This is a genomic window from Polaromonas potterensis (genome assembly GCF_033446725.1).
GTDB lineage: Bacteria > Pseudomonadota > Gammaproteobacteria > Burkholderiales > Burkholderiaceae_C > Polaromonas.
In genome coordinates this window covers 111,434-169,104 of sequence record NZ_JAWQLX010000005.1, presented here as the reverse complement: position 1 = coordinate 169,104, position 57,671 = coordinate 111,434, and the positions used below count along the sequence as shown (strand labels likewise).

Annotated in this window: 46 protein-coding genes and 4 tRNA genes (1 of these 50 cut by a window edge); 29 read left to right on the top strand and 21 right to left on the bottom strand. The window is 61.5% G+C overall.

Annotated features, from left to right (window positions below):
• The 4 genes from hpnD to R6254_RS11495 all read right to left on the bottom strand — a co-directional run.
• Positions 1–154 carry the 5' portion of a presqualene diphosphate synthase HpnD gene (gene hpnD, locus R6254_RS11510; protein ID WP_318406913.1) on the bottom strand. Its footprint begins 689 nt before the window's first position, so 154 of the gene's 843 nt are visible here — the first part of the coding sequence; it begins with the start codon at positions 152–154; its stop codon lies beyond the left edge, outside the window.
• A gap of 164 nt (positions 155–318) precedes the next feature.
• A complete protein-coding gene (locus R6254_RS11505; protein ID WP_318406911.1) occupies positions 319–1,302 on the bottom strand; it encodes an ABC transporter substrate-binding protein in 984 nt (327 codons plus the stop codon).
• Between the two features lie 35 nt (positions 1,303–1,337).
• Positions 1,338–2,984, bottom strand: a complete 1,647-nt coding sequence (locus R6254_RS11500) for an ABC transporter permease (protein WP_318406909.1) — start codon at positions 2,982–2,984, stop codon at positions 1,338–1,340.
• Positions 2,985–2,996: 12 nt separating this feature from the next.
• Positions 2,997–4,082, bottom strand: coding sequence for an ABC transporter ATP-binding protein (locus tag R6254_RS11495; RefSeq protein ID WP_318406907.1), 1,086 nt, complete (start codon positions 4,080–4,082; stop codon positions 2,997–2,999).
• A gap of 294 nt (positions 4,083–4,376) precedes the next feature.
• On the opposite strand from R6254_RS11495, the gene R6254_RS11490 reads away from it, so the two are divergent.
• The gene (locus R6254_RS11490; RefSeq protein ID WP_318406906.1) at positions 4,377–5,291 is read left to right on the top strand and encodes a LysR substrate-binding domain-containing protein; all 915 of its coding nucleotides are present in this window, start codon (positions 4,377–4,379) and stop codon (positions 5,289–5,291) included.
• Positions 5,288–5,998, top strand: coding sequence for a phosphoserine phosphatase SerB (serB, locus tag R6254_RS11485; protein ID WP_318406904.1), 711 nt, complete (start codon positions 5,288–5,290; stop codon positions 5,996–5,998). The genes R6254_RS11490 and serB overlap by 4 nt, the downstream gene beginning before the upstream one ends.
• Before the next feature lie 31 nt (positions 5,999–6,029).
• Here serB and hpnC read toward each other — a convergent pair whose 3' ends face one another.
• Positions 6,030–6,890, bottom strand: coding sequence for a squalene synthase HpnC (hpnC, locus tag R6254_RS11480; protein WP_318406903.1), 861 nt, complete (start codon positions 6,888–6,890; stop codon positions 6,030–6,032).
• A gap of 122 nt (positions 6,891–7,012) precedes the next feature.
• Here hpnC and R6254_RS11475 point away from each other — a divergent pair, with 122 nt between their 5' ends.
• The 11 genes from R6254_RS11475 to R6254_RS11425 all read left to right on the top strand — a co-directional run bounded on the left by R6254_RS11475 (position 7,013) and on the right by R6254_RS11425 (position 18,981).
• Entirely contained in the window at positions 7,013–8,161 is a 1,149-nt protein-coding gene (locus R6254_RS11475) for an efflux RND transporter periplasmic adaptor subunit (protein WP_318406902.1), read from the top strand.
• A 7-nt stretch (positions 8,162–8,168) separates the two neighbouring features.
• On the top strand, positions 8,169–11,333 hold the full coding sequence (locus R6254_RS11470; protein ID WP_318406901.1) for an efflux RND transporter permease subunit: 3,165 nt from the start codon (positions 8,169–8,171) through the stop codon (positions 11,331–11,333).
• 123 nt (positions 11,334–11,456) lie between these two features.
• Positions 11,457–11,543, top strand: a tRNA-Leu gene (locus R6254_RS11465).
• A gap of 90 nt (positions 11,544–11,633) precedes the next feature.
• Complete coding sequence (gene tig, locus R6254_RS11460) at positions 11,634–12,944, top strand: trigger factor (RefSeq protein ID WP_318406899.1); 1,311 nt, start codon at positions 11,634–11,636, stop codon at positions 12,942–12,944.
• Between the two features lie 116 nt (positions 12,945–13,060).
• Entirely contained in the window at positions 13,061–13,681 is a 621-nt protein-coding gene (gene clpP / locus R6254_RS11455; protein ID WP_318406897.1) for an ATP-dependent Clp endopeptidase proteolytic subunit ClpP, read from the top strand.
• A gap of 192 nt (positions 13,682–13,873) precedes the next feature.
• The gene (gene clpX / locus R6254_RS11450) at positions 13,874–15,139 is read left to right on the top strand and encodes an ATP-dependent Clp protease ATP-binding subunit ClpX (protein WP_318406895.1); all 1,266 of its coding nucleotides are present in this window, start codon (positions 13,874–13,876) and stop codon (positions 15,137–15,139) included.
• Positions 15,140–15,322: 183 nt separating this feature from the next.
• A complete protein-coding gene (gene lon, locus R6254_RS11445; protein ID WP_318406893.1) occupies positions 15,323–17,749 on the top strand; it encodes an endopeptidase La in 2,427 nt (808 codons plus the stop codon).
• A gap of 64 nt (positions 17,750–17,813) precedes the next feature.
• Positions 17,814–17,889 (top strand) — tRNA-Gly (locus R6254_RS11440).
• Between the two features lie 94 nt (positions 17,890–17,983).
• Positions 17,984–18,057 (top strand) — tRNA-Cys (locus tag R6254_RS11435).
• An 82-nt stretch (positions 18,058–18,139) separates the two neighbouring features.
• A tRNA-Leu gene (locus R6254_RS11430) sits at positions 18,140–18,233 on the top strand.
• Positions 18,234–18,342: 109 nt separating this feature from the next.
• A complete protein-coding gene (locus R6254_RS11425; RefSeq protein ID WP_318406891.1) occupies positions 18,343–18,981 on the top strand; it encodes a DUF6806 family protein in 639 nt (212 codons plus the stop codon).
• A 45-nt stretch (positions 18,982–19,026) separates the two neighbouring features.
• On the opposite strand, the gene R6254_RS11420 is transcribed toward R6254_RS11425, so the two are convergent.
• Positions 19,027–19,656 carry a TetR family transcriptional regulator gene (locus R6254_RS11420; protein WP_318406890.1) on the bottom strand — a complete coding sequence of 210 codons (630 nt, stop codon included), beginning with the start codon at positions 19,654–19,656 and terminating at the stop codon, positions 19,027–19,029.
• Positions 19,657–19,822: 166 nt separating this feature from the next.
• Here R6254_RS11420 and R6254_RS11415 point away from each other — a divergent pair, with 166 nt between their 5' ends.
• Genes R6254_RS11415 through R6254_RS11405 form a run of 3 tightly spaced genes read left to right on the top strand, consistent with a single transcriptional unit; the run spans position 19,823 to position 25,802 of the window.
• Positions 19,823–21,145: an efflux RND transporter periplasmic adaptor subunit gene (locus R6254_RS11415; RefSeq protein ID WP_318406888.1), complete on the top strand. Its 1,323-nt coding sequence runs from the start codon at positions 19,823–19,825 to the stop codon at positions 21,143–21,145.
• A gap of 12 nt (positions 21,146–21,157) precedes the next feature.
• Positions 21,158–24,346: an efflux RND transporter permease subunit gene (locus tag R6254_RS11410; RefSeq protein WP_318406887.1), complete on the top strand. Its 3,189-nt coding sequence runs from the start codon at positions 21,158–21,160 to the stop codon at positions 24,344–24,346.
• Entirely contained in the window at positions 24,339–25,802 is a 1,464-nt protein-coding gene (locus R6254_RS11405) for an efflux transporter outer membrane subunit (RefSeq protein ID WP_318406885.1), read from the top strand. Before R6254_RS11410 ends, R6254_RS11405 begins: the two co-directional genes overlap by 8 nt.
• Here the strand turns inward: R6254_RS11405 and R6254_RS11400 are convergent.
• From R6254_RS11400 to R6254_RS11390, 3 genes are all read right to left on the bottom strand, one after another.
• The gene (locus tag R6254_RS11400; RefSeq protein WP_318406884.1) at positions 25,799–26,419 is read right to left on the bottom strand and encodes an alternative oxidase; all 621 of its coding nucleotides are present in this window, start codon (positions 26,417–26,419) and stop codon (positions 25,799–25,801) included. The genes R6254_RS11405 and R6254_RS11400 overlap by 4 nt on opposite strands.
• Positions 26,420–26,720: 301 nt before the next feature.
• Positions 26,721–26,948, bottom strand: a complete 228-nt coding sequence (locus R6254_RS11395; protein WP_318406882.1) for a hypothetical protein — start codon at positions 26,946–26,948, stop codon at positions 26,721–26,723.
• A 104-nt stretch (positions 26,949–27,052) separates the two neighbouring features.
• A complete protein-coding gene (locus R6254_RS11390) occupies positions 27,053–27,706 on the bottom strand; it encodes a TetR/AcrR family transcriptional regulator (RefSeq protein ID WP_318406881.1) in 654 nt (217 codons plus the stop codon).
• 237 nt (positions 27,707–27,943) lie between these two features.
• Here R6254_RS11390 and R6254_RS11385 point away from each other — a divergent pair, with 237 nt between their 5' ends.
• Positions 27,944–28,912 carry a Bug family tripartite tricarboxylate transporter substrate binding protein gene (locus R6254_RS11385; protein WP_318406880.1) on the top strand — a complete coding sequence of 323 codons (969 nt, stop codon included), beginning with the start codon at positions 27,944–27,946 and terminating at the stop codon, positions 28,910–28,912.
• A 13-nt stretch (positions 28,913–28,925) separates the two neighbouring features.
• Positions 28,926–29,729, top strand: coding sequence for a cyclase family protein (locus R6254_RS11380; protein ID WP_318406878.1), 804 nt, complete (start codon positions 28,926–28,928; stop codon positions 29,727–29,729).
• A gap of 90 nt (positions 29,730–29,819) precedes the next feature.
• Here the strand turns inward: R6254_RS11380 and murI are convergent, their stop codons facing one another.
• Together murI and R6254_RS11370 are read right to left on the bottom strand one after the other, a co-directional pair.
• The gene (gene murI, locus R6254_RS11375) at positions 29,820–30,668 is read right to left on the bottom strand and encodes a glutamate racemase (protein ID WP_318406877.1); all 849 of its coding nucleotides are present in this window, start codon (positions 30,666–30,668) and stop codon (positions 29,820–29,822) included.
• Between the two features lie 189 nt (positions 30,669–30,857).
• Entirely contained in the window at positions 30,858–32,411 is a 1,554-nt protein-coding gene (locus R6254_RS11370; protein WP_318406876.1) for a fumarate hydratase, read from the bottom strand.
• Between the two features lie 103 nt (positions 32,412–32,514).
• On the opposite strand from R6254_RS11370, the gene fumC reads away from it, so the two are divergent.
• A complete protein-coding gene (gene fumC / locus R6254_RS11365; RefSeq protein ID WP_318406875.1) occupies positions 32,515–33,912 on the top strand; it encodes a class II fumarate hydratase in 1,398 nt (465 codons plus the stop codon).
• A 54-nt stretch (positions 33,913–33,966) separates the two neighbouring features.
• On the opposite strand, the gene R6254_RS11360 is transcribed toward fumC, so the two are convergent.
• Positions 33,967–34,470 (bottom strand): MarR family winged helix-turn-helix transcriptional regulator, encoded by a 504-nt coding sequence (locus R6254_RS11360; protein ID WP_318406874.1) that lies wholly within the window; start codon positions 34,468–34,470, stop codon positions 33,967–33,969.
• 126 nt (positions 34,471–34,596) lie between these two features.
• On the opposite strand from R6254_RS11360, the gene R6254_RS11355 reads away from it, so the two are divergent.
• Complete coding sequence (locus R6254_RS11355; RefSeq protein WP_318406873.1) at positions 34,597–36,396, top strand: FUSC family protein; 1,800 nt, start codon at positions 34,597–34,599, stop codon at positions 36,394–36,396.
• Between the two features lie 305 nt (positions 36,397–36,701).
• Here the strand turns inward: R6254_RS11355 and proX are convergent, their stop codons facing one another.
• From proX to R6254_RS11335, 4 genes are all read right to left on the bottom strand, one after another.
• On the bottom strand, positions 36,702–37,715 hold the full coding sequence (gene proX / locus R6254_RS11350) for a glycine betaine/L-proline ABC transporter substrate-binding protein ProX (RefSeq protein WP_318406871.1): 1,014 nt from the start codon (positions 37,713–37,715) through the stop codon (positions 36,702–36,704).
• Positions 37,716–37,778: 63 nt separating this feature from the next.
• A complete protein-coding gene (proW, locus tag R6254_RS11345) occupies positions 37,779–38,975 on the bottom strand; it encodes a glycine betaine/L-proline ABC transporter permease ProW (RefSeq protein ID WP_318406869.1) in 1,197 nt (398 codons plus the stop codon).
• A gap of 16 nt (positions 38,976–38,991) precedes the next feature.
• Entirely contained in the window at positions 38,992–40,206 is a 1,215-nt protein-coding gene (proV, locus tag R6254_RS11340; RefSeq protein ID WP_318406868.1) for a glycine betaine/L-proline ABC transporter ATP-binding protein ProV, read from the bottom strand.
• Positions 40,207–40,649: 443 nt separating this feature from the next.
• Positions 40,650–41,258, bottom strand: coding sequence for a YqhA family protein (locus R6254_RS11335; protein ID WP_318406866.1), 609 nt, complete (start codon positions 41,256–41,258; stop codon positions 40,650–40,652).
• A gap of 171 nt (positions 41,259–41,429) precedes the next feature.
• Between R6254_RS11335 and acs the strand changes: the two genes are divergently transcribed.
• Positions 41,430–43,427: an acetate--CoA ligase gene (acs, locus tag R6254_RS11330; RefSeq protein ID WP_318406864.1), complete on the top strand. Its 1,998-nt coding sequence runs from the start codon at positions 41,430–41,432 to the stop codon at positions 43,425–43,427.
• Between the two features lie 80 nt (positions 43,428–43,507).
• Here the strand turns inward: acs and R6254_RS11325 are convergent, their stop codons facing one another.
• Positions 43,508–43,822, bottom strand: a complete 315-nt coding sequence (locus R6254_RS11325) for a c-type cytochrome (protein ID WP_318406863.1) — start codon at positions 43,820–43,822, stop codon at positions 43,508–43,510.
• 119 nt (positions 43,823–43,941) lie between these two features.
• On the opposite strand from R6254_RS11325, the gene R6254_RS11320 reads away from it, so the two are divergent.
• Positions 43,942–44,181, top strand: coding sequence for a TIGR04438 family Trp-rich protein (locus tag R6254_RS11320; RefSeq protein WP_318406861.1), 240 nt, complete (start codon positions 43,942–43,944; stop codon positions 44,179–44,181).
• 102 nt (positions 44,182–44,283) lie between these two features.
• Here the strand turns inward: R6254_RS11320 and ilvD are convergent, their stop codons facing one another.
• Positions 44,284–45,978: a dihydroxy-acid dehydratase gene (gene ilvD / locus R6254_RS11315; protein ID WP_318406860.1), complete on the bottom strand. Its 1,695-nt coding sequence runs from the start codon at positions 45,976–45,978 to the stop codon at positions 44,284–44,286.
• A gap of 100 nt (positions 45,979–46,078) precedes the next feature.
• On the opposite strand from ilvD, the gene R6254_RS11310 reads away from it, so the two are divergent.
• From R6254_RS11310 to R6254_RS11285, 6 genes are all read left to right on the top strand, one after another.
• The gene (locus R6254_RS11310; protein ID WP_318406858.1) at positions 46,079–47,071 is read left to right on the top strand and encodes a LysR family transcriptional regulator; all 993 of its coding nucleotides are present in this window, start codon (positions 46,079–46,081) and stop codon (positions 47,069–47,071) included.
• Positions 47,072–47,124: 53 nt separating this feature from the next.
• A complete protein-coding gene (lgt, locus tag R6254_RS11305) occupies positions 47,125–47,931 on the top strand; it encodes a prolipoprotein diacylglyceryl transferase (protein WP_318406856.1) in 807 nt (268 codons plus the stop codon).
• 298 nt (positions 47,932–48,229) lie between these two features.
• Complete coding sequence (locus R6254_RS11300; RefSeq protein WP_318406855.1) at positions 48,230–48,898, top strand: GntR family transcriptional regulator; 669 nt, start codon at positions 48,230–48,232, stop codon at positions 48,896–48,898.
• Positions 48,899–49,078: 180 nt separating this feature from the next.
• Entirely contained in the window at positions 49,079–50,551 is a 1,473-nt protein-coding gene (locus tag R6254_RS11295; protein WP_318406854.1) for a malonyl-CoA decarboxylase, read from the top strand.
• Between the two features lie 41 nt (positions 50,552–50,592).
• Entirely contained in the window at positions 50,593–51,591 is a 999-nt protein-coding gene (locus R6254_RS11290; protein WP_318406853.1) for a Bug family tripartite tricarboxylate transporter substrate binding protein, read from the top strand.
• 182 nt (positions 51,592–51,773) lie between these two features.
• Positions 51,774–53,306: a malonate--CoA ligase gene (locus R6254_RS11285; protein ID WP_318406852.1), complete on the top strand. Its 1,533-nt coding sequence runs from the start codon at positions 51,774–51,776 to the stop codon at positions 53,304–53,306.
• Between the two features lie 67 nt (positions 53,307–53,373).
• Here R6254_RS11285 and R6254_RS11280 read toward each other — a convergent pair whose 3' ends face one another.
• The 3 genes from R6254_RS11280 to R6254_RS11270 all read right to left on the bottom strand — a co-directional run bounded on the left by R6254_RS11280 (position 53,374) and on the right by R6254_RS11270 (position 57,072).
• On the bottom strand, positions 53,374–53,823 hold the full coding sequence (locus R6254_RS11280) for a universal stress protein (RefSeq protein WP_318406850.1): 450 nt from the start codon (positions 53,821–53,823) through the stop codon (positions 53,374–53,376).
• Between the two features lie 93 nt (positions 53,824–53,916).
• The gene (locus R6254_RS11275) at positions 53,917–56,052 is read right to left on the bottom strand and encodes an acyl-CoA dehydrogenase (protein WP_318406848.1); all 2,136 of its coding nucleotides are present in this window, start codon (positions 56,050–56,052) and stop codon (positions 53,917–53,919) included.
• 72 nt (positions 56,053–56,124) lie between these two features.
• Complete coding sequence (locus tag R6254_RS11270; RefSeq protein ID WP_318406846.1) at positions 56,125–57,072, bottom strand: DMT family transporter; 948 nt, start codon at positions 57,070–57,072, stop codon at positions 56,125–56,127.
• 86 nt (positions 57,073–57,158) lie between these two features.
• On the opposite strand from R6254_RS11270, the gene R6254_RS11265 reads away from it, so the two are divergent.
• Positions 57,159–57,596, top strand: coding sequence for a gamma-glutamylcyclotransferase family protein (locus R6254_RS11265; RefSeq protein ID WP_318406845.1), 438 nt, complete (start codon positions 57,159–57,161; stop codon positions 57,594–57,596).
• Positions 57,597–57,671: the final 75 nt, after the last annotated feature.

The window sequence follows — 57,671 nt, the reverse complement described above, 5'->3', positions numbered from 1 at the left end:
CCATCACTTCGTCAACAACGTCGTCGATCTCGCGACAAAAGGCGTAAAAAGCGGTGATGGCTGCGCGTCTTTCCTTGGGTAAAAACAGGAAGGCGTAATAAAAACTGCTGCCGGATGCGGCGGCTTTTTGCTGGACGTACTGCTCAGGAGTCATGCGGCGATTGTCCCATGGGACTTCGGGTCTGCCAGGCCGCCAGCGCCATCAACATTCGACGCTGGGGATTTGTACCCAACCGCTGGCGGGCACGACAGAAGCTGTCAAAAACGGCCTGGCCACTGGGCCACTGGGCGGCAGTCAGGCTGGAGCAGGCCGAGCGCTTAGCGGGTCTTGCTGACGGCAATGTTCCACAAGGCCACCAACTGCTCATATTCGGCGGAAGCGGCTTCCTGGCTGAGCGGGAAGATTTTGATCGCGCTCAGATCGGGCAGCGAGGTGAGTTTGGACACCGGGATGTCGTTGCGCGTCGGTCGGCGGAAGTTCTTGACCAGCAGTTCCTGCTGTGTTTCCTTGCTCAGCAAGCCGTTGTACAAGGCTTTGGCGGCGTCCTGGTTTTTGGCGCCCTTGATGATGAACATGCCTTCGGGCGCGAGGTAGCTGCCTTCGCTGGGGTAGACCAGCTTGATTTCCTTTTGGCCACCGGCCACATATTCCTGCGCGGCGTATTCGATGGTCAGGCCGACCGGGTACTCACCGGCGGCCACGCCCTTGTAAGTGGTGCCTGAGGAAGACGTGATGACGGCGTTGGTGGCAATTTTTTCCAGGCCGTCCTTGCCGAACTGCTTGAGCAGGCCGTAGACCAGCATGTAAGCGGTGGCGCTTTTGCTCGGGTCGGTGATGGCGAACTTGCCTTTCCATTCGGGCTTCATCAGGTCAGACCAGGTCTTGGGTGCGGCCAAGCCCTTGAGCTGGCGTTGGTTAACCATCAACACCATGACATGGACGTTGGTGCCCACCCAGAGGTTATTGGGTCCGCGAAATTCGGCGGGAATGGCCGCCAGCTCGGGCGCCTTGTAGGGCTCGAGCAGGTCTTTGTAAGCGCCCAGTGTGCCGAAGCCGCCGCTCCACAACACATCGCCGCGCGGACTTTTGGCTTCGGCCTGGATGCGTTTCATCAGGGAGCCGGTGCCGCCTGTGACCTGCTGCACCGTCAGCGAAGGCGTTTTTTTCTTCACCACATTGAGCGCGGTTTCAATCGTCTCGGTGTTGTTGGACGAATACAGCACCACGGTCTGGGCCTGCGCCAGGCCGGCGATCAGGCCGAGCGTGGCCAGCGAGCATTGCAGAAGGGACTTGATGTTCATGGAGAGCCTCTTGGTTGGGGGGTGGCAGTGTTGACTTACTTGGCAGAAAACAGGTTGATGCGGAAGACCTTGATGGCCACGATGATGGGCAGCAGGATCACGCTGACCAGCGCCGCGCCATAGGCTGAGGCCAGGCCCAGCCGCCCGCCGTCGACCTGGCGGAAGATGGCGATAGGCATGGTTTCCAGTCCGCCGGTGTAGACCACCACGGAAGCCGACAGCTCGGAGATGGTGGTGACCCACATAAGGATGGCGGCCGAAATGATGGAGGCCTTCATGGCCGGCAGGATCACCTTGAAAAATGTTTTCAGCGGCGACACGCCCAGGCTGATCGAGGCTTCCTCAATGGAATCGGGAATGTTGAACAGGGTGGACGAGGCATTGCGCACCGCAAAGGGCAGGCGGCGCACCGTGTAGCACAACACCATGATGCCCGAGCTGCCGGCCAGCACCAGCCAGCCGGTGTTGAAGGTCTGCACCAGCGCGATGCCCAACACCGTGCCCGAGATGGTCAGTGGCAGCACCACGATGTAGTCCAGCGTCTGGGTGAAGATGTTTTTCTTCTTGATGGTCAGGTAGCTCACCAGGATGGCAAAGGCCACCCCGACCAGCGTGGCCATGGAGGCAAACTTCAGCGAATTCAGGATGGGCTCGGGCGCGCCCTGCAACGCGCGCTGCAGGCTGGACAGCGACCACTGGCCCCAGCGCATGACGGGGCCGCTGGTTTCGGTGAGGGCCGCCACAAACACAATGATCAGGGGCAACATCGACAACAGGATCACCAGGCCCACCGCGGTGGTGTAGAGCAACGCGGCGCCTGAGCGCACGCGGATAGGCGCTGGCGCGCGGCCTTGCGTCATGGTGTAGATCTTGCGCTCGACCACGCGCTTCTGGAGGAACAGCACCACGGCGACGATGCCGATGGACACCACCGACATGGCGCTTTGCAGCATGGGGCTGCCGCCCATTTCACTGACAAAGGTGTTGTAAGTCATGACGGACAGCAGCGGCACGCGGCTGCCCAGCAGCATGGACAGCGCGAAGTTGCCGACCACCAGGGTGAAAACTACCAGTGCATTGACCAGCACGGCCGGCAGGAGCACGGGCACCAGCACGCGGAACTTGGTCACCAGCGGCGAGGTGCCCAGGCTGAGGCCGGCCTCTTCAAGCTGGCTGTCAAAGCCGCGCAGCGCCGCCAGCACGCCCAGGTAGATATAGGTGTAATAAACCAGCGTCATGGAAAAAACCATGCCGGTCCAGCCGTAAAACGTGGGCAGTTCAATCCCCCAGTCGGCCATGACATTGGTGATCAGCCCGTTGTTGCCCAGCAGCAGCAGCCAGGACTGGCCGACGATGATTTCCGGGATCACGATGGTCATGATGGGCAGCACGGCGACCAGGTTTTTCAACGGAAACTCGTAACGCGCCACCATGTAGGCAAAGGGCACGCCGACCGCCACCGTACAGACGGTCACTGCGACACCCAGCACCAGCGTGTTGCGAAAGGCCTGCACATACTGGCTGTCATGGAGCAGGGTCTTGAAGCCGGCGAGCGAGAGTGCGCCCGACTCATCCTGCACGCTGTTGATGAATAAGACGCCCAGCGGGTAAAACACAAAGAAAAGGAGCAGGACCAGGCTGACCAGTGTCAAAAAGCCCCAGGGCCACCATTTGATGTTCATGGCTGGTTTTCCTTAGGACGAGACAACGCGGCTGTGCGCGGGCACCAGCACCTGCACGGCATCGCCGGCCTGGAAGTCGGCGACGGTGTTGCCAGCATGCAGCTCTACCCGGATTTCGGAACTGTCGTGCAGCTTGATGCGGTAGGCGGTCTTGAAGCCCAGATACTGGCGGCGCAACACTTCGCCGAAGATGGCATTGGGCACATGCGGCGCGGGTGCCATCAGCGACAGGTCTTCCGGGCGCGCGATCAGCACGCCTTGCTCGCCCAGCGTCTCGCTGCCCTGCACGCCGTCAAAAGGCCGTCCGCCCCACTGAAAACGCACATGGCGGGGCGTGCCGTTGGCGCCGTCGCCCGGCATGTGTTGCGCGGGCACCGGGATCACATTGGCCGAACCGATGAAGTCGGCCACGTAGGCATTGACCGGCGTGCCGTACAGCTCTTCCGGCGTGCCGAGCTGGGCAATGTTGCCGCGGTCCATGATGGCGATGCGGTCCGACATGGCGAGCGCTTCTTCCTGGTCGTGGGTCACAAACACCGTGGTGATGCCGGCTTCGCGCACCAGATCCAGAATGACATCGCGCATCTGCAGCCGCATCTTGGCGTCCAGGTTCGACAGCGGTTCGTCCATCAGCAACACACGCGGGCGAATCACCAGCGCCCGGGCCAGGGCCACGCGCTGGCGCTGGCCGCCACTCATCTGGGCCGGGTAGCGGTCGGCCAACGCCAGCAGGCTGACCTTGTCCAGCGCCTCATTGACCCGGCGCTTGATCTCGTCCTTGCTCACCTTGCGCGCACGCAGGCCGTAGGCCACGTTGTCAAAGGCCGATTTGTCGGGGAAAAGGGCGTAGTCCTGAAACACCATGCCGATGTCGCGGTGGTGGGTGGACACCCGCGTCACGTCGTCCTTGTCGAATAGGATGCGGCCGCCGTCGGGCTCGTGAAAACCCGCAATACAACGCAGCAGCGTGGTTTTGCCGCAGCCGCTGGGGCCTAACAGCGTGTAAAAAGCACCATCGGGAATGTGCAGGGACAGGTTTTGCAAGACCGTCTGGCCGGCAAACTGCTTCACGATGTTGTCGATGGTGATGGACGCCATGTTGGATCTTTGGGGATGAATATGGCGCGATGATAGGAGTTGCACCCATGCCTCACCAGCCGTTTTTTATAAGGCGTGCCATTAGTTTTTCTAAGGGCTTGCTGGTCTAAGATGGCCCGCAACTGATGCGCGGCCTCTTCTTCTGTCTTCTGTTACCAGGCAGGGCCGCGCTGGTGTTCATCACATAGACAAAACAAAGACCCCCATCACGCATGAGCGACAAGAATCTTCTGGCTGAAAAAACAAGCAGCTGCCGCGCCCGGAGATCTGTCCGCATGGGGGCGCGGGTCTGAGATGGCGCGCCGATTGCCGCCCTTGAAAGCCTTGCGCGTATTTGAAGCGGCGGCGCGCCACGCCAATTTCACGGCGGCGGCCGAAGAACTGAGCATCACCCACAGCGCGGTCAGCCAGCAGATACGTTTGCTGGAGGAGTACGTCGGGCAGCCCCTTTTCACCCGCGAAGCGCGCGGCGTGAGCTTGCTGCCGCAAGCCCGTGACTACTTCACCGAGGTGCAAGCCAGCCTGGACCGCATCGCCAGCGCCACGACCTTGCTGAAGTCGCCCGGCCAGCGCCGCAGCCTGCGTGTCTGCAGTACACCTTCGCTGGCGATGAAATGGCTGATTCCGCGGCTGACCGGCTTCCAGGCGCTGGTGCCGGATGCCGATGTGCAGTTGTCCACCCTGGGTCGGCAGTTTTTCGAGCAGGCCGAGGCTAGCAGCGACGTGTTGATACGCCGCATGCCCATGCAGCGGCCTGAGCACAGCTGCGTGCGTTGCCTGGACGATTACCTGGTGCCGGTGGCGTCGCCGCGTTTTATCAAGCGCAACCGGATTTATGCCGTGGCCGATTGCCTGGGCCACCCCTTGCTGCAGGCGGCCAGTGGCCAACACGACTGGTCACGCTGGTTTGAACTGGCGGGGCTGCAGGTGCCGGCCAAGTTGCCCGGCCCGGTGTTTGACCACCAGTTTTTGTGCTTGCAGGCGGCCATGAACGACCTGGGCCTGGCGCTGGCGCCCTGGTGTCTGCTGGAGGAAGACATTCGCGCCGACCGCTTGCGCCCGTTGTTTGCCCAGCCGCGTTTGCCCGGCCCGGGTGTTTACGCGCTCTACCGCAGTGAAAGCCCGGTGGCCGGGCTGGCACGGCAATTCATCGACTGGCTGGGCATGCAAGGCCATGCCGCCTCGGCAACCCATGGAATCAAGTTATGACTGACACACTCCCCGAAGCTGGCCTGCAACTGCGCGGCGTGGCACCTGGCTTGCGGCTGGCCGATTTCCGCTTGATCGCTTTTGACATGGACTCGACCCTGATCAATATCGAGACGCTGGATGAAGTGGCCGAAGCCGCGGGCTGCAAGGCCCAGGTCGCTGCGCTGACCGAGGCTGCGATGCGCGGGGAGATCACGGACTACAAGGAAAGCCTGCGCCAGCGCGTGGCCTTGCTGCGCGGCGTACCGCTGTCTGCGCTGCAGGCCGTGTACGACGAGCGTCTGCAACTCAACCCCGGCGTCGAGACGCTGATCGCGGCCTGCAAACGTGCCGGGCTACGCTGCATTCTGGTCAGTGGCGGTTTCACCTTTTTTACCGACCGGCTGCAGCAGCGCCTAGGCCTGGACGACACCCGCTCCAATGTGCTCGAGATTGAAGACGGCTGCCTGACCGGCCGCATGTTGCCCCAGCCCTGGGGTGACATTTGCGATGGCGAGCAAAAACGGATCAAGCTGCTGGAATGTTGCGCCGCCCTGGGCATCACGCCGGCGCAGGCGATTGCCGTGGGGGATGGGGCCAATGACTTGGCCATGATGCAGGTGGCCGGCCTGTCGGTGGCCTACCACGCCAAACCTGTGGTGCGGCAGCAGGCCATGGTGGCCATCAACGAGGGTGGGCTGGACCGCTTGCTGGAAGTCTTGGGCTAAGCCGAGCGTCGGGCGGTGTTTGGCCGGGCGTCTACATCCAGAGCGCGCGCCAGAGCATCACGCTGACATCCCAGGCCTTCAGCTTGGGCCGTCGCTGCAGCGTGGCGAAGTCCATGGCTTCGATTTTGTCCAGAATGCGCAGGCCGCCTTGCACCACCAGGCGCAACTCCCAACCGGCGCGGCCTGGCACTTTTTTCACCAGTTGTGAGCCTTTTAGCATCCTGGCCCTTGCTGCATGGGCGCAAGCAGCTATCAATTTCGTAGTGGCGGGGTTGACCTCCAGGCGCAGCAGCTGGGCCTCGTCAACCCCATGTTCTGCCCACAGGTCTTGCGGCAGGTAAATGCGGCCACGCGGAATGTCCACGCTGAGGTCTTGCCAGAAGTTGATCAGTTGCAGCGCGCTGCAGATCTGGTCGCTTTGGACCAGGGATTTGGCATCGTGCACGCCGTATAAGTGCAGCAGCAGGCGGCCGACCGGGTTGGCGGAGCGGCGGCAATAATCCAGCAGCTCGGCCTCGCTGGCATAACGCTGCTTGACCACATCCTGCTCAAACGCGCTGAGCAGGTCGGCCAGCAGCGGCACCGGCAACTGGAACTGCAGCAGCACCGGTTGCAGCGTGGCAAACACGGTCGGCCAGCGACCCGAGGGGGCCCGGCCTTCGGACACTGCCAGCAGGTCGGCGCGGTAGGCGGCCAGGTCTTGCAGGCGTTGGGCGGGCAGGGCGTCGCCTTCGTCGGCGATGTCGTCGGCGGTGCGGGCGAACCAGTAAATCGCAGCGACCGCCGGCCGCAGCCGTGGCGGGCAAAGCAGCGAGGCGACCGGGAAGTTTTCGTAATGCTGGGACGGGGGCTGCAGCGCCTGTGGCGTGCCGGAATCAAGGCCTGGGTTCATGGCCGGGATTGTCGCTTGACAAGCCTGCGTAATTACCCTAGATTACTAACCGATCAGTCAGTAACTCGGTTTCCCCGGGGTGCTTTCTGGCTTTTCCAGCCACCGCTTTTGCCCATCACACCATGAATAAAACCGCCTTTGCCGTTCTTTGCGGCGCCCTGTTGCTGAGCGCCTGTTCCCGACCCGCGCCTCCCGAGGAGCCGGTGCGGGCGGTCAAGGTGATGACGGTGGGCGTCGATTCGCTCCACGCCAGTCATGAGTTTGCCGGCGAGGTCAAGGCGCGAGTCGAGTCGCGCCTGGGTTTTCGGGTGGGCGGAAAAATCATCAAGCGTCAGGCCGAACTGGGCCAGCACGTCAAGGCCGGCCAGGTGCTGGTCCAGCTGGACCCGCAAGACTACCAACTGGCTGCCAACGCGGCGCGTGCCCAGGTGGCGGCCGCCCGGACCAACCGCGACCTGGCGGCGGCCGATTACAAGCGTTACAAAGAGCTGAAGGACCAGAGTTTCATCAGCGGCGCCGAACTCGAGCGCCGCGACACCACGTTCAAGGCGGCGCAGGCCCAGCTGGAGCAGGCGCAGTCGCAGCTGGCGATGCAGGGCAACCAGGCCAATTACGCGGTGCTGGTCGCCGATGTGTCGGGGGTGGTGACCGCGGTCGAGGCGGAAGTCGGGCAGGTGGTCACCGCCGGCATGCCGGTGTTGCGCATTGCCGCCGACGGCCCGCGCGACGCGGTGTTTTCGGTGCCGGAAGACAAGGTCGCCGCGCTCCAGGTGGGCCAGCCGGTCAAGGTGCGTGTCTGGGCACAAAACACCGAACTGGCCGGCAAGGTGCGCGAAGTTTCCGCCAGCGCCGACCCGGCCACGCGAACCTACCCGGTCAAGGTGGCGCTGGACACCACAGAGCCACCAGCGCTGGGCGCCACCGTGTATGTGCTGCCGCAGGGCCTGGGCGCCGCCGGCCAACAAGCCATCAAACTGCCGACCAGCGCCTTGCGCCAGGATGGCAAGGCCAGCGCGGTCTGGGTGCTGGACCCGGCAAGCATGACGGTGCGTTCACAAATCATCCAGATCGCCACAGCCGATGGCAACGAGGTGGTGGTGGCCGCCGGTTTGCAGCCCGGCATGCTGGTGGTCAGCGCCGGCGTGCATGTGCTCTCGCCCGGCCAGAAAGTCACGATTTATAAGCCAAAAGTGGCTCTAGCCCCCGTCCCACCTGCGCAAACAGCTATAAATTCAGTAGCGACTGCGCCTGCCGCCCCGGCAGCGAAGTGAGGCCTGCATGACCCAAGTACAACCGAAAGACAGCTTCAACCTGTCCAAATGGGCGCTGGACCATCCGGCGCTGACGCGTTACCTGATGGTGGTGCTGATGCTGCTCGGCTTTGCCGCGTATTTCCAGCTCGGCCAGGACGAAGACCCGCCGTTTACCTTTCGCGCGATGGTGGTGCGTACTTACTGGCCGGGCGCCACGGCGCAGCAGGTGGCCGAACAGGTGACCGACAAGCTTGAGCGCACCTTGCAGGAGGTGCCTTACGCCGACAAGATACGCAGTTACTCCAAGCCGGGCGAGTCGCAAATCATTTTCCAGATCAAGGATTCCTCGAAAGCGGCCGATGTGCCCGGTGTCTGGTACGCCGTGCGCAAGAAGATAGGCGACATGCGTTCCACCTTGCCGGCGGGCGTGCAGGGACCGTTTTTCAACGATGATTTCGGCGACGTGTATGGGGTGATCTACGCCCTGCAGTCCGACGGCTTCAACTACGCCGAACTGAAAACCTTTGCCGACGACGTGCGCCAGCAACTGCTGCGTGTGCCGGATGTCGCCAAGGTCGAGCAGTTTGGCGTGCAGGACGAAAAACTCTACATCGAGATTTCGCAAAAACGCCTGGCCCAGCTCGGGCTGGACTTCAACCAGGTGTTAAACCAGCTGGGCCAGCAAAACGCGGTCGAGTCGGCCGGCGCCGTGCAGACGCCGCTGGATGTGGTGCAGGTGCGGGTGGCCGGGCAGTTTGCGGCGGTGGAGCAACTACGCGCCATGCCGATACGCGGTGCCTCGGGCAACCAGCTGCGTCTGGGGGACATCGCCGAGATCAAACGTGCTTATGTGGATCCGCCGGCGGTCAAGGTGCGGCATCAGGGCCGGGAAGTGATCGCGCTCGGTGTGTCCATGGCCAAGGGCGGCGACATCATCGCGCTGGGCAAGGCCTTGCAGGCGACCACGGGCCGGATCAAGGCGGCGCTGCCGGCCGGTGTCGAGCTGGTGCAAATCCAGGACCAGCCGACCGCCGTGGCGAGCTCGGTCAATGAATTTGTCAAGGTGTTGATCGAAGCCGTGGTGATTGTGCTGGCCGTGAGTTTTGTCGCGTTGGGTTTTCACCGGCGTCCCGGCCAGCACCCGTGGTGGAAACGTTATTACATCGACATGCGGCCCGGGCTGGTGGTGGGCATCACCATCCCGCTGGTGCTGGCCGTGACCTTTTTGGCGATGAATTATTTCGGCATCGGCCTGCACAAAATCTCGCTGGGCTCGCTGATCATTGCGCTGGGCCTGCTGGTGGATGACGCCATCATTGCGGTGGAAATGATGGTGCGCAAGATGGAAGAGGGCTACGACAAGGTGCGTGCCGCGACCTTTGCCTACGAAATCACCGCCATGCCCATGTTGACCGGCACCCTGATCACGGCCGTTGGTTTTTTACCGATTGGCCTGGCCAAATCGACCACCGGTGAATACACCTTTGCCATTTTTGGGGTCACCGTGATTGCGCTGGTGCTGAGCTGGCTGGTGTCGGTTTATTTTGTGCCTTACCTGGGCACCTTGCTGCTCAAGCCGCCGCCGCATGTGCAAGAGGTGGCCGCGGGGCTGGACAGTCCGCACGAGATGTTCGACTCGCCTTTTTACAACGCCTTTCGCAAAACCGTGAACTGGTGTGTAGAGCACCGCTGGCTCACCATAGGCGCGACCATCCTGGTGTTTGCGCTCGGCATTGTGGGCATGGGCAAGGTACAGCAGCAGTTTTTCCCCGACTCCAGCCGGCCCGAGATCATGGTGGACATCTGGTTCCCCGAAGGCACCTCGTTTGCCGCCAATGAAGAAACCGCCAAACGTGTCGAGGCGCGCCTGCTCAAGGAAGAGGGCGTGAGTTCGGTCAGTACCTGGGTCGGTTCCGGCGTGCCGCGTTTTTATTTGCCGCTGGACCAGGTGTTTCCGCAAACCAATGTGTCGCAATTCATCGTCTTGTCCAAGGACCTGAAGGTGCGCGAGACGCTGCGCATCAAGTTGCCGAGCTTGCTGGCCCAGGAGTTCCCCGAAGTGCGCGGCCGTATCAAGCTGCTGCCCAACGGTCCGCCCGTGCCTTACCCGGTGCAGTTCCGGGTGGTCGGCATCGACCCGTTGGTGCTGCGTGAACGCGCCGACGAGGTCAAGGCCGTGTTACGCGAAAGTCCCAACACCCGCGGCGTCAACGACAACTGGAACGAGTCGGTCAAGGTCTTGCGCCTGGAAGTGGACCAGTCCAAGGCACGTGCGCTGGGGGTCACCAGCCAGTCCATCGCACAGGCCTCCAAAACCATTCTGAGCGGTAGCACGGTCGGGCAGTTCCGCGAAGGCGACAAGCTGATAGACATCGTGTTGCGCCAGCCGCTGGACGAGCGCAACGCCATCACCGACATCGCCAACGCCTACCTGCCGACGGCGTCGGGCCAGTCGATTCCGCTGACACAAATCGCCAAGCCGGTGTTCACCTGGGAGCCGGGCGTGATGTGGCGCGAAAACCGCGACTACGCCATCACGGTGCAAAGCGACATCGTCGAAGGTCTGCAGGGCGCCACGGTCACCGGCGAACTGCTACCGCGCCTGAAAACGCTGGAAGCCCAGTGGCTGAAAAACGGCATGGGGGGTTACCGCATCGAAGTGGCCGGCGCCGTCGAGGAAAGCAGCAAGGGTTCGGCCTCGATCGCGGCGGGCATTCCCGTCATGCTGTTTTTGACCTTCACCTTGTTGATGTTGCAACTGCACAGCTTCAGCCGCGCCATGCTGGTGTTCCTGACCGGGCCGCTGGGCATTGCCGGCGTGGCCGGCGCCTTGCTGCTGCTGGGCCGGCCTTTTGGCTTCGTGGCCTTGCTCGGGGTGATTGCCCTGATGGGCATGATCCAGCGCAACTCGGTGATCCTGATTGACCAGATCGAGCAGGACCGTGCCGCGGGCATTCCTGCCTGGGATGCGATTGTGGAATCGGCCGTGCGGCGCCTGCGCCCCATCGTGTTGACCGCCGCCGCCGCCGTACTGGCCATGATTCCGCTGTCCCGCAGCGTGTTCTGGGGGCCCATGGCGGTTGCCATCATGGGCGGGCTGATCGTGGCCACGGTGTTGACCTTGCTGGCCTTGCCGGCCATGTACGCCGCCTGGTTCCGGGTCAAGCGCGAAACACCGGCCATGGCATAAATTAGCCCTTGTGACGGCTGCCCGATAAACCGGCGGCCGATACAGGCTAAAATAGAAAGTTGACCGATTTCAGGCGGGGGTCCGTAAGCCTAAAAGCTGAGGATTCCCGTTTTTATTTCAGGAGCGCGGGTGGCGAAATTGGTAGACGCACCAGGTTTAGGTCCTGACGGTAGCAATACTGTGCGGGTTCGAGTCCCGCCCCGCGCACCACTAGTGAGATTTTCAGGACGATTGCCTCAGGGCTTGAAGTGCCGTGGGCACAGTCTGTCTTTTACACATTCTGGATATTAGGAGTAGACCATGGCCGTGACTGTTGAAACCCTTGAAAAGCTGGAACGCAAAATGACGTTGACCTTGCCCGTCAACACCATCCAGTCTGAAGTCGATTCACGCCTGAAACGCCTGGCCCGCACGGTCAAGATGGACGGTTTCCGTCCCGGCAAGGTGCCCATGAACGTGGTTGCCCAGCGTTATGGCTACTCGGTGCATTACGAAGTCATGAACGACAAGGTCGGCGAAGCTTTCTCCGCCGCCGCCAACGAAGCCAAGCTGCGTGTCGCCGGCCAGCCGCGTATCAGCGAAAAAGAAGGCGCACCCGAGGGCGAACTGGCATTTGACGCCATTTTCGAGGTCTATCCCGAAGTCAAGATCGGTGATCTGTCCCAGGCTGAAGTTGAAAAACTCACGGCCGAAGTGACCGACGAAGCCATCGACAAGACCGTGGACATCCTGCGCAAGCAGCGCCGCACCTTCGCACAGCGCGCCCAGGATGCGGCTGCCCAGGACGGCGACCGCGTGACCATCGATTTCGAAGGCAAGATGGACGGCGAAACCTTTGCCGGCGGCAAGGCTGACGACTTCCAGTTCCTGGTCGGCGAAGGCCAGATGCTCAAGGAATTCGAAGACGCCGTGCGCGGCATGAAAAGCGGCGAAAGCAAGACGTTTCCCCTGAATTTCCCTGCCGATTACCACGGCAAAGACGTGGCCGGCAAACAGGCCGACTTCATGGTCACGGTCAAGAAAATCGAAGCCGCCCACCTGCCTGAAGTCAACGAAGCCCTGGCCAAGTCCCTGGGTATCGCCGACGCGACGGTGGAAGGCCTGCGCGCCGACATCAAGAAAAACCTGGAGCGCGAAGTCAAGTTCCGCTTGCTGGCCCGCAACAAAAACGCCGTGATGGACGCGCTGTTGGCCAACGCCGAGCTCGACTTGCCGCAAGCAATTGTCCAGGCCGAACTGGAGCGCATGGTGGAAGGCGCGCGCGCCGACCTCAAGCAGCGCGGCATCAAGGACGCCGACAAGGCGCCTATTCCTGACGACATCTTCCGTCCGCAAGCCGAGCGCCGTGTGCGCCTGGGCCTGGTGGTGGCCGAGCTGACCCGTGCCAACGACCTGTTCCCCAAGGCCGAGCAGGTCAAGGCCCACGTGGAAGAATTGGCCTCCAGCTACGAAAAACCGGAAGATGTGGTGCGTTGGTACTTCGGTGACCAAAAACGCATGGCGGAAGTCGAATCCGTGGTGATTGAAAACAATGTCACGGACTTTGTGCTGAGCAAGGCCAAAGTGGTTGAAAAACCAGTGGCTTTTGACGAATTGATGAGCCAGAACTAAGCGGTTCGGCGGGCCTGCCGCCCGCTGTGATCCAATTTCTGGCGCAGGGGCTTGCGGCTACGGCTTCAAGCCCCATTTATTTTGGGTAAAGTACAACCCAACAACTGGAGTAACACATGAGCGCATATAGCAGTGCACAGGACATTCAAGGCCTCGGCATGGTTCCGATGGTGATTGAACAGTCCGGCCGTGGCGAGCGGTCCTACGACATTTATTCGCGTCTGCTCAAGGATCGCGTGATTTTTCTGGTGGGTCCGGTCAATGACCAGACCGCCAACCTGGTAGTGGCGCAGTTGCTGTTCCTCGAAAGCGAAAATCCGGACAAGGATATTTCTTTCTACATCAATTCCCCGGGCGGTTCGGTGACGGCTGGCATGGCTATTTATGACACCATGCAGTTCATCAAACCCGACGTGTCCACGCTGTGTACCGGCATGGCGGCCAGCATGGGCGCTTTTTTGCTCGCGGCCGGCGCCAAAGGCAAGCGGTTTTCGCTGCCCAACTCGCGTGTGATGATTCACCAGCCTTCGGGCGGCGCGCAAGGCCAGGCCACCGACATTGAAATTCACGCCCGTGACATCCTCAAGACGCGTGCCCAGCTCAATCGCATCCTGGCCGAAAATACCGGCCAGTCCGTGGAGAAAATCGAGCGTGATACCGAGCGTGATTACTTCATGTTTGCCGACGAGGCCAAGGCCTACGGCGTGGTTGATCAGGTGATTGCCAAGCGTCCGTAAACTCGGCAAGCAAAAACCCTCTCAGTGACACCACGACAACGGCGTTTTCTGTAACAGGGAACGCCGTTTTTTGTCACCGGGCCGCCCCAAGGCAAAAGGCCCCCTCGGGGGGGCGCGAAGCGCGGGGGGTCTGGTTTTATTTGGTTATCATTAGCTAACAACTCCTCCGGGCACCCAAAAGGCACCACACCAATGGCCGAAAAAAAAGGCTCTTCCAGCGAAAAGACCCTGTATTGCTCCTTCTGCGGCAAAAGCCAGCACGAGGTCAAAAAGCTCATTGCAGGGCCTTCGGTCTTCATCTGCGATGAATGTATAGACCTGTGCAACGAAATCATCCGTGATGAGTTGCCTGCCGGGGAAGATGTGCGTGAAACGCGTGGCGACCTGCCGACGCCGCTGGAGATCAAGACCACGCTGGACGGTTATGTGATTGGCCAGGAACCGGCCAAACGCACGCTGGCCGTCGCGGTCTACAACCACTACAAACGCCTGCGTCACAAGGACAAAGCCAAAAAGGACGACGTTGAGCTGACCAAGAGCAATATCTTGCTGATCGGTCCAACCGGCTCCGGCAAGACCTTGCTGGCCCAGACCCTGGCCCGCACGCTCAACGTTCCTTTTGTGATGGCCGATGCCACCACCTTGACCGAAGCCGGGTATGTCGGTGAAGACGTTGAAAACATCATCCAGAAACTGCTGCAAAGCTGCAACTACGAAGTCGAGCGCGCGCAGCAAGGCATTGTCTACATCGACGAAATCGACAAGATTTCGCGCAAGTCCGACAACCCGTCCATCACACGTGATGTGTCGGGTGAGGGCGTGCAGCAGGCGCTGCTCAAGCTGATCGAGGGCACCATGGCCTCTGTGCCGCCGCAAGGCGGGCGCAAACATCCGAATCAGGACTTCCTGCAGGTGGACACCACCAACATCCTGTTTATCTGCGGCGGGGCATTCTCGGGGCTGGAAAAAGTCATCGAAAACCGCACCGAGGCATCGGGTATTGGCTTTGGCGCCATCGTCAAAAGCAAAAAATCCCGTAGCCTGACCGAATCGTTCAAGGACGTGGAGCCGGAAGACTTGATCAAGTTTGGCCTGATCCCCGAACTGGTGGGTCGTATGCCCGTCGTGGCGACCTTGGCCGAACTGAGCGAAGACGCACTGGTGCAGATCCTGACCGAGCCGAAAAACGCGGTTGTCAAGCAGTTCAGCAAACTCTTGTCTATGGAAGGTGTGGATCTGGAAATTCGCCCCTCGGCGCTCAAGGCGATTGCCCGCAAGGCACTGGCTCGCAAGACCGGGGCGCGTGGTTTGCGTTCGATTCTGGAGCAGTCCCTGATCGACACCATGTTTGATCTGCCCAACACCAGCAATGTGGAAAAAGTGGTGGTTGACGAGTCGACGATTGAAGAAAACAAGGCACCGCTGCTGGTGTACCGTGAAGCCGCCAAACAGGCGTGAAGCCGCCAACGCGGCGAGTTGCGAAGATCCTGGTGATGCCTGGCGCGGCATAAATCTGTGCCAGGCTTGAAAAACCAGCCGCGGCTCCCCACGTTGGAGTAGATTGTTTTCACCCAACCATGAAAGCCCGTTCCCGAAATCGCAGAGCGGGGCTTTCATTTAAGGTCTACCTTTAAGGTTCATATGTCCGCACAAACTACATTGCCTTCCAGCCCGATCGAGCTGCCGCTTTTACCCCTGCGCGATGTGGTGGTGTTTCCCCACATGGTGATCCCGCTGTTTGTGGGCCGCCCGAAAAGCATCAAGGCCCTGGAGTCCGCGATGGAGGCCGAGCGCCGCATCATGCTGGTGGCCCAGAAAGCCGCGGCCAAGGACGAGCCTTCCGTGGAAGACATGTTCGAGGTTGGTTGTGTCGCCACGATTTTGCAGATGCTCAAGCTGCCGGACGGCACGGTCAAGGTCCTGGTGGAAGGCCAGCAACGCGCCAAGGTCAACAAAATTGACGAAGGCGAGTTTCACTTCACCGCCAACGTGACGCCAGCCGAGCCGGCCGTGGCGGTTCCCGGTGACAAGTCCAGCGAAATTGAAGCCTTGCGCCGCGCCGTGATGCAGCAGTTTGACCACTACGTCAAACTGAATAAAAAGATTCCGCCTGAAATCCTCACTTCGATTTCCAGCATCGATGATGCCGGTCGCCTGGCCGACACCATTGCCGCCCACCTGCCGCTCAAGCTTGACGCCAAACAGGTCATTCTGGACCTGGACAATGTCAAGGCCAGGCTGGAAAACCTGTACGAACAACTCGAGCGTGAAGTCGACATCCTCAACGTCGACAAAAAGATCCGTGGCCGCGTCAAGCGCCAGATGGAAAAAAACCAGCGCGATTTTTACCTGAACGAACAGGTCAAGGCGATCCAGAAAGAACTTGGTGAAGGCGAAGAGGGCGCTGACATCGAAGAGATCGAGAAAAAGATCAAGACGGCCAAAATGCCGCAGGAAGCCCGGAAGAAGGCTGAAAGCGAGCTGAAAAAACTCAAGCTGATGTCACCCATGTCTGCCGAGGCAACCGTGGTGCGCACTTACATCGATGTGTTGACCGGGCTGCCATGGAGTAAAAAAACCAAGATCAAGCACGACCTGGCGAATGCCGAGCTGGTGCTCGACGAGGATCATTACGGCCTGGAAAAGGTCAAGGACCGCATCGTCGAATATCTCGCGGTGCAACAGCGCGTCGACAAACTCAAGGCGCCTATCCTGTGCCTGGTTGGCCCTCCGGGTGTCGGCAAAACATCGCTGGGCCAGTCGATCGCCAAAGCCACGGGCCGCAAATATGTGCGTATGGCGCTGGGTGGCATGCGTGACGAAGCCGAGATACGCGGCCATCGGCGCACCTACATTGGCGCCTTGCCGGGCAAGGTCTTGCAAAGCCTGTCCAAGGCCGGCACACGCAATCCGCTGTTCCTGCTGGACGAGATCGACAAGCTGGGTACCGACTTCCGTGGTGATCCTTCCAGTGCCTTGCTGGAGGTGCTGGATCCCGAGCAGAACCACACCTTTGGCGACCATTACGTGGAGGTCGATTTCGACCTGAGCGACGTGATGTTTGTGGCGACGTCCAACTCCATGAATATTCCGCCGGCCTTGCTGGACCGCATGGAGGTGATTCGTTTGTCCGGCTACACCGAAGACGAAAAAACCAGCATCGCCATGCGTTACCTGCTGCCCAAGCAGCTCAAGAACAATGGCGTCAAGGACGAGGAACTGGAGATCCAGGAGCAGGCGGTTCGCGACATCGTGCGTTATTACACGCGTGAAGCCGGTGTGCGTTCGCTCGAGCGCGAACTCTCCAAAATCTGCCGCAAGGTGGTCAAGGCCATCCAGCTGAAAAAAATGGAGCCCAAGGTCATCGTCACGGCCGACAACCTCAATGATTTTCTGGGCGTGCGCAAGTACGACTATGGCCGTGCCGAGAACCACAACCAGGTCGGCCAGGTGGTGGGCTTGGCCTGGACCGAGGTCGGTGGCGACCTGTTGACCATTGAAGCGGCCATGATGCCCGGTAAGGGCGTGATCACACGTACCGGTTCGCTGGGCGACGTGATGAAAGAGTCGGTCGAAGCCGCACGCACCGTGGTGCGCAGCCGCGCACGCATGCTGGGCATCAAGGATGAGATGTTCGAGAAACGCGACATCCACATTCACGTGCCTGATGGCGCCACGCCCAAGGACGGCCCGAGTGCGGGCGCCGCGATGACCACGGCTTTTGTGTCTGCCATCACCGGTATTCCAGTGCGCGGCGATGTGGCCATGACCGGTGAAATTACATTGCGCGGTGAGGTCACGGCAATTGGCGGACTCAAGGAAAAACTGCTGGCCGCGCTGCGCGGCGGCATCAAGACCGTGATCATTCCTGAAGAAAACGCCAAGGACTTGCAGGAGATTCCCGAGAACGTGAAAAACGGCCTTGAGATCGTGCCGGTCAAATGGATTGATCAGGTGCTGAAGATTGCGCTGGTGCGCCAGCCCGTGCCATTGCCTGAGGACGAGTCTGCTGTAGCGCCTGCTGCCGTGGTTCCGGCCACCGAAGTGCTGGGCAGCGTCACGCATTAAGCAAAGTTTTTTCGCCCCTGTTCGCAGGGTGCAAAAATCTACGCTATAATTCGAGGCTGATAACGCGGGAGTAGCTCAGTTGGTAGAGCGCAACCTTGCCAAGGTTGAGGTCGAGAGTTCGAGACTCTTCTCCCGCTCCAATTCAAAAGGGCAGCACGTAAAAATGCTGTCCTTTTTCATTGGCGCCACAGCGATTGAGTTGTGGCAGATGCTGAGAATAATTAGTCATAACAAGGCGCGGTAGCAAAGCGGTTATGCAGTGGATTGCAAATCCATCCAGGGCGGTTCGACTCCGCCCCGCGCCTCCAGAAGTTTGCGTTTGATTTTGTTGGTCATCAAGGCCTCGTCAGTCGATTTGGCGAGGCCTTTTTGTTTCACAATAGGTGCCCTGCCCGGGTGGTGAAATTGGTAGACACATCGGACTTAAAATCCGCCGCTTTCCTGCATAAGGGGCGTACCGGTTCGATTCCGGTCCCGGGCACCAAACGACAGTTTTCTGATGTGTCGCAGAACCCGCCATCCACACGCTCGCAATGCCATGGCCACGCCGTGGCAACGCTCATTTCAGGCTGCAACTGGTTAAGATAGATTCCATGGCCCGCTACAACACCCCTCCTTTTGAAATTCACGTCCACGGCGAAGTGCTGCTGCGTGATGATGTCGGCTTCGAGCAGCTGCAGGAGGCGCTGAAGCCGCTCTGGACCTACGCGGGAGCCAAGTCGCTGGCCGGAGCCGCCGCCAGCGTGTATGAGGAGGAGCCCGGCATACGTTTTGATGCGCAGCAGCATCTGCTGCAGCTGTGCTGGACCGTTCCCGGCGACGAAGATTTCCGTCAGGTGCTCGATGAAGTCTGTATGGCCTTGAACGAACTGGCGCTCAGTGGCGCACCGATTGAAGTCACCTATTACGATGCGGACTTTGACGAAGATGAAGAGCGCGACGGCGCAGAGGCCAGGGACGACTTCGTGATGTATTTTGTGGGCCCGACACCCGCCGCCATCATGCAGGTCCAGCGTGATTTGCTGGTGCAGGACATGATCGGGCTGATGGAGCGTCATTTTGACGCCTCTGAACTGGGTGATGTGGTCTCGGCTGTGGATAAATTGTTTGAGCAGCGTTTTGAAACACTGGTCAACTCCATGCAGTTGGGCCGGCCGCCGCGCGGCATGGGCGGGCCACAAGGCGGCTCCGGCCACGGTGGCGGCGGGCGCAAGCCGCGGCACCTGCACTAAGCGCCTCTGCGGCGCTGCCAGGCCGTCATCGGCCTGGCGGGTGTGTTACTTCTTTTCGGGTTTGAAGCCCAGTCCTGCCAGGTAAATATCCACCACGTCCTGGCCCACTGCGGCCAAGTCAAAAGCCGTGCTGTCCAGCAGCCAGTTCTGGATCAGGCCGTCAATGATGGCGTGCAGACCTTGCGCGACCGTGGAGGCTGGAGCCGTCAGCGTCAAGGCCTGGCGCTCGGCCGCGTCTAATAATCCGCTTTCGACCTGCTGCAAAAACTCATGGCGCACCGTCAGGTGGCGCAAACGCACTGCCTGCAACTCATCCACGTATTCCACTTTATGGGTGGCGACTTCAAACACCCGGCGCGTGTGGGGGTCGGTGGCGATATGGAGCAGTGCTTGGCGTATGCCATGGCAGATACGCGCCAGCGGGTCGGTTTGCGCGTCCCGCATCACGTCATCGAAGGATTGCTCCAGGGGCAGAGTGACCCGCTCCATCATGGCGTTGAACAGGTCGGCCTTGTCTTTGAAGTGCCAATAAATGGCGCCCCGGCTGGTGCCGGCCTGCTTGGCAATGTCATTGAGCGAGGTGCGGGAGACACCTTGCGCCTGAAACAGCAGCTCCGCCGCGTCAAGCAGGCTCTGGCGGGTGGCCAGTGCATCTTCTTTTGTTCGACGAGCCAAAATTTGCGTCCTGTGATCTAATTTTCCGAGGGCTTAAATATACATTCATAAATGTATGTAAAATCCACTCTCCGCAGAAACCCTTGGTTTTGGGCAAGCTCTTTTCTCAAACAGCTTTTCCAGCCTTCTTCTTTTCTCCTGCCTAGCCATTACTCAAGGAAGCAGCATGCCTACGTCGAGCTTGATTCAGCCCACTCTCCCTGCTGAACTGTCGCCAAAACACTCCCGTCACAAGCAGATCCTGATTGCTGCGGTCTTGACCGTATTGATCGCGGGCTGCGGTAAAAGCGGAGATGGCCATGGGCCGGGCGCCGGTGGCGCGCCGCCGCCTGCCGAAGTGGGCGTGGTCACGGTCAAGCTGGGGGACGTGGGTCTGATCACCGAGTTGCCCGGACGTCTGGAAGCCTCGCGGGTCGCGCAGGTGAGGGCGCGCGCCGCGGGCATTCTGCAAAAGCGGCTCTTCCGCGAGGGCAGTGATGTCAAAGCCGGCCAGCCGCTGTTCACGATTGATTCCGCGCCTTACGCGGCCCAGGTCGCCAGTGCCAAGGCCAGCCAGGCGCGTGCAGAGGCCAATCTGGCCCAAGCCGCAGCGCTGGCCGAGCGTTACAAGCCACTGGTGGCTGCCAACGCCGTGAGCAAGCAGGAATATGCCAACGCCGTGGCTGCGCAAAAGCAGGCCGAAGCAGATGTCGCTGTGGCCAAGGCCAGCGTGCAGACGACCAGCATCAGTCTGGGTTATGCATCGGTGACCGCGCCGATCTCTGGGCGTATCGGCCGTGCGCTGGTCACCGAAGGTGCATTGGTCGGGCAGGGGGATGCCACCCAGCTGGCCGTGATCCAGCAGATCAACCCCGTGTACGTCAATTTCACGCAGTCCGCGACCGAGGTCATGAAACTGCGCAATGCCATGGCAAAGGGCCAGCTCAAGCGGGCCGATGGCAGCGAAGCTGCGAGTATTCGTGTTGTTCTCGAAGACGGCACGGAATACGCCAAGGCCGGACGCCTGCTGTTTTCCGACCTGACGGTGGATGCCACGACCGGGCAGATCACGCTTCGCGCCGAAGTGCCGAATCCGACCGGTGAACTGCTGCCCGGCCTGTATGTGCGGGTGCGCCTGGAGCAAGCCCAGGCCAGCGATGCGTTTACCGTGCCGCAACAGGCCGTGACGCGTACCGCGCAGGGCGATACCGTGATGGTGGTTGGCGAGGATGGCAAGGTCGGCACGCGTTCGGTGAAGATCGGTTCGGCCAAGGACGCCCAATGGGTGGTGCTCAGCGGCTTGAAAGCCGGCGAGAAGGTCATGGTCGATGGCTTCCAGAAATTGCAGATGATGCCACCCGGCACGCCGGTGAAGCCGGTGCCCTGGAAACCTGCGGCCCCGGCCGCCGGAGCGCCTGCTGCAGCGGCATCCGCACCTGCAGCGTCCGCCGCATCGGCGCCGGTTGCGGCCAGTCCCGCCGCACCTGCTGCGTCAGCGGCAGCGAAGTAAGGAGCTCACTTCATGGCCAAGTTTTTTATTGATCGGCCGATCTTTGCCTGGGTGATTGCCCTGTTCATTATCGTGCTCGGTAGTGTGGCAGTCACGCAATTGCCCATTGCCCAGTACCCGCCTGTGGCGCCCCCGGCCATCATTGTGTCGGCCAGTTATCCCGGCGCGTCCGCCAAAACGCTGGAAGACAGTGTCTTGAGCGTGATCGAGCGGGAAATGAACGGTTCTCCCGGCCTGATCTACATGGAAGCCGTGGCGCAAGCCAACGGCACCGGTAATCTCACTTTGAGTTTCCAGCCCGGCACCAATCCCGACCTGGCGCAGGTGGACGTACAGAACCGCTTGTCGCGCGCGGCGCCGCGCCTGCCTGCAGCGGTGACGCAGCAGGGTGTGCGTGTGGACAAGTCGAATGCCAACTTCCTGCTCTTTGCCATGTTGTCATCCGACGATCCGGCCATTGATCCGGTGGCCTTGGGCGACTATGCGTCGCGCAACATCGTGCCCGAACTGCAGCGTCTGCCTGGCATTGGCCAGGCCCAGTTGTTTGGCACGGAGCGCGCCATGCGCATCTGGCTTGATCCAGCCAAACTGGCGGGCTTTTCCTTGTCGTCGGCCGACGTGACGAGTGCCATCCAGTCGCAAAACGCGCAGGTGGCTTCCGGCACGATAGGTGACTTGCCGAATGTGGCCGGCCAGGGCATTGCCGCGACGGTGGTGGTCAATGGTCAGTTGTCCAGCGTGGCGCAGTTTGGCAACATCGTGCTGCGTGCCAACACGGACGGCTCCTCGGTGCGCCTGAAGGATGTCGCCCGGATTGAACTCGGTGGGCAGGCTTATGCCACCTCGGCCCGCCTCAACGGCAAGGATGCCGTGGGTGTGGGCGTGCAACTCACGCCAAGCGGCAATGCGCTGGCAGCCGCCAAGGCTGTTCGCGCCAGGATGGACGAACTCCAGCGCTACTTCCCCAAGGGCGTGAAGTACTCCATCCCCTACGACAGTTCGCGTTTTGTGAGCATCTCCATCCGCCAGGTGGCCGAGACCCTGATCGAGGCGGTGGTGCTGGTGTTCCTGGTGATGTTCCTGTTTTTGCAGAACATCCGTTACACCATCATTCCGACCGTCGTGGTGCCGATTGCCTTGCTGGGTACCTTCGGAACCTTGCTGGCCCTGGGTTTTTCCATCAACGTGCTGACCATGTTCGGCATGGTGCTGGTGATCGGTATCGTGGTCGATGATGCCATTGTGGTGGTCGAAAACGTCGAGCGCATCATGAGCGAGGAGGGCTTGCCGCCGCTGGAAGCGACACGCAAGGCCATGGGACAGATTTCGGGCGCCATCATCGGTGTGACCGTGGTGCTGATCTCCGTGTTTGTGCCGCTGGCCTTTTTTGCCGGGTCCACCGGCAATATTTACCGCCAGTTCTCGGCGGTCATGGTGGCCTCGATCGGGTTCTCGGCGTTCCTGGCGCTGTCCCTGACGCCGGCCTTGTGCGCCACGTTGCTCAAACCGGTGCAAGCCGGTCACCACCACGAAAAGACAGGCTTTTTCGGCTGGTTCAACCGCGGCTTCTCGCGCACGGCCAAGAGTTATGAAGGGCTGGTCGCCCGACTGCTGCGCCGTGCCGGCCGCTACCTGATTATTTATGTGGCCATCATTGGTGTGGTGGCCCTGGTGTACACCCGTCTGCCAACCTCCTTCCTGCCCGGCGAAGACCAGGGCACGCTGCTGGTCAATGTCCAGTTGCCGCCAGGCGCCACGCTGGAACGCACCAGCGCCGTGATGGAGCAGGTCGAAGGTTTCATGCTCAAGCAGCCCGAGGTTGAAAGCATGGTTGGTGTGTTGGGCTTCAGCTTCTCGGGCCAGGGCCAGAACGCCGCACTGGCTTTTGTTACCTTGAAGGACTGGTCCGAGCGCAAAGGTCCGGGGCAGTCTGCTGACGCGCTGGCCGGACGCGCCTTTGGTGCGCTGTCGGGCATTCGCGATGCCTTTATTTACCCCTTGAGTCCGCCTCCGATTCCCGAGTTGGGCAATGCCAGCGGCTTTACCTTCCGTTTGCAGGACCGTTCAGGTGCCGGTGGCGAGGCCTTGCTGGCTGCGCGCAACCAGTTGCTGGGCATGGCGGCCAAAAGCCCTATCCTGGCGCAGGTGCGTCCTGACGGCCTGGAAGATGCGCCGCAACTGCAGATCGAGATTGACCGCGACAAGGCCAGTGCGCTGGGCGTGAGCTTCAGTGCCATCAACTCGGCCTTGTCGACCTCACTGGGCTCCAGCTACGTCAACGACTTCCCGAACCAGGGCCGTCTGCAGCGTGTGGTGGTGCAGGCCGATGCGCCTGCCCGTATGCAGCCGGGTGATTTGCTCAAGTTGAATGCGAGTAACGCGTCCGGGCAGCCGGTGCCGTTCTCGGCATTTGCCTCGACACGCTGGGTCAACGGTGCAATGCAGACCGTGCGCTACAACGGCTATCCTGCCGTGCGCATCAGCGGTGGCGTGGCGCCGGGCTACAGCACGGGTGCTGCCCTGGCGGAGATGGAAAAACTCGCCGCCCAGTTGCCGCAAGGCTTTGGCTACGAATGGACGGGCCAGTCGCGCGAAGAAAAGCTGGCGGGCTCGCAGGCCATGATTCTTTACGGCTTTGCGATTCTGGCGGTGTTCCTGTGCCTGGCGGCGCTGTACGAGAGCTGGTCGATTCCGCTGTCGGTGATTCTGGTCGTGCCTTTGGGGGTGCTGGGCGTGCTGCTTGCGACCTTGCTGCGCGGCTACTCCAATGACGTGTATTTCCAGGTCGGCCTGATCACCATCATCGGCCTGTCCGCGAAAAATGCGATTCTGATCATCGAGTTCGCCAAGGACCTGCAGGCCCAGGGCAAGGGCGTGATCGAGTCGGCGCTGGCCGCGGCCCACTTGCGTTTCCGGCCCATCATCATGACCTCGTTCGCATTCATGCTGGGTGTGCTTCCGCTGGCACTGGCCTCGGGCGCGGGTTCCGCCAGCCAGCGGGCCATCGGCACCGGCGTGATAGGCGGCATGATCACCGGCACCGCACTGGCCGTGTTGTTTGTGCCCATCTTCTTTGTGGTGGTGCGCAGCGTTTTCAAGGGCAGTGATCGACAGAGGCAGATCTATTCCGAGCATGCGAAAGCGGCGGGCATCGATGGCACTGAAGGCCACGACAAGAATGAGGAAAAGACTCATGGTTAAGACATCACTTTCAAAAATACCGGCGCTGTCGGCGGTGTGCGTCGCGGTGCTGCTGGCAGGTTGTTCGATGGCGCCCAAATACGAACGGCCGGATGCACCGGTGGCCACGGACTGGCCGGGCCTGCGTTTGGCCCGCGGCCTGACGGGTGCCGAGCCCGCCGCTTCGACGGCGGTGCAGGGCGCCACGGCGGCGGCCGAGATCGAGTGGCAGAGTTTTTTCACCGACCCCAAGCTGCGCCAACTGATAGCGGCGGCGCTGAAAAACAACCGTGATTTGCGTATTGCGGTGCTCAACATCGAGCAGGCCCGAGCCCAGTTCCAGATCCGGCGTGCCGACCAGTTTCCCACGGTGGGTGTGGGCGCTACGGGGATGCGCCAGCCCAACGGCTCTGGCGCAACCACCAGCGTGTATACCGCCGGCCTGGCCACAACGTCTTACGAACTTGACTTTTTTGGCCGGGTGGCCAGCCTCAAGGACGCCGCCCTGTCGCAATACCTGGCCACCGAAGAAGGCCGCAAGAACACGCAGATCGGCTTGATTGCCTCCGTGGCCAATGCCTACCTCAGCCTGCTGGCCGACGAAGAGCTGCTGGCCATCACGCAGCAGACCCTGCTCACGCGTGAAGACTCGTTCAAGCTCAGCCAGCTGCGTTTTGACAACGGCGTCACGTCCGAGCTGGACCTGCGCCAGGCCGAGTCCCTGACGGAAGCCGCACGTATCAGCCTGGCGCAGTTGCAAAGGCAGCGCGCCCAGGATGAAAACCTGCTGACCCTGTTGTTGGGCCAGCCCTTGACCGGTGAACTGGCTGTGGCCTTGCCGACAGGGCAGGGCCTGGCCGATGCCTCCGTGATGGTCGATGTGCCGGCTGGCCTGCCATCGGATCTGTTGATCCGGCGCCCGGACATTCGCCAGGCCGAGCAGCAGTTGCTGGCCGCCAATGCCAACATCGGCGCCGCACGTGCCGCGTTTTTTCCGAAGATTTCCCTGACAGCCTCCGCGGGCAGTGCCAGCAACCACCTGTCCGGGCTGTTTAAAAGCGGCACCTACGGCTGGACGCTGGCACCCCAGCTGTTTTTGCCGCTGTTCGATGCGGGCCGTAACCGGGCCGGGCTGGACTCGGCCAAGGCCGATCGCGACATTGCTGTGGCGCAGTACGAAAAAGCGATTCAAACCGCTTTCCGTGAAGTGGCCGATGCCCTGGCCGGCCGCGCGACCCTGGGCGACCAGTTGCGCGCGCAGCGGGCGCAAACGACGGCCGAGGCCACACGTTTCAAGCTGTCGGACCTGCGTTACCAAAACGGCATCGCCAACCAGCTGGATTTGCTGGACGCGCAGCGCTCGCTGTTCGCGGCGCAGCAGGCGGTGGTGCAAACCCGGCTGCAGCAACTGCAAAACCAGGTCACCTTGTACAAAACCCTGGGTGGCGGCTGGAAAGAGCCAGCTGTGGCGCCTTAGCCTTTGAGTTGGTCCGCAAAGGCGTGATTGACGTCGCGGTGACCCGCTTCGTCATCACGTACCACCAGAATCACGTCACGCAGCCGCGCATCCGGTGCCAGCTTCCAGTAGTCAATCGCGATTTTCGGCGCAGGCACGTTTTCATACTGCCCGCTGTCAATGCCTGCCAGGTACTCGGTGTAGCTGTAGACCGCTTCTTCCTCGAAGTAGCCCACCAGCCGGTGCGCGGTACGTGAGGACACCAGGTAGAGCAGAAAAAACAGGTTGTAAAAAATGCCCTGGGTGAGCATGACCATCCAGCGCTCCAGCCTGCTGGGCTTGGCGATGTGGATAAAGGTCATCAAATGCATGCGTTCGTTTTCTGCCTCGTCGAGCAGCTGGTGGATCCAGCCGTCGTCGTCCTTCATGCTGCGCAGGGATTTCAGGTGGATTAACGCGCCACCCACCATGCCGGGAACGGCCGCGACAGTTTCCAACACCACGGCGCGGTTGCCGTAACGTCCGGCAAAAAAAGTATCAGCCAGGAAACGCAAAAACCGGGTGGTGCGCCAGGCAAACCAGTCCGAGAAATCCGTCTGCGCATGATGCGTCTGCTGCGGTGGAATTGGGTCGGACATAAGACGGTTCTCCTGAAACGAAGAGGGGCACCTTGCTTCTGATCGCGGCCAAGACGAAGTCATGCCGAGGAAGGCCAGGCCCATGCTGATTGGCTATCAATTTTATAGCTATAGGCGCCCATAAATACTGGGCGAAATGCACATTGAAACACGTATCAGGTCCAATTTTCTGGCGCTGGCCGGGCCTTTGCCGAAGACAGGGATTTGACCGACAAAGCAGGGGCGCGAGCACCTACAAGGTGAGTGGATGGGCGGCGCACGGTCAGGTTCAGCCAACGCGCTGCGGCTGCTTGCAAGATGCTCAGCTGGCCCGTGGTGAAGAGCTTGAGCAGACCGACTGCCGGAAAAGCCGACCAGTCTGCGTTGTTGGCAAAAGCCGTCGCGTCTGCCGGGCGACGGCCTCGCCGGTGGCGATGAACTGCACATCCGCGCCGGGCAGCGTGCGCAAGGTGTTGCCGGCAAACGGGTAAGGAGTGCAGCCGAGCATCAGCGTGTCGATCTCGCCAGGTTTGAAGTCAAACCGGCCCATGGCCCCGGTGTATGGGTGCAGGAAACTATGATTTCAGTCGCGTTTCTCGCGCATGTGCGGGACGGGCCACACCCGGCCCCACCTCTTTTCTTCCCCGTGCCCCCTCAGCGAACTTGCCGCAAGGCCGCGATCTGGGCAAAGCCCCCCGAGAGAAAGGGGACCAGCAGTTCCAGGATTTGTGTCACGTCGTCGGGGTCGGCTTCCCCGTTCGAGAGCAGGCGTATGCGCCCGGTGGGGGAGATCGCGGAAATCATCGCGCCCACGGAAAATAGATAACACCAGGCCAAGGTGGCCTGGTCCAGCTCGGGCAAAGCCAGGCGCAAGACCCGCATGGTCTGGCGCGCGATCGGGTCGGTCAGGGTGCGTGACACGTTGCGCGCGTGGGGTTGCGGGTCGTTGGTGACTTGCGAGATCAACTGTGCGTAGTGGGCGCCGCCCGAAGCCTTGTCCCGGGACAACAGCACGGTGGGCTCCAGAAAGGCGCGCAACACATCTTCGAGTTCAATTTTGCCGGTGGCTGCCGAGCGTTGCTCCACCTCGTCCAGACGCATCAGGCGTTTGTGGTTAATCGCCATGATGCGGCGTTCCATCACCGCGCCGAACAACAACTCCTTGGCCTTGAAGTGGTACTGCGCCAGGGACACGGACACGCCAGCGCCGTCGGCGATTTGCCGCATGGAGACGCCGTGGTAACCGCGCTCCGCGAACAAGGCCTCGGCCGCGTCCAGAAGCCGGGTCGGCACATCGGCCTTGGTCATGGGTTTCTCCTGGCAATGTTGTTTTTACTGTTCAACTGACCTAATGGGGATCCAAATTTTACCGTTAAGTTACCCGAGAAAAATGCGTGGTTGATAGGTAATATTGTACAGTTGACCTATAAACTGTACGATTGACCTACTTTTAAGCAAGCCCCCGGTCAGATGCCGGTTGGTTTTGGCGATTGCGTCGGACGTATCCACCCGGCCCACTGATCTTTTTCTTTTACAGGAGACCTCATGACACCTTCATCCCTGCGCCCACTTCAATGGGCCGCTGTTGCCGCTGCCGCCATGACCCTGATGTCGCCGGCCGGCGCCCAGGAGGCCTATCCTTCCCGCGTGGTTGAACTGATCACGCCTTATGCCGCGGGCGGTGGTGTCAGCGCCATCGCCCGCGTGTATGCGGCCGAAGCGTCCAAGGTCACCAACCAGCAATGGGTGGTGCTGAACAAGGAAGGCGCGGGCGGCGTGGTCGGTTTCACCGCCATGGCCAGGGCCAAGCCGGATGGTTACACCGTCGGTTTTGCGCCGGCTTCTCCCATGACCAACTCGCCGTTTGTGAACGCCAAGATGCCCTTCACCAACGACCAGATCGAGCCGGTTTGCCAGGTGTTTGAAAACGTGTTTGCGGTGGCGGTCAAGGACAGCTCGCCGATCAAATCCCTGCCCGAGTTGATCGCCCTGGCCAAAAGCAAGCCGGGTGCCATCTCTTACGGCCATGCCGGTCCGGCGTCGGTGCCGCACTTGTCCATCGCCGCCATCGAAAAAAGCAGCGGCATCAAGTTCAACGGCATTCCTTACCGTGGCGACGGTCCGGTGCTGACCGATGTGATGGGTGGCTCGATTGATTTCGCGGTGCCCGCCATTTCCTCGCTGGCGGGCAAAAACCTGCGCGTGCTGGCCGTCTTGTCGGAAAAGAAACACCCCGCCATGCCGGACGCGCCCATCATCACGCAGTTCGGCTACCCGGCGATCAGCCCTGGCCTGAACGGTGTGTATGCGCCTGCGGGCACACCCAAGCCGGTGCTGGCCGAGCTGGAAGCCATCTGCAAAAAAGTCGTGGCCTCGCCCTCGTTTGCACAAGGCATCAGCGGCCTGCTGCAGACGCCGCAGTATTTGTCGGCCAAACAGTTCAAGGCGCGTATTCAGACCACCTACAAGGTTCACGCCGAGTTGGTGCCCGGATTGAACATCGAGAAAAACTGAGGGCAGGCGATTTATGACCCGTTTCATCGACATCTCCATGCCTCTGGAAAACGACATCCAGAGCGACCCCGACATCGCCCGCCCGCGGATTGAATACCTGGGCCACCAGGAAACCATTCCGCGCATCCAGAGTTTTTTTCCGCAACTCAAGGCGGAAGACTTGCCGGATGCGGCCGGCTGGGCGGTTGAACGTGTGACCCTGACCACACACAACGGCACCCACCTGGACGCGCCGTACCACTTTCACCCGACCATGAACCACGCGAGTGGCCAGCCCGAGCGTGCCTGGACCATCGACGAGGTGCCGCTGGAATGGTGTTTTGCGCGCGGCGTGAAGCTGGACTTCCGCCATTTCCCCGACGGCTACGTGACTACCGCCGCCGATGTGGAAGCCGAGCTCAAACGCATCAACCACACGCTGGCGCCGAATGACATCGTGGTGGTCAACACCCGTGCGGGTGAACGTTACGGGCATGCCGACTACATCAACGCCGGTTGCGGCATGGGCCGCGAGTCCACGCTTTACTTGCTGGAGCGTGGTGTGCGCCTGACCGGCACCGACGCCTGGAGCTGGGATGCGCCTTTTCTTTACACGAAAGAAAAAGTTGCGCAAACCGGTGACAACAGCCTGATCTGGGAAGGGCACAAGGCCGGGCGCGACATCGGGTATTGCCACCTGGAGAAATTGCACAACCTGGAAGTCTTGCCGCCGCACGGTTTCATCATCAGTTGTTTCCCGGTGAAAGTGCGCGCGGCCTCCGCCGGCTGGACCCGTGCGGTGGCGATTCTGGATGCGTCCACAGGTTTGCTGTCCTGACGCGTGGGCGGGGTGGGTGCTGAACCCGTTTTGCCCATTTTTACATATAAAAAAGGCATCTAGCCCTTTAGGGACGGGCGCAGTCAGCTATCAAAAATGAAGCGACTGAACGGGGGTGTCCAGCTGCAGCCAGCGCTGGGCCGCGGCCTGCAAGGTGGTGGTCTGGCCGGTGCTGAGCAGTTGGACCTGGCCTGTGCCTGGCGCCACGACATCGGCAGGTAGAGCGGCAGCCTCCAGCCGCAAGCGGGTCTGGCGCGCCACAGGTGCACCAGTGTCTATCAACACCACATCGGGACCGATCAGCGCACGCAAGGCCTCGCTGGCAAACGGGTAATGGGTGCAGCCCAGCACCAGTGTGTCGATCTCGCCAGGATTTAAGCCAAACTGGCCCACAACCTCCGTGTGACGGGCGCAAGCAGCTATTATTTCAGTAGCATTTTGCGCATCGTCCTCGCGCGTCAGGCTGTGCTCGATGGCATCGGCCAGGCCGTCGCAGGGCTGCAGCACAAACTCGGCGGGATCCGACTGATTGGCCAGTGTGTCCAGCAGCCGTTTGAAGCGGGCGCTGGCCAGGGTGCTGCGTGTGGCCATCACCCCGATGCGCCGGGTCTGGCTGAGCGCCGCCGCCGGCTTGAGCGCCGGCTCCACGCCGATGATGATCAAGCCGGGGTGTTCGGCACGCAACTGGTCAATGGCCGCCGCCGTGGCGGTGTTGCAGGCAATCACCAGCGCCTGGATGTTTTGCGCGACCAGGTGAGCGCTGAGGGCGCGCGAGCGGGCCAACACATGGGCGTGGTCCCGCTCGCCATACGGCGCATGGCCGCTGTCGGCGATGTAGATGAAGTTGTCGTGCGGCAACTCGTGGCGCAGCGCTTGCAAAACGCTGAGACCGCCTATGCCGCTGTCGAAAACGCCGATGTGGCCCCCACGGTCGCTCACTGCGTGTAGCTCCCGAGGCCTTGCAGGCCGCGGCTCGCGAGACGCTTCGCCTCTGTCGCCTGTCCAAAGCTGCTCAAGCAGCTTTGGAGCCGCAGGCTCCAGCCCCTAGGGGTCCGCTGCGCCTGCGGCCCGGCGAAGCCGGTTCCGCGGCCCCTGCTTGCTAGGGAAGGGGCCTGTGGCATTGCAGGTTCAGGCTGCGGCAACCGCAATGCCCTTGAACTCGCCTGTGGCGATTTTTTTCTGCCACTCGGCCGGGCCGGTGATGTGGGCGCTGGTGCCGCCCGAATCGACCGCCACGGTGACCGGCATGTCGACCACGTCGAACTCGTAAATCGCTTCCATGCCCAGGTCGGCAAAACCCACCACTTCGGCGTGTTTGATGGCCTTGGATACAAGGTAAGCCGCGCCGCCGACGGCCATCAGGTAGGCGCTCTGGTGTTTCTTGATGGCTTCAATCGCGACCGGGCCGCGTTCGGCCTTGCCGACCATGGAGATCAAGCCGGTTTGTGCCAGCATCATCTCGGTGAAACCGTCCATGCGGGTGGCGGTGGTCGGGCCGGCCGGGCCGACGGCTTCGCCCTTGACCGGATCGACCGGGCCGACGTAATAAATCACGCGGTTGGTGAAGTCGACCGGCAGTTTTTCGCCCTTGGCCAGCATGTCGGCAATCCGTTTGTGCGCGGCGTCGCGGCCGGTCAACATCTTGCCATTGAGCAGCAGTGTCTGGCCGGGTTTCCAGCTCGCGACTTCTTCCTTGGTCAGGGTGTTCAGATCCACCTTTTGGCTCTTGACGTAGTCGGGCGTCCAGTTCACGTCGGGCCAGGTATCGAGCGAGGGCGGGGTCAGGTAGACCGGGCCGCTGCCGTCCATCACAAAGTGGGCGTGGCGCGTGGCCGCGCAGTTGGGGATCATGGCCACCGGTTTGCTCGCGGCGTGGGTCGGGTACATCTTGATCTTGACGTCGAGCACGGTGGTCAGGCCGCCCAGGCCTTGCGCACCGATGCCGAGCGCGTTGACCTTTTCAAACAGTTCCAGGCGCAGCGCCTCGACCTTGGTCAGTGCGGCGCCGGAAGACGACTTGGCCTGCAGCTCGTACATGTCCAGGTCGTCCATCAGGCTTTCCTTGGCCATCAGCACGGATTTTTCGGCGGTGCCGCCTATGCCTATGCCCAGCATGCCGGGCGGGCACCAGCCGGCGCCCATGGTCGGCACGGTTTTCAGCACCCAGTCGACGATGGAGTCGCCGGGGTTGAGCATGGCCATCTTGCTCTTGTTTTCGCTGCCGCCGCCTTTGGCTGCGACGGTGATGTCCAGTTTGTTGCCCGGTACGATTTCCGTGAAGATCACGGCCGGTGTGTTGTCCTTGGTGTTTTTGCGGTCGAACTGCGGGTCGGCGACGACCGAGGCGCGCAGCGTGTTATCAGGGTGGTTGTAACCGCGCCGCACACCTTCGTTGATGGCGTCGTCGATGCTGCCGCTGAAACCTTCCCAGCGCACGTCCATGCCGACTTTGAGAAACACGTTGACGATGCCGGTGTCCTGGCAGATAGGGCGCTGGCCGGTGGCGCTCATCTTGCTGTTGGTCAGGATTTGTGCAATCGCGTCCTTGGCCGCCGGGCTTTGCTCGCGCTCGTAGGCGCGCGCCAGGTGGGCGATGTAGTCGGCCGGGTGGTAGTAGCTGATGAATTGCAGGGCGGCGGCAACGGATTCGATGAGGTCGGCTTGTTTGATGGTCGTGGTCATGGCTTTTCGTGAGGTGGTGCAAGTCCCACTCAATGGGAATTGCTTTTATTTACGGCTATGCTGGGAACTTCAACCCTCTATTTTGACAGGTCAGGCGCACACCATGAGCAGCTCCGCAGACACCCGTACAGAACATGACACTTTTGGGCCCATCAAAGTGCCCGCCGAACGATTGTGGGGCGCGCAAACCCAGCGTTCGCTGCAGAACTTCGACATCTCCGGCGAGCAGCAGCCGCGCGAGATCATCCGCGCGCTGGCGCAGGTCAAACGTGCGTCGGCCACGGTGAACCTGGCGCTGGGCCTGCTGGACGACAACAAGGCGCAGGCGATTGTGGCCGCGGCCGACGAGGTGATTGCCGGCCACCATGACCGCGAGTTTCCGCTGGTGGTCTGGCAGACCGGCTCGGGCACACAAACCAATATGAACGTCAACGAGGTGCTGGCCAATCGCGCCAGCGAACTGCTGGGCGGCGCACGCGGCGAGGGCAGACGCGTGCACCCGAACGACGACGTGAATCGCAGCCAGTCGTCCAACGACGTGTTTCCCACGGCCATGCATGTGGCGGCGGTCGACGCCATCCGGCACAAGCTGCTGCCCGCCATCGCCAAGCTGCGCGGTACCTTGGCGCAAAAAGCGCAGGACTTTGAGCGCATCGTCAAGATAGGCCGTACGCATTTGCAGGACGCCACCCCGCTGACCCTGGGCCAGGAATTTTCCGGTTACGTGGCCCAACTGGAACACGGCGAAAAACATCTGCGCGACGCCTTGCCGCATCTGTATGAACTGGCGTTGGGCGGCACAGCCGTGGGCACGGGCCTGAACGCCCCCAAGGGTTACGCCGAACAGGTCGCGGCCGAGCTGGCCAGCCTGACGGGTTTGCCCTTTGTGAGCGCGCCCAACAAGTTTGAAGCCATGGCGTCGTGTGATGCGCTGGTGCACGCCCATGGCGCGCTCAAGACCCTGGCCGCCAGCATGATGAAAATCGCCAACGACGTGCGCTGGCTGGCCAGTGGGCCACGCAGCGGCATTGGTGAGTTGTCGATTCCCGAAAACGAACCCGGCTCGTCCATCATGCCGGGCAAGGTGAATCCGACGCAGAGCGAAGCCGTCACCATGTTGTGCTGCCAGGTGTTCGGCAACGACGTGGCCATCAACATGGGCGGCGCCTCGGGTAATTTCGAGCTGAATGTGTTTCGCCCCATGATTGCCCACAATTTCCAGCAGTCGGTGCGTCTGCTGGCCGATGGCATGTCGAGTTTCAACGACCACTGCGCCGTGGGCATAGAGCCCAACCGCGACCGTATCGCCGAGCTGGTGGATCGCTCGCTGATGCTGGTCACGGCGCTGAATCCGCACATCGGTTACGACAAGGCCGCTTATATCGCCAAGAAGGCGCACAAGGAAAACACCAGCCTGCGTGAGGCCGCCATCGCCTCAGGCCACGTGACGGCCGAGCAGTTCGACCAGTGGGTGGTGCCCGCACAGATGACGGGGCGTTGAGGGGCGCGTTCAGGAAAGGCGGCGACTGGCGGCCGATGACCCGTCGTGCCTGTGTCAGGCTGAGGGGAGCGACGCCGTTGGGTGGACATCCAGTTGCACCAGGTATTTTTTCTGCAGACGATCGAGCTGGGCGAGTTCGCGTTGTGTCAGGCCCTGGCCGTGTTCTTCCAGATCGCTGCTGACAGCCGGAAGTGCGTCCTCCAGCAACTGCAAGCCCTGTGGCGTGAGGCTCACGGAAATCTTGCGGCGATCCTGCTTGCTGGCGTTGCGCTGGATCAGGCCTTTGTCGCACAAGTGGTTGGTCAGGCGGGTGATGTTGGCCGACTTTTCGACGGCGGCATCGCCCAGCAGTGAGGGATTCAGCGCGTAGTCTTCGGCGCCGTACAACATCATCAAAAGGTTGAACTCCGTGTGGCTCAGGCCCCAGGGCTGCAGCACGGCATTGGCGCGATCGTTGATGCGTCTGGCGATCAGTTTGGCGTTGCGCACCACCGAAGCGATTTGCTGCGGGTAGGCCGGGTAACGCGCACAAATCCGCGCGAGGCGATGTTCGTGCACGGTCGCTTCCTGACCTGAGGTTTTGTGAGTGCTTGACATAAGTAGTACACTAATGAGATATTTACTAGTGTACTACTTGCTGGGTGGGTGTGACCACACATGGCCCCCAATCCAGGCAAGCTGCTCATGGCGTCGACTCCATCATTTGCTTTTTTACCGCGCCCGGATCGGGTGGTCGTCATGCGCGCGCTGCGCGGTACCGTGGCTGCGCTGCTGGCTTTTGCGGTGGCCGCCTTGCTCCAGCTTGACAGTCCTTATTGGGCCGCCATGACGGTGTGGGCCGTGGCCCAGCCTACGCGGGGCATGCTGGTCGGCAAGGCCTTGTCGCGCCTGGCCGGCACGCTGGTGGGCGCGCTGGTGTCCATTCCCGTCCTGCACTTGTACGCCTATAGCCCATTGGCTTGTGTTCTGGTGCTGGCGTTGTGGGGCGGTGCTTGTTCGCTGGTGGCCAATCTGCTGACCGGTTTTCGCGGCTATGCGGCCGTGCTGGCGGGCTATACCGCGCCATTGGTGATGGTGGTCGCGGTTCACCACCCGGAACAGATCAATGACATGGCGGCCTCGCGGGTGGCCTGCATTTTGGTGGGTATTGCGGCCTCGACCCTGCTGACCTGGCTCTGGACACCCGATGGTGACCTGGGTTTGTTGCGTCAGCGGGTTGAACGAACGGCGGGGGAAGCCAACCGCTGGATGGCGGCGCTGTTGTCGGCCAACGCCAGCCAAAAAAATACGACGGCGCTGGCGTCCCGCGTGATGTCGGACATGGCCGTCATTGACGGTCAATGCGACCAGGGCGACTCCGGCGCTGCGTCGGTGCGCCAGGAGCGGCGCCATGTGCGGCATTTGCTGGCCTCGCTGCTCAACGCCATGGCGCTGGCGCAAGCCCTGGCCGACGCGTTGGCGACGGCGGGGGCACAAACGGCAGCCACAAGCTGTTTGCGGGCGCGGCTGCAGGTCACCGAGCCGAGTGCTCAGGCCTTGCTGCAGGCGCTGGATGACTGGCTGGCGGCGCAGGGCCATTTGCCTGATGAGCTGAAAAAATGCCTGCTGGACTGGCGTGCCGCCCTGATCGCGGTGGTGGCCGACCTGCAGCGCCCCGAGTCCCCCGCCAGCCATGCGCTTGCGCGCCAGGGGCCGTCACTGGTCGCCGTCAGAAACTGGCCGGATGCGCTGCGCAGCGGTGTTCGCACCTTGCTGGTGGTGGCAGTTCTGGGCGGCGCCTGGGTGGGGACGGGTTGGCCCCTGTTCCTGATGGCGATGATGGGGGCTTCCATGCTGAGCTCGATCTTTGCGACTTTTGAGGCGCCGCAGACCAGCATCATCCGGGCCGTCAAGGGGACGGCCATGGGGACGGTGGCGGCTTTGCTGTGTGGGCTGTTGCTGCTCACTCATGTCCATACCCTGCCCACACTCTTGCTGGTGCTGGCGCCCTTTATTTACCTGGGCGCCTTGCTGCTGAACGACCGCCGCACCGTTGGCCTGGGCATGGACTACAGCATGGTGTTTCTGCTCATCACGGCGCCGTCGTTGCCGGTTGCCATGAGCAGCGAGCACTTTTTGCGTGTGGCGCCAGGGCCTTTGATCGGTGCGGTGATGGCGGCTGCGGCCTTGCATCTGCTGCTGCCCACGGGCCCCAGGCGCCGTCTGCATGATGTGATGCAAGGCATCATTCGGGACCTCCATCAGCTGGCCGTGAGCCGGCAGCCTCCGTCCGAAGGATTCTGGCGCGCGCGCCTTGCACCGGGCCTTGCGTCTGGTATTGCGGACTTCCTCGGCGGGTTACGACAAGCATCCGGCCGGCGTCGTCGCAGTGACTTCGTTGAATCTGGGCGCCGACTTGCTGGCCCTGCGCGCCGAACTGGCGCAGCTGCCTGCTCAGGATCCGGTGGTGGCTGCCGCGCAGGCCTTGCTGGCCGCGCTGGGTGAAGGGCGCGAGCGCCACGGCGCGCTGTCGGCGCGCTTCATGGCGCTTTCAGCAGCAATGCCTGAGGCGCCCGGGGCATACGTCGGCCGGAGCCGGCGTTCGCGGGAAAAGAAATTGCATCGCATCGGCTCGCGGTTGGCCGATTTTCCGAATGCGCCCCAGGATCTGGCGCTGATAACGCCTGGGCCCACCACTGCTTGAGGGCGATTTGCGGCAGGTCCATAGCGCTTTCAACAAGGTTCTGCAAAGTGCTATTAATTAAATAGCTGCTTGCGCTTTGTAGACGGGAGGCAGCGCCTGTTTTGGCTTAAATTCTTGCGGCGAGAAGCGCTTGCGCGATCCAGTCGTCAAACACCTTTTGGTGGGCCTTGATCCAGCCATCGGTGTGGCGCTCCACATCCTGTCGCTTGTTCTCACCGTCATGCATGCGCTTGTTCTGCGCGCCGATGTCGCCGATAGGCAGCGTCATGATTTCAAACAATTTGCCGGCGGCCGGGTTTTTTTCCACAAACACCTTGTTGGCCACGATGTACTCGTTGTTCACCGGGAAACCGTAGTTCTTGCCGTTGGCCAGCTGCGTGTCGGTGCCGGCCTGCAGCTCAGGCATGGCCGAAAACGGGACCTCCAACCAAACCACGTCTTTGCCGGGGCGCAGCACGTTGCTCAGCCAGTAGGGCGTCCAGGCGTAGTAGAGGACGGGTTTGCCCTCCTTGAAGCGGGTCACGGTGTCGGCGATCAGCGCCGGGTAGTTGCCCTGCGTGTAGGCCACGGTATCGCGCAGCTTGAAGGTGGTGAGTTGATGTTCGATCACGGCTTCTCCGCCCCAGCCGGCACTGGCGCCCACCAGGTTGGCCTTGCCGTCGCCGGTGGTGTCAAACAGCTTGGCCAGTGCCGGGTCTGTGAGCTGGTCGATACGGGTGATGTTGTACTGGTCGGCGGTTTTCTTGTCGATCATGTAGCCCTGAACCGCGCCGGCCGAGTAAATGCCCTTGCGCGTCATCTTGGCGTCGCCGCCTGCGCTTTTGTAAAACTCGGCGTGATGCGGATTCCAGTGGTTGGCAATGAAGGTGGCATCGCCGTTGGCCACTGCAAGGTGGGCCGTGGGGTACTCGACTTCCTTGATGGCTTGTACGTCGTAGCCGAGTTTTTCCAGCGCACGGCTGACCAGCAGGGTCTGGAAGGTTTCTTCGCCAAGTGCGCTTTGTAGCGGCTGGACCTTGATGCCCTTGCCGGGCAAGTCGGCGGTGGCGTGCACCGCCAGGCCCAGGGCCAGCAGGCCGCCGGCGAGCAGGGTGCGTGCGACATTGCGGATGTTCATCATTCGGATAAGTCCTTTTGAGTGGGTTGAAAGGAGAGGTACCAATGAAATCGGTGACCTGTCTGATCAGGCATTGCTGGCCACGTGGGTCGGCTGCGCTGCCGCGTCGTTGTTCTGCGACGTGTTGTTGGCCGCTACGCTGCTGCGTTGCAAAAGCGCCAGCGCCAGGCCGGCCGGGCCGGTTTGCCACCAGTGGCGCACGCCGCGGCGTGGCTTGCCCATGGACTGGGTGATGCGGTCCAGCGTGACGGCCAGCAGCACGATGCCCAGGCCGCCCACCGTGGCCAGGCCCATATCCAGGCGGCCAATACCGCGCAGCACCATCTGCCCCAGGCCGCCCACGGCGATCATGGACGCAATCACCACCATGGACAGCGAGAGCATCAGGGTCTGGTTGATGCCGGCCATGATGGACGGCATGGCCAGCGGCAGCTGTACCTTGGTCAGCAACTGGAACGGCGAGGCGCCATAAGCGCGGGCCGCCTCGATCAGGTCGGGCCGGACCTGGCGCAGCCCCAGGTTGGTCATGCGCACCAGCGGCGGCAGCGCGAAGATGATGGTGACGATCACACCCGGCACATTGCCAATACCAAACAGCATCACCACCGGAACCAGGTAAACAAAAGCCGGCGTGGTCTGCATGGCGTCCAGCAGGGGGCGGGCCAGCCGCTGCGCGCGGTCGCTGCTGGCCAGCAGAATGCCCAGCGGCAGGCCCACGGCCAGGCAAAACACCAGCGAGGTCAGCACCAGCGAGAGTGTCACCATGGCCTCGGGCCAGATGCCCAGCATGGCCACCAGCAGCAGCGAGAGGGTGGTGCCAATGGCCAGGGCGCGGCCGGCAAACTGCCAGGCCAGCACACCGATGATGGCAATCATGGCCAGCGCGGGCACACCTTGCAGCAGGCCTTCGACGCTGCCCAGCGTGCTGTCGATGGGCACACGCACGGTCTGGAAGAAGGGACGGAAATGCAGCACCACCCAGCTCAGGCCCTGGTTGATCCAGCTTTCCAGCGGCAGGGAGCCATCCCATAGTTGTTGGAACTGAAAGCCGCTCACGGCGTCCAGGTTGACGTCAGGCGCAGGGATCGCATCCAGCCAGTCGCTGCTGTTGTCGGCACCCATGTTTTGCCAGGGATCGGCAGCCACTTCGGGCAGGCTGGTGGCGGTGGCTGGCGTGGCCCAGGGATCGATGGCCGCGGGGGCCACCGTCGGAAAACCGCTGTCGAGGGCGGGCAGGGAATCGGTCGTTTGGAATTCGTTCATGGTCGGTCTTTCTGGCTTATTGCGCCGGCACGTGCGGGGTGTCGCGGTCCAGGAATTTCAGCAAAGTGGTCTTGCTGATAGCGCCCGCGAAGCGGCCGTCCGGGGTGAGCACCGGGACGGCAAACGGGGCCTGGGCCACCTGGCCAAACAGGCCGCTGACCAGCTCGTCGCAGCCAATCGGGCGCACATGGGGCAGATAGGCTGGCGCCAGACCCAGCGGGCCGTTGTGGCCATCCAGCGCTGAACGCAGCGAGTCGGACGAAACCATGCCGAGGTAACGCCGCGACGGGTCCACCACATAGGCGTAGTCGCGGTCCTGGTCTTCCAGCATCTTGAGTGCGGCGCGTGAGCCGCGGTTGGGATGTTCGGACACCACCACCTGGCTTTTGCGCGCGATGTCGCCGGCCTTGAACACGGCCGAGGCGTCCACGCCGCGCACAAAACTGCGCACATAGTCATTGGCCGGGTTGCGCAGGATGTCATCCGGTGTGCCGACCTGCACCACCTGGCCATCTTTCATGATGGCGATGCGGTCGCCGATACGCATGGCTTCGTCCAGGTCGTGGGAAATGAAGACCACGGTGCGGCGTTTTACTTTTTGCAGGCGCAGCAGTTCCGACTGCATTTCGGTGCGGATGATGGGGTCCAGCGCGGAGAAGGCTTCGTCCATCAGGAGGATGGACGGATCGGACGCCAGCGCGCGCGCCAGGCCCACACGCTGCTGCATGCCGCCCGACAGCTCGTCCGGGTAGCTGGCGCCCCAGCCGGCCAGTCCGACCTGTTCCAGCGCCTGGGCGGCCAGGGCATGGCGCTCGGCCCGGTTCACGCCGGCCAGTTCCAGCCCGAAGGCCGTGTTGTCGAGCACAGTGATGTGTGGCATCAGCGCGAATGACTGGAACACCATGCTGATGTCCTTGCGACGCAGGGCGCGCAGCTGGGCGTCGCTCAGTGCGCCGATGTCGCGGCCGTCGACCAGAATGCGGCCTGCCGTGGGTTCAATCAGCAGGTTGAGCATGCGCACCAGGGTGGATTTGCCCGAGCCCGACAGGCCCATGATGACAAAAATCTCACCGGCAGCTATGGTGAAGCTGGCGTCGAACACACCGATGGCGTGGCCGGTACGGGCCAGGATGTCTTGCTTGCTCAGACCCTGGCGAACCAGGGCCATGGCGTGTTCAGGCTCGTCGCCGAAAACCTTGAAGACGTGGTCGATGCGAATTTCTTTTGCCATGCGCTTGGGGCTCCTTGTTAAGAAGAGTGGACAAAGCGCCGCCATGAATGACGACTGCTGCGAACCGCAGCCACGCCATCGGCCTTGTGCTTGGGCCAGACGCAGTTCGTCCGGCAAAGCCGCAAGGCCGCCGGAAGGCACTGAAGACGACAAATTGACGAAGCCAGAGCCTGTCCAACGTTCAATCCGGATCAGCGCATCCGATCAAGGTGAACGGGGCTGGTCTGGTGAACGCGACGCGGCATCGGGAGGCCGGTAAACCGGCCGGTTGTCGGGCCTGGGCCTAACGGAGAGGTCTTGCACCGCGACGGGATTCTGGTTGATCCGCGAGTAGTGCAACACCGGCCAACAAAATTACTTGTTGGTTGCTTTAAGCAGTTGATTATAACTTTTGAGCATGATTTGGTCAAGGCGGCGGGATGGCGCCAGACTTGACCTGTGCTTCAGTGGTCTCGGGCCGCGATGCCCGACATGATTTTGTCGGTGTAGGCAATGGCCAGTGCTGAAAACAGGAAGGCGATATGAATCACCGTTTGTGCGATCAAGACCTTGTCTGTGTAATTGTCCGCATTGATGAAAGTCTTGAGCAGGTGAATCGAGCTGATGCCGATGATGGCGGTCGCCAGCTTGACCTTGAGCACGGACGCGTTCACATGGCTCAACCACTCGGGCTGGTCGCGGTGGCCTTCCAGGTTCATACGGCTGACAAAGGTTTCGTAGCCGCCCACAATCACCATGATCAGCAGGTTGGAGATCATGACCACGTCAATCAGCGCCAGCACCACCAGCATGATGACGGTTTCGTTCAAGGTCGTGACAGGCACGGCGGTCTTGTAGCCGATGCTGGTGACTAAGGCCTGCAGCGCCGTCTGGCTGCCGAAGACCGCCTCGATCAAATGCAGCAATTCCACCAGGAAATGGAACACATACACACCTTGCGCCGCGATCAGGCCGACGTAAAGCGGCAACTGCAACCAGCGGCTGGCGAAGATGAAGTTGGGAATAGGGCGCAGCGGCGAAGCTTTGGGTGGAGTGACTTGGGGTTCTGACATAGAGGAAGGGGTAGTTCGGGTGCTGCGAATTGTAGGCGTGCCGCCCGAGAGCCCGCGAGGCGGCTTAAACTTGTAAGCTTCAAGCCAGTCAGTGGACTGTAAGTGCTGACTATGACATTAGCCGCATTGACATTCGTCGCACCGCACCACAACCCCAGGAGACAAGTCACCATGAGCGCGCCTTTATCTGCCATCGAATCCACTCTGGTTGAGAACCGGGTCTTTTTCCCGAGCCCGGCGCTGGTCAAGTCCGCCCGCATTTCGGGCATGGACGCTTACCAGGCCTTGTGTGATGAAGCCGAAAAAGACTTCGAAGGCTTCTGGGCCCGGCTGGCGCGTGAAAATCTGAGCTGGAAAAAACCGTTCACCCAGACACTGGACGAGTCCAACGCGCCGTTTTACAAGTGGTTTGCCGACGGCGAACTCAATGCCTCGTACAACTGCCTGGACCGCCACCTCGGCACGGCCACCGAAAACAAAAAAGCCATCATTTTCGAGAGTGATGATGGCCAGGTGAGCAACGTTACCTACAAAGAGTTGCACGCCAAGGTCTGCCAGTTTGCCAATGCGCTCAGGGCCATGGGCATCCAAAAGGGCGATCGCGTCATCATCTACATGCCGATGACCGTGGAGGGTGTGGTGGCCATGCAGGCCTGCGCACGTATTGGTGCCACCCACTCCGTGGTGTTTGGCGGTTTTTCGGCCAAGAGTCTGCAAGAACGTATTCAGGACGCAGGCGCCGTCGCGGTGATTACCGCCAACTACCAGCTGCGCGGCGGCAAGGAATTGCCGCTAAAGGCGATTGTCGACGAAGGTATTGGCATGGGCGGCTGCGAGTCCATCAAAAACGTCATCGTTTATCAGCGCACGGCCACGGCCTGCAATATGGTGGCCGGGCGCGACAGCCTGATGCATGAGGTGGCCGGCAGCCAGCCGACCACCTGCGAGCCGGAGTTTGTCGGTGCCGAACATCCGCTGTTTATCTTGTACACCTCCGGCTCCACCGGCAAACCCAAAGGTGTGCAGCACAGCACAGGCGGTTATTTGTTGTGGGCCAAGCTGACCATGGACTGGGCTTTTGACATCAAGCCCGAGGATGTGTTCTGGTGCACCGCCGACATCGGCTGGGTCACCGGTCATACCTATGTGGCTTACGGCCCGCTGGCGGCCGGCGCGACCCAGGTGATTTTTGAAGGCATTCCCACTTACCCGAATGCCGGCCGTTTCTGGCAGATGATCGAAAAACACAAGGTCAGCATTTTCTACACCGCACCGACCGCGATCCGTTCGCTGATCAAGGCGGCCGAAGGCGATGAGAAAGTGCACCCGGCGCGTTCCGACCTGAGCAGCCTGCGCATTCTCGGTTCGGTGGGCGAGCCCATCAACCCCGAAGCCTGGATGTGGTACTACAAACACGTGGGCGGCGAACGCTGCCCGGTGATTGACACCTTCTGGCAAACCGAAACCGGCGGTCACATGATCACGCCGCTACCGGGCGCGACGCCGTTGGTGCCCGGTAGCTGCACCTTGCCGCTGCCCGGCATCATGGCCGCTATCGTCGATGAAGTGGGCAAGGACTTGCCCAACGGCTCCGGCGGCCTGCTGGTGGTCAAACGTCCCTGGCCGGCCATGATCCGGACCATCTGGAACGACCCCGAACGTTTCAAGAAGAGTTATTTCCCCGAAGAAATGGGCGGCAAGATTTACCTGGCTGGCGACGGCGCCGTGCGCAGCACCGACCGTGGTTATTTCCGCATCACCGGGCGTATCGACGACGTGCTCAATGTGTCCGGCCACCGTATGGGCACGATGGAGATCGAGTCGGCGCTGGTGTCCCATTCCGCCCTGGTGGCCGAGGCCGCAGTGGTGGGTCGACCCGATGATTTGACGGGTGAGGCGATTGTGGCTTTTGTGGTGCTCAAGCGCTCACGGCCCACCGGTGACGAAGCCAAAGCAATCGCCAAGGAGTTGCGCGACTGGGTCGGCAAGGAAATTGGCCCGATTGCCAAACCCAAGGACATCCGTTTCGGCGACAACTTGCCGAAAACCCGCAGCGGCAAAATCATGCGTCGCCTGTTGCGCGGTATCGCCAAAGGCGAAGCGATTACACAAGACACCTCGACCTTGGAAAATCCAGCCATCCTGGATCAGCTCTCGGAAAACCTGTAAATAGCCCTGCCAGGACTTTCCTGGCCGCCATAAAAAAAGCCCGTTGTAGCAACGGGCTTTTTTGTGCAGGAAGCCGAGGTTTATTTTTGCGTCAGGATCCAGGCAGCCAATTTTTTGGATTCGTCAGGATTGACCTGGGCGTTGGCGGGCATGGGCACGGGACCCCAGACGCCGGAGCCGCCTTTGATGATTTTGGCGGACAGTTTGTCCACCGCGTCTTTTTGTCCCGCATATTTAGCGGCCACATCTTTGAACGAAGGGCCGACCAGCTTGGTCGCCACGGCATGGCAGGCCATGCAGTTTTTGGCCGTGGCCAATTGCAGGTCAGCCAGGGCCGGTGTGGACACCGCAACGCCGGCGGCCAGGGTAGCAATTGCCAAAAATACACGTTTCATTGTTCGCCTCGTGGAAAGAGTTTTAAATTTGGATTCGGTTACATTCAATCAACGTCATTGTAGTGGTGTGGGTTGACCCTGCTGACAAAGGGTTTCCATTGGATTTTCAGGAGTGATTCATGTTTTTTTTACTGATCGGCGTCATCGGCCTGCTGCTGAAATATCTGGAAATCGGGCCGGTCGCCGCCTGGAGCTGGTGGGTGGTGCTGGCACCGTTTGGCCTGGCGGTGCTTTGGTGGTGGTGGGCGGATAAATCCGGCTACACCGAAAAAAAAGCCATGGAAAAAATGGACAAACGCAAGCAGGACCGCATCGACAAACAGCGCAGTGCCATGGGCATGCTCAAGAAACGGAAATAAACATCCGGATGGCCGGTGGCGAATAGCCGCTGCGCCACCCAATAAAAAGCCCGTGAGGTCTGTGACCCACGGGCTTTTTGTTTTAGCGCTCAGCCAACAACATCAATAGTCGTCGAGCACCGCGCCTTTGCTGGCGCTGGAGGCATTGAAGGCAAACTTGGCCTGTACACCGCGGGTGTAACGCGGCGCCGGTGCTTTCCAGCCCTGTTTACGTTTGGCCAGTTCGGCGTCGCTGATGTTGAGTTGCAGCAGCAGTTGTTTGGCGTCGATGGTGATGGAGTCACCTTCGTTGATGAAGGCGATGTTGCCGCCAGCCGCCGCTTCCGGCGCGACGTGACCCACCACCATGCCCCAGGTGCCACCCGAGAAACGGCCGTCGGTGATCAGGCCCACACTTTCGCCGAGGCCGGCGCCAATCAGTGCGCCGGTGGGGGCCAGCATTTCCGGCATGCCCGGGCCACCCTTGGGGCCGAGGTAACGCAGGACCATCACATCACCGGGTTTGATCTTGCCGGCCAGGATGGCGGCGAGGCCGGACTGCTCATCGTCAAACACGCGGGCCGGGCCGGTCATGACCGGGTTTTTCAGGCCGGTGATTTTGGCGACGCAGCCTTCAGGCGACAGGTTGCCTTTGAGGATCGCCAGGTGGCCTTGTGCGTACATGGGCTTGTTGATGGGGCGGATCACGTCCTGGTCGGCGCGCGGCGCATCGGGCACGTCTTTCAGCACCTCGGCAATCGTCTGGCCGGTGATGGTCAGGCAGTCACCATGTAACAGGCCGGCGACCAGCAGGGTTTTCATGACCTGCGGAATGCCGCCAGCGCGGTGCAGATCGACAGCCAGGTAGTCGCCCGAGGGTTTCAGATTGCAGAGCACGGGCGTGCGTTGACGAATCCGTTCAAAGTCGTCGATGCTCCACTCGACGCCGGCGGTGTGGGCAATCGCCAAAAAGTGCAGCACGGCGTTGGTGGAGCCACCGGTCGCCATGATCACGGCCACGGCGTTTTCGATAGCCTTCTTGGTGACGATGTCGCGCGGCTTGATGTCCTTCTTGATGGCCTCGACCAAAACCTTGGCGGATTCCTTGGCCGAGTTCATTTTCTCGTCGTGCGGATTGGCCATGGTGCTGGAGTAGGGCAGCGAAATACCCAGGGCCTCGAAGGCGCTGGACATGGTGTTGGCCGTGTACATGCCGCCGCAGCTGCCGGTGCCGGGAATGGCGCGGCGCTCGATTTGCAGCAGGTCTTCGTCGCTCATGCGGCCGGCGGCGTTTTCGCCCACGGCTTCAAACACGCTGACGATGTTGAGGTCTTTGCCCTTGTACGTGCCCGGCAGGATGGTGCCGCCGTAGACATAAATCGCAGGCACGTTGGCGCGCAACATGCCCATCAGGCCGCCCGGCATGTTTTTGTCGCAGCCGCCGACCACCAGCACGCCGTCCATCCACTGGCCTTGCACGCAGGTCTCTATGCAGTCGGAAATCACTTCGCGGCTGACCAGCGAATATTTCATACCTTCGGTGCCCATGGCCATGCCGTCGGAAATCGTCGGCGTGCCGAAGACCTGGGCGTTGCCGCCGGCTTCTTCAATCGCCGCAATGGCGGCATCGGCCAGCTTTTGCAGGCCGCTGTTACACGGCGTGATGGTGCTGTGGCCGTTGGCCACACCAATCATGGGTTTCTTGAAGTCGGCTTCTTCGTAACCCATGGCGTAATACATGGAACGATTGGGCGCGCGCGATTTGCCCTCGGTGATGTTTTTGCTGCGCGGGTTGAGCGTGATGGTCTTGGTTTCCATGGTGTCTCTCGTGGGGAGTTGGTGATTTGCTCAACGATTATGGGTGCTTTGACTCATTTGTCCCAATCCATTTTTTGAGCTGTATTAATATGCTCAGCATATGAGTCACCCTGCATCAACGGCCGCCTCCCCCTGGATAGAACTACGCTTGTGGCGCCAGTTTGTCGCCGTGGCCGAAGAACTTCATTTTGGCCGCGCGGCGCTGCGCCTGCACATGACGCAGCCGCCGCTGACGCAGGCCATTGCCCACCTGGAGGTCTTGCTGGGGCTCAAGCTGTTTGACCGCACCAAACGCAGCGTGCAGCTCACGGCGGCCGGCGCGGCGCTGCTGCCCGAGGCACGCGACCTGTTGGCCCGGGCCCAAGCTTTGCCCGCCTATGGGCGTGCCAGCGCCGACGGCGAGGCGGGGCGGCTGCGGCTGGCTTTTGTTTCGACCGTCGGCTTCGATTTGCTGCCACGCTGGGTCAGGGCCTTTCGAGAGCAACATCCACGTGTGCAGCTTGAACTGATCGAAGCCACGGGTGACGTGCAGCTCCAGGCTTTTGAACGCGGGGAGATCGATGCCGGCTTTGTGTTGCATTCCCCCGGTTTTGCGCCGCCGGAGCTGGCCAGCCAGCGTATCTCGCATGAACAACTGGTGATGGCCGTGCCGGAGCAAAGCGAGCTGGCCAGCAAAACTGGTTTGACGCTGAAAGATTTGCTGGGCCATCCGCTGGTGATTTTTCCGCGCCGCATCGTGCCTTCGCTGTATGACGCCATCTTCGCCATGTACCACGCGGCCGGGGAGTCCCCACGGGTGGCGCAAGAGGCGATTCAAATGCAGACGATTGTTAATCTTGTCTCCGCCGGGCTGGGCGTGGCCTGGGTGCCTGAAAGTGTGCAGCAGTTTCAGCGGCCGGGCGTGGTCTACCGCAACGTGTCGGCGCAAGCCTCGGCAGCGCCGTCGCGACGCGCGCCGAAAAATCGGGTGCCCGGCTGTGAGACCAGCTTGCTCTGGTCTGCCAAAAGCGCCAATCCTGCGCTGGCGCGCTTTATTGCTTTTATTGAGCAGTCCATCGACTTGCCTCGGTCTCGCCCCAACGATCCAGGGTGAGGCCGGAGCCAGCGCTGGCCAGGGCCCACGGCGCTTGCGTGCAAAATACCGCCATGCTCATTTATCCCCACATTGATCCCGTTGCGCTGCAGCTTGGACCGGTCGCCATTCACTGGTACGGCCTGACCTACCTGGCTGCCTTTGGCCTCTTCCTGTTTCTGGGGCTGCGCCGCCTGAAACATGAGCCTTATGTCTCGATGACGGGCACGGCCGCATGGAGCCGCAAGGACATTGAAGACATTTTGTTTTTAGGTGTGATGGGTGTGGTGATTGGCGGACGTATTGGTTACTGCCTGTTCTACAAGCCGGGGTATTACCTGTCGCATCCGCTGGAAATATTGGCCGTCTGGCAGGGCGGCATGAGTTTTCATGGCGGCTTGCTGGGCGTGCTGGTGTCGCAACTCTGGTTTGCGCGCAGCCGTCAGAAGCCCTGGCTGCAGGTGATGGACCTGATTGCGCCTTGTGTGCCCACGGGGCTGGCGGCGGGACGTGTGGGCAACTTCATCAACGGCGAGTTGTGGGGCCGTTTCAGCAGCCCTGATCTGCCTTGGGGCATGGTGTTTCCGCAAAGCGGCTCCATGTTGCCGCGCCATCCCTCGCAGATTTACCAGTTCCTGCTGGAAGGCTTGCTGCTGTTTGTGTTGCTGTGGCTGTACGCCCGCAAGCCGCGCAAAACCGGTCAGGTGTCTGCGGCTTTTCTGGTTGGTTACGGGGTGTTCCGTTTTATCGCCGAATTTTTCCGTGAGCCGGACGACTTCCTGGGCATCCTGTCGCTGGGCATGAGCATGGGGCAGTGGTTGTGTCTGCCCATGATCGCGGCCGGTGCCTGGCTCTGGTGGTGGGCCAATAAGCGGCCTTAGCCCTTTTCAGTCGGACACTTGTTGCTATCTTTTGGATAGTGATTTGTGGTCCAGCCGGGATCAAGGGGTGCGGCCATGGTGTTGGCTGGGATCCACAAACACGGGTTTTTACGGGGATTCAGGCCAGAAAAAGGCTTGTGTCCCAGTCCTTTTTTTGTTCATAATTACGCGTAATTACAGAAAATTATGAGATTGTTCAAGCCCTGCCAGTCCCTGAATTTGATGGAATAAAACCAACCCGGTTTTGTCGTTGCGCCAGATGTGCTGGCCAGACGGATAGCCGACAACTCTCCACACCATGCGCCTCGTTCCCAACTCATTGCACCAGGAAGCCGCCGCCACCTTGCGTGAGAAAATTTTTGCCGGTGTGTATGCATCCGGCAGTTTTCTTGATGAGGTGGTCTTGTGCGAGAGCCTGCAGATCTCGCGCACGCCGCTGCGTGAAGCGCTCAAGGTCTTGACGGCCGAGGGCCTGCTGCGCCACGAACCGCGGCGCGGCTGTTTTGTCAACGAAGTGACGGAGCAGGACCTGGACGATATATTTCCGGTCATTGCCCTGCTGGAAGGGCGTTGCGCTTATGAAGCGGCGCGCAATGCCACCGATGCCGACCTGGCCGCATTGACGACCTTGCATGAACGTCTCAACAGCCATGCCCAAGCCGGGCGTATCAACGACTATTACGACACCAATTTCGCGATCCACGAAGCCATCATCACGCTGGCCAACAACCGCTGGCTGGCCATGGCGATTGCCGACCTGCGCAAAATCCTCAAGCTCGCCCGCTCGCAGCAGTTGCACGCACCGGGCCGGCTGGCGCAAAGCCTGGCCGAACACATGGCCGTGTTTGCCGCCCTCAAGGCCCGCGACAGCGAAGGCGCAGACGCCGCCATGCGCACCCACCTGACCCGCCAGCGCGAAGCCCTGCGCGAACTCGCACGTACGCAGAAATCTCGGGTGCTGGCATGAGCTACCTGACGAGGGGCCCCAGCAGAAGGCTGGGGATCGGCAGCAAGCGAATGCCATCAGGGCGCCGACACCTGCGCCTTGCGCCAGCCCGGATATGTCGGGAGGCGAGGGCATGAATCGACGCACTACCAGCATCAACATCACCGACACACGCCACCACCCCGCAGCAAAGGTCACATCATGAGCGCCCCCGAGTGGATCACCCGCAGCGTCTCCAAACTGCGCCCAGCCGCCAAATCAGCATCAAAAGTGCCTGCAGCCCAGGTGGAGAGCGCGCCAACAGCTACTAAATCAGTAGCGAATGGCGAGGCCGCCCGCAGCACGCGCGAGCGCCTCAAAGCCACCTTGCGGAAAAAAGAGGAAGCCCTGTCGCCGCGTGTCTTGCGCCGCACGCTGGAGGAGTTGAAGGCGATTGTGGATCCGCAGGTCAGCGAGGTTGAAGGCGGGCGCCGGGCCCAAGGTGTGGCCGGCTGGTACGCCAAGGCGACGCTGGACCAGCGGCGCGACATGTGGCTGTTAATCAGCGAGCAGTTCGTCGCCGATACGCAAAAAGTCCAGCTGGCGCAGGCGCAACTGGCCGCCGCCGTGGGCACGCCCGACGAAGCCGTGGCCGAGGTGCGTTATCGCCGCGCCACCGTCTCGCCGCGCCGGCGTTTGTTGCAGCGTTTCAGCGCGTTTCCCGAAGGTTTTCGTTTCCTGGTGGACATGCGGGCCGACATGTTGCCGCAGCTCAAGGCGGACAAACGCCTGCAGGCGCTGGATGTCGAGATGGAGTACATGTTTTCGACCTGGTTTGACGTGGGTTTCCTGGACCTGCGTCGTATCAGCTGGGATTCGCCCGCCTCGCTGATCGAAAAGCTGATCAAGTACGAAGCGGTGCACGACATCAAGAGCTGGTCCGATGTGAAAAACCGGCTCGACAGCGACCGCCGCTGTTATGGTTTTTTTCATCCGCGCATGCCCGACGAGCCGCTGATTTTTGTCGAGGTGGCACTGATGGACGGCATGGCCGGCGACATCATGCCGCTGCTCGATGAATCGGCCGCGCCGACCGATTTGACAAAAGCGACGACCGCGATTTTTTATTCCATCAGCAACACACAGACCGGCTTGCGCGGTGTGAGTTTTGGCGACTCACTGATCAAACGCGTGGTCGAAACCCTGCACGCGGAATTTCCCCGGCTCAAACATTTTGCAACCCTCTCGCCCATCCCCGGCTTTCGCCACTGGCTGGTGAAAAATGCGGGAACGATGCTGGACAAACTCGATGACAAAGAACGTAGCTTGCTGGGCCGAGCCCTGGGGGCGACGCCGCCCACCGCGCAGCAGGTGCTGGCCGCTGCGGACGAGGCCTTGGCCTTGAACGACAAGTCGCCGCTGCGCCGCCTGCTGTTACGCTGTGCCGCCCACTACCTGGGCCGCGAGTTGGACGACGGCCGGCCGCTGGACCCGGTGGCGCGTTTTCACCTGGGCAATGGCGCGCGTGTGGAGCGACTGAATTGGGGCGGTGATCCATCACCCAAGGGCTTGAAGCAGTCTTGCGGCCTGATGGTCAACTACCTCTACGACCTCAAACGCCTGGACAAACACCGGGCGCTGCTGGCGCAGGGGAAAATCCCCGTGGCGGGTGCCATCGAGGATTTGTACATTTGAGCGTGAGTATTTTTTTGATTCAACAACAACAGGAGACAGACATGACATCGAGTTTTGAGATCAAGCCATCGAGGCGGGATGTGTTGCGTGGGGCAGCCGCCGGCGCGGCGGTGTTTTCCATGGGCAGCTACGCCCAATCGGGCTGGCCCACCAAACCGGTGACCATGATCGTGCCTTTTCCCGCAGGCGGCGGCACCGACGCGTTTGCGCGCCCCATGTCGGCGCAGTTCGCACGCCTGACCGGCAAACAACTGGTGATCGACAACCGCGGCGGCGCGGGCGGCACCTTGGGCGCCGGCATTGCCTCGCGCGCGCAGCCCGATGGCTACACCTTGTTCATGGGGGCGGTGCACCACACCATTGCGCCCAGCATGTACCCCAAGCTCGACTACGACATCGAGAAAGACCTGGTGCCACTGATCCTGGTGGCCAGCGTGCCGCAGGTGGTGGTGGTGAATCCGAAAAACATCGCGGCGCCGGACTTCAAGTCCTTCCTCGAACTGGTGCGCAAGAATCCGGGCAAGTACAACTACGGCTCGGCCGGTACCGGCACCTCGCACCACCTGGCTGGCGAGTTGTTCAAGCAGCAGAGCAAAACATTCATCACCCACATTCCCTACACCGGCGCCGGCCCGGCCTTGCGCGACCTGGTCGGCGGCCAGGTGGACATGATGTTTGACGGCCTCGGCTCGTCGGCCGTCCACATCAAGAATGGTCGCGTCAAGGCGCTGATGGTCTCGGGCAACAAACGCAACGCGGCTTTCCCCGACGTGCCTTGCGCCGCCGAGGTCGGCATGCCCGACTACACCGTGACCACCTGGTACGGCGTGTGGGCGCCCAAAGGCACACCAGCGGAGGCGCAGGCGCGCGCGATCGAGGAGATCCGCAAGGCCTGCAGCACTGACGAAGCCAAGGCCGTCTGGGCCGGACAGGGTGCGGAGTTCTCCAACCTGGCTGGCCCGCAATTTGGCAGCTTCATCAGCGCAGAGATTAAAAAATGGACCCAGGTGGTGAAAGCCTCGGGTGCCAAGCTGGATTGAGAGGTGCGCCCAAGCCGTCCCTCTGGCTGAGTTAAGAGCCTTTTAGGGCTCCAGCCCAGGAGGGACGGGCGCAAGTGGCTATGAATAGCATAGCGATTGACGCAGTCGGTATAAAACCGTTTTCCGCCGAGGCGCGTACCACGCTTGTTTCTGCCTTCCCTGATTTTCCTATTCACGACCTCATGAAAAACCACAATCTGTTCGCCGCCCTGCGTGCTGCTTTTCCCCAAGACCTCGACAGCGTGGCGCTTGAAACCGACAACGGGCTGAACTATTCCTGGCGCGATCTGGAGCGCGGCACGGCCATGCTGGCCAACCTGCTGAAGTCGCTGCAATTGCCCGAGGGCGCAAGGGTGGCCGTGCAAGTGGAAAAATCGGTCGAAGCCATGATGTTGTACCTGGCCACCTTGCGCGCCGGTTATGTGTTTCTGCCGCTGAACACCGCCTACCAAAGCGCCGAGATCGAATATTTCATCGGCAACGCCGAGCCCGCCGTGGTGGTGTGCAGCGGCAAAAATTTCGGCTGGGTCAGCAAGATCGCTTTCAAGGCCGGCACGCAGAACGTGTTCACGCTGGACGAGGACCGCACGGGTTCGCTGCTGGACCGCGCCGCGCATTGCAGCGACCAGCACGCGGTGGTGCAACGCCAGCCCGACGATCTGGCGGCGATTCTCTACACCAGCGGCACCACCGGCCGCAGCAAGGGTGCGATGCTGTCGCACGGCAATATGTTGAGCAATGCGCTGGTGCTGAAGGACTATTGGGGCTGGAGAAAACCGGAAGAGGGGGGCGACGTGTTGATCCACGCCTTGCCCATCTTCCATGTGCACGGCCTGTTTGTGGCCATCCACGGCGCGCTGATCAACGGCAGCAAAATGATCTGGCTGTCCAAGTTCGACCCCAAGCTGGTGGTGCGCAAGTTGCCCGAGGCCACGGTGTTCATGGGTGTGCCCACCTTGTATGTGCGCCTGCTGGCCGAGCCGGGGCTGACCCGCGAGGCCTGCCGCAACATGCGCCTGTTTGTGGCAGGTTCCGCACCGCTGCTGATCGAGACCTTTACCGAGTGGCAAAACCGGACTGGCCACACCATCCTGGAGCGTTACGGCATGTCCGAAACCGCCATGTTGACCTCCAATCCCTACGCGGGTGACGAACGGCGTGGTGGCACGGTAGGTTTTCCCCTGCCCGGTGTCAGCCTGCGGGTGCGGGATGAGGGCGGGCAGTTGTTGCCGACCGGTGAAATTGGTGGCATCGAGGTCCAGGGGCCAAATGTGTTCCAGGGTTACTGGCGCATGCCGGAAAAAACCAAGGAAGAGTTCACGGCCGATGGTTTTTTCAAAACCGGCGACGTCGGAAAAATCGACGAGCGCGGTTATGTGGTGATTGTCGGGCGGAGCAAGGACTTGATCATCAGCGGCGGCTACAACGTGTACCCGGCCGAGATCGAGGCCTACATCAACGACTTGCCGGGCGTGGCCGAAAGCGCAGTGGTCGGTGTGCCGCACCCGGATTTTGGCGAGGTGGGTGTGGCCATTGTGGTGGCCAAACCTGGCAGCACGCTGGATACGGAGCACATTCTGGCCGGGCTCAAGGTCCAGTTGGCCAACTTCAAGATTCCCAAACGTTGCTTCAGCATCAGCGACCTGCCGCGCAACACCATGGGCAAGGTACAGAAAAACATCTTGCGCGAGCAGCACAAAGCCCTGTTCACCTGAAGCGCTGGCCGCATCGCTATTGATTCAGGAGCTGCTTGCGCTCGAGATGAAAGGGCCGCAGGCTTATTTACCTTAAGACCAGCACCGGAATATGCGAGTGCGTGAGCACATGTGTGGTCTCGCTGCCCATCAAAACCCGCTTGAGGCCACGGCGACCGTGTGAGGCCATCACGATCAAATCACATTTGTGTTTTTTCGCCATGGCGATGATGGACTCGGCGATCAGGTCCGATGTCTTGGTAATGGCCTTGGCCTTAACCCCTCTGGCCTCCGCGCTGGCCTTGACTTCCTCCACCACGGCAAGCGCTGCGTCTGCCCATTGCTTTTCGATGGCGGCGATATTTTTATTGTTGGCGGACAGGGACGTGTTGCCTTCGAAGTAACTCACCGGATAGCGTGGTACCACCTTCAGGGCGACGACTTGCGCGCCAGCAAGCGCTGCCAATTCGATGCCGCTGTCGACCGCCAAGCGGGAAAGGGCTGAGCCATCGGTTGCAATAAGAATTCGCTGGTACATGGCCTGTCTCCTCTTGAGTGGAAGGACTCCCCACTTTAAACCTGTGCCGGGCCTTGCGCGACCCCTTTATCGATCGTAAACAGGCTCTTAGCCTCAGGGCGCGAAGTCGTCGACCTGGATCACGCGGTTGGCCGCGTGCAGGTAGGCCAGCGACAAGGCCGGGTTGGCCGTGCTGAGCGCCGCTTCCTCGAAGGAGCGGGTGCGGCGCACTTGTTTGTTCAGTGCGGTGGTTTGCTCGCCGAGTTGCGCTGACAGTTCCAGCGCCTGCATCAGGTCCAGCAGACCGCCTTGTTTCGGTGTGCTGACGTCCGGGCAGAGGCGGGCCAGCAAGGTGCGTTGGCTGCGCAACAAGCGGGCGAGTTCCAGCATTTGCACATCGCGCAGCGGGGCCAGGTGGGCCGTGCGGCTCAGGACCAGGGCGCCTATCAGGCGGTGGCCGGGCGCGGGAAGGTTGGCGTAGAGGTCACGCAGCACTTCCTCGGCCGCATCAAGCTGCACCCGCAGCGCAGCGCGTGTGAAGGGCGACATCTCGCTGTCAGCGTCGGCCGTGTAGCGCCAGAAGCAGGCGCTGGCCATGTACAGATGGGCCAGGAAGTCGCCCAGCCGGGCCGACAACAACTCCATGCGTTTGAGCTTGCCGCCCAACAAGCCCATGGCCAGGTCGCAGGTGAGGGCGTATTTGGCGCTCAGGCGCGCGAGCAGGTGTGCCTCCGCGCGCAAGACCTCGGGCGGTGTGCCGATCAGGGGGGCGCCGAACAGGCTGTGCCATAGATTGCGCGCGGCATGGCCGGCATGACCCAGCAGCGCCTGCCCCAGCGCTTCTTCATCGCGCGCTGCAACGGCCTGCATTTCCTGCATGACGAAGGGGTGGCAACGCACGGCGCCCTGGCCAAAAATAATCAGCGAGCGGGTCAGAATGTTGGCGCCTTCGACCGTGATGGCAATCGGCATGTGGCGGTAGGCCGAGGCCAGCAAATTGGAGGGGCCGTTGCTGATGCCTTTGCCGCCCAGGATGTCCATGGCGTGGTTGACCGAGCGGCGCCCGGCTTCGGTCAGATGCACCTTCAGGATGGCGCTGGCCACACTGGGTTGTTCACCCTTGTCCAGCGCGGCGGCGGTGTAGCGGCGTGCGGCGTCGGTGGCATACAGCTCGGCCGCCATGCCGGCGATGAGGCCGGCAATGGCGTCGAAGCGGCCTATGGGCAGGCCGAACTGCTCGCGCACCTGGCCGTAGCCATTGGCCACAAACAGCGACGCCTGCTGGGTGGCCGCGCCCAGGGCCGGCAGCGAAATCGCGCGCCCCGCGGCCAGGCATTCCATGAGCATGCGCCAGCCCTGGCCAAGCTGGGCTTCGCCGCCAATCAGCCAGTCCATGGGCACAAACACCTCCTGGCCTTCGATGGGGCCGTTCATGAACGCGCTGTTCATGGGCCGGTGACGCCGGCCGATTTGCATGCCGGCTTGCGGCACGGGAATCAGGGCGCAGGTGATGCCCAGTTCGCGTTGGCCTTCGGGCCGGCTGTTGTCGATGGCCTGGAAGGCCAGGCCGACCACCGTGGCCACGGGCGCCAGCGTGATGTAGCGCTTGGAAAACGTGATACTGAACCCGCGCACGATCTGGCCGTCGATCTCGCGTTCGGTCAACACGCCGCGGTCGGGGATGGACGCCGCGTCGGAGCCGGCATAAGGCGCGGTCAAACCGAAGCAGGGCAGCTCGCGACCGTCGGCCAGGCGGGGCAGGTAGTGCTGCTTTTGGGCCTCGGTGCCGTAACGCAGCAGCAACTCCGCGGGCCCCAGCGAATTGGGCACCATGACGGTCACCGCGGCCGGCACACAAACGGTGGCGATGCGGGTGACCACGGTGGCATGCGCCTGGTGGCTGAAACCCAGGCCACCCCAGGCCTCTGGAATGATCATGCCGAAAAAACGTTTCTCGCGCATGAATTGCCAGACCTCGGGTGGCAGGTTGTGGGCTTCGTCGATGGCAAAGTCGTCCAGCATCGCGCACAAGGTGGTCACCTCATTGTCCAGAAAGTCCTGCTCCTGCGCGGTGATGACACCGGGCCCCATGCCGATCAAGCTGTCAAAGTCCGGACGCCCGGCAAAAATCTGGCCCTCGAAACCGACGCTGCCGGCCTCCAGCGCCGCGCGTTCGGTGTCGCCCATTTTTGGCAGCGCTTTAGAAAAGGGTGCCATGGCCATACGCCCCAGCAGTTTTGCAAATCCCATCACTTGTCTCCTGTAGTGCGTGGGATTCAGTCTGGGGCCTGGGCTGCGCCGGGTCTGTAGGCGCTGGGGCCGTCAGGAGGGCGGCGTTGTCCGGATGGGGGCGGCCCGCGCCCGCTGCGGCAAGGTCGCGAGTACCACGCCTGCCAGTGCCAGTGCGAAGGCGGTCATCTGCAGGCCGCCCAGTGTTTCACCCAGCACGGCCACGCCCACTGCCGCCGCGCTGATGGGCAACATGACCGTGAAGATACCGGCCTGGCTGGCCGGCAGGTTTTTCAGGCCGGTCATCCACAACCACACGGTCCAGACACTGGCGGCCAGCGCGTAAAACAGCAGCAGCCACCACATGGCCGGCGCGACGGCGCCAAAGTCAAAACGCCAGGCCATCCACAGCCCCATGGGGGTGACCAGCACAAAGCCCCAGAGGTTGATCAGCGCCGTGATGCGTTTGGGGCCGAGCGCACCCGTGAGTTTTTTGCCAATCACCGCATACGCGGCTTCACACAAGACGGCGCCGACCAGCAGCAAATTTCCCAGCCAGGCTTGGTTGGATGCCAAATCGGCCTCCAGCCCAGAAGGGCCGGGCGCAATCAGCTCTATTTTTGATAGCGACACCAGCATGATGCCCAACACCGCACAGGCCACGGCCAGCCAGATGCGGGGCCGGATCTGTTCACGCAGAAAAAGCCAGCTCATGACCGCCACCGCGGCCGGGATGGCCGCCATGATGACGCCGGCCGCCACCGCGCTGCTCAAACTCACACCAAACAACATACAAATGGAAAACAGGAAGTTGCCGAGAAAGGATTCCAGGAACACCAGTTGTTGGGTCTGCCGCGTCATGGCGACTTCGTCGGCCGGTTTTTTCAGCCAGTGCAACATCGCCATCCCGCCAATGCCAAAACGCAGCCAGGCCAGCAAGAAGACCGGAAAAATGGCGACCAGCGGTTTGGACAGCGCCACATAACTGCCCACCAGGGACATGCTGAGCGCCAGGCAGGCGTAGGCCACAATCCGGTTCATGAAATTTGATTTTCTTTCTGGGAGGGTGAAGGCTGGGACCGTCGGCAACAGGCCGCGTATGCTGCCCGAAATCATGCCTCAATTCCATGGGTGATCCGAGCACGGCTGTGCCCAGCCGCTTTGTCTTTGTTTATGGCACCTTGCGCCGTGGCGATGTGCGCGACATCACGCGCCTGTCTCCCGCACCGCGGTTTGTCGGCATGGCCAGTGTGCCGGGAGTGCTGTATCACCTCGGGCGCTATCCCGGCGTGATCCTGGGCGGGGCTGGCCGTGTGCTGGGTGAGGTCTACGCCATAGACCCCGCGCTGGAGTACCAGCTCGACATCATCGAAGGTGTTTTGCCGCAGCCGAACGACGAATATTTCAAGCGAGAGGTGGCCGTGTCGCTGTCGGAAGGGCATTCGCCCGAGACCCCGGTCCTGAGCTGCCTCATGTATGAAATCAACCCGGCACACACGGCTGGCCGGCCGGTGATCGCCAGTGGCGACTGGCTGCAGGGCCGCGACCTTTTCTCCTGCGACTAAACCCTGGGCGGCACGGGCGGGCCGGGCCGCACGGTCGGGCCACCGAGAGGGTCAGGCATCGCATTTCAGCATCCG

Bases quoted from the DNA above. Each gene is read 5' to 3' on its own strand.
- proX (WP_318406871.1), bottom strand. From the start codon at position 37,715: ATGATGAACATCCGCAATGTCGCACGCACCCTGCTCGCCGGCGGCCTG.
- R6254_RS11495 (WP_318406907.1), bottom strand. From the start codon at position 4,082: ATGGCGTCCATCACCATCGACAACATCGTGAAGCAGTTTGCCGGCCAG.
- clpP (WP_318406897.1), top strand. From the start codon at position 13,061: ATGAGCGCATATAGCAGTGCACAGGACATTCAAGGCCTCGGCATGGTT.
- R6254_RS11300 (WP_318406855.1), top strand. From the start codon at position 48,230: ATGCGCCTCGTTCCCAACTCATTGCACCAGGAAGCCGCCGCCACCTTG.
- R6254_RS11425 (WP_318406891.1), top strand. From the start codon at position 18,343: ATGGCCCGCTACAACACCCCTCCTTTTGAAATTCACGTCCACGGCGAA.
- R6254_RS11470 (WP_318406901.1), top strand. From the start codon at position 8,169: ATGACCCAAGTACAACCGAAAGACAGCTTCAACCTGTCCAAATGGGCG.
- R6254_RS11405 (WP_318406885.1), top strand. From the start codon at position 24,339: ATGGTTAAGACATCACTTTCAAAAATACCGGCGCTGTCGGCGGTGTGC.
- R6254_RS11395 (WP_318406882.1), bottom strand. From the start codon at position 26,948: ATGGGCCGGTTTGACTTCAAACCTGGCGAGATCGACACGCTGATGCTC.
- R6254_RS11270 (WP_318406846.1), bottom strand. From the start codon at position 57,072: ATGAACCGGATTGTGGCCTACGCCTGCCTGGCGCTCAGCATGTCCCTG.
- R6254_RS11410 (WP_318406887.1), top strand. From the start codon at position 21,158: ATGGCCAAGTTTTTTATTGATCGGCCGATCTTTGCCTGGGTGATTGCC.
- tig (WP_318406899.1), top strand. From the start codon at position 11,634: ATGGCCGTGACTGTTGAAACCCTTGAAAAGCTGGAACGCAAAATGACG.
- R6254_RS11385 (WP_318406880.1), top strand. From the start codon at position 27,944: ATGACACCTTCATCCCTGCGCCCACTTCAATGGGCCGCTGTTGCCGCT.
- acs (WP_318406864.1), top strand. From the start codon at position 41,430: ATGAGCGCGCCTTTATCTGCCATCGAATCCACTCTGGTTGAGAACCGG.
- R6254_RS11380 (WP_318406878.1), top strand. From the start codon at position 28,926: ATGACCCGTTTCATCGACATCTCCATGCCTCTGGAAAACGACATCCAG.
- R6254_RS11310 (WP_318406858.1), top strand. From the start codon at position 46,079: ATGAGTCACCCTGCATCAACGGCCGCCTCCCCCTGGATAGAACTACGC.
- R6254_RS11390 (WP_318406881.1), bottom strand. From the start codon at position 27,706: ATGACCAAGGCCGATGTGCCGACCCGGCTTCTGGACGCGGCCGAGGCC.
- fumC (WP_318406875.1), top strand. From the start codon at position 32,515: ATGAGCAGCTCCGCAGACACCCGTACAGAACATGACACTTTTGGGCCC.
- proV (WP_318406868.1), bottom strand. From the start codon at position 40,206: ATGGCAAAAGAAATTCGCATCGACCACGTCTTCAAGGTTTTCGGCGAC.
- lgt (WP_318406856.1), top strand. From the start codon at position 47,125: ATGCTCATTTATCCCCACATTGATCCCGTTGCGCTGCAGCTTGGACCG.
- R6254_RS11295 (WP_318406854.1), top strand. From the start codon at position 49,079: ATGAGCGCCCCCGAGTGGATCACCCGCAGCGTCTCCAAACTGCGCCCA.
- R6254_RS11400 (WP_318406884.1), bottom strand. From the start codon at position 26,419: ATGTCCGACCCAATTCCACCGCAGCAGACGCATCATGCGCAGACGGAT.
- R6254_RS11290 (WP_318406853.1), top strand. From the start codon at position 50,593: ATGACATCGAGTTTTGAGATCAAGCCATCGAGGCGGGATGTGTTGCGT.
- clpX (WP_318406895.1), top strand. From the start codon at position 13,874: ATGGCCGAAAAAAAAGGCTCTTCCAGCGAAAAGACCCTGTATTGCTCC.
- serB (WP_318406904.1), top strand. From the start codon at position 5,288: ATGACTGACACACTCCCCGAAGCTGGCCTGCAACTGCGCGGCGTGGCA.
- ilvD (WP_318406860.1), bottom strand. From the start codon at position 45,978: ATGGAAACCAAGACCATCACGCTCAACCCGCGCAGCAAAAACATCACC.
- proW (WP_318406869.1), bottom strand. From the start codon at position 38,975: ATGAACGAATTCCAAACGACCGATTCCCTGCCCGCCCTCGACAGCGGT.
- R6254_RS11280 (WP_318406850.1), bottom strand. From the start codon at position 53,823: ATGTACCAGCGAATTCTTATTGCAACCGATGGCTCAGCCCTTTCCCGC.
- R6254_RS11475 (WP_318406902.1), top strand. From the start codon at position 7,013: ATGAATAAAACCGCCTTTGCCGTTCTTTGCGGCGCCCTGTTGCTGAGC.
- hpnC (WP_318406903.1), bottom strand. From the start codon at position 6,890: ATGAACCCAGGCCTTGATTCCGGCACGCCACAGGCGCTGCAGCCCCCG.
- R6254_RS11275 (WP_318406848.1), bottom strand. From the start codon at position 56,052: ATGGGATTTGCAAAACTGCTGGGGCGTATGGCCATGGCACCCTTTTCT.
- R6254_RS11370 (WP_318406876.1), bottom strand. From the start codon at position 32,411: ATGACCACGACCATCAAACAAGCCGACCTCATCGAATCCGTTGCCGCC.
- lon (WP_318406893.1), top strand. From the start codon at position 15,323: ATGTCCGCACAAACTACATTGCCTTCCAGCCCGATCGAGCTGCCGCTT.
- R6254_RS11505 (WP_318406911.1), bottom strand. From the start codon at position 1,302: ATGAACATCAAGTCCCTTCTGCAATGCTCGCTGGCCACGCTCGGCCTG.
- R6254_RS11320 (WP_318406861.1), top strand. From the start codon at position 43,942: ATGTTTTTTTTACTGATCGGCGTCATCGGCCTGCTGCTGAAATATCTG.
- R6254_RS11500 (WP_318406909.1), bottom strand. From the start codon at position 2,984: ATGAACATCAAATGGTGGCCCTGGGGCTTTTTGACACTGGTCAGCCTG.
- R6254_RS11355 (WP_318406873.1), top strand. From the start codon at position 34,597: ATGGCGTCGACTCCATCATTTGCTTTTTTACCGCGCCCGGATCGGGTG.
- R6254_RS11490 (WP_318406906.1), top strand. From the start codon at position 4,377: ATGGCGCGCCGATTGCCGCCCTTGAAAGCCTTGCGCGTATTTGAAGCG.
- R6254_RS11325 (WP_318406863.1), bottom strand. From the start codon at position 43,822: ATGAAACGTGTATTTTTGGCAATTGCTACCCTGGCCGCCGGCGTTGCG.
- R6254_RS11265 (WP_318406845.1), top strand. From the start codon at position 57,159: ATGGGTGATCCGAGCACGGCTGTGCCCAGCCGCTTTGTCTTTGTTTAT.
- R6254_RS11415 (WP_318406888.1), top strand. From the start codon at position 19,823: ATGCCTACGTCGAGCTTGATTCAGCCCACTCTCCCTGCTGAACTGTCG.
- R6254_RS11285 (WP_318406852.1), top strand. From the start codon at position 51,774: ATGAAAAACCACAATCTGTTCGCCGCCCTGCGTGCTGCTTTTCCCCAA.
- R6254_RS11335 (WP_318406866.1), bottom strand. From the start codon at position 41,258: ATGTCAGAACCCCAAGTCACTCCACCCAAAGCTTCGCCGCTGCGCCCT.